We start from the raw sequence: 54,144 nt of genomic DNA, 5'->3' as shown, positions 1-54,144 counted from the left end.
GCGGTCAACAACACGCCGGCGGCGCTGAATCCGATTGCGGCGAGTGGGAACACGAGCGCCAGTTGGACGAGCAAGGCGGGTCCGAACGGCGTGCCGAGAAACACCGTTACAGCGACGAGTGTTACCCACCCGATTGCAGTCACGAACACTGCCGAACTACAGACCTTGCCGAGGTAAATCGCGGACCGGTCGACAGGTGCGAGCATCAGCCCCTCGATTGCGGCGTTGTCGTCCTCGACGGCGATGCCGCGGGAGAGGGCGAGCGTCGTGGCGAAGACGAGTGCGATCCACAGGCCACCGCGGGCGATGACCGCTTGCTCGTCCACGCGACGGACGAACACAAACGAGAAAATAACGACTATCAGCAGCGCCAGCACTGCCGCGCCGTTGGCCCGGCGCTTACCCCGTGCTTCGAGCAGCAGGTCTTTCGCCGCGATAGCTCGGACGACGCGCAGATACTGCCGAATCATGATTGTCGAGGTGCGTTCACGTACTGTTGTTTGATCGCGTCCGGCCCGGGACACTCGGCCGTGTCGATATCCCGGACGAGCTGTCCGCCGTCGAGCACGAGCACCCGGTCGGCGTAGCGGAACCCGCGGTCCACGTCGTGTGTCGCAAAGACGACTGTCGTCTCCTCCAGTTCGCGTAGCTGCTCCGTCACCCGCAGCAGTGACTCCTCGTCGAGCCCGGTGAACGGCTCGTCAAGCAACAACAGCGCGGGGTCATGTAGCGTCGCCCGGGCGAGTGCGAGCCGCTTTGCCATGCCGTGGGAGAACTCGCTTACGGGGTCGGTCCCTCTATCGGTGAGCCCGACAGCGTCCAGTTGGGCCTCACATCGGTTCGGGTCAACCCCGTGTAACCGGGCGTGCAGGCGAAGGTTCTCGAGGGCAGTCAGCTGTTCATACAGATACGTCTCGTGGGCGACGAACCCGAGTTCCCCGCGCTGTGTCGGCCGGTCGCGGGAGAACTCGGTGCCTTGCAGGGAAATCGTCCCCTCGCTCGGCCGGGTCAGCGTCGCCAGAAGTCTGAGTAACGTGGTCTTGCCTGACCCGTTGTGACCGAACAGAAGCACCGTCTCGCCGCGGCTCACGTCGATAGTAATCCCCTCAACACCGACCTTTGGGCCGAAATACTTTGAGACTGTAGACAGCGAGAGGAAGGCCATCACCGGAGACACGGACAGCAGATGTTTTTACCTTTTGTAATGCAAGTACGGGTATGGCAGCGGTTTCGCTTCTCGCGTCGTTTGCCGCCGGTGCCGTGACTGTCTTTACGCCGTGTTGCCTCCCGGTGCTTCCGCCGCTCCTGTCGGGGAGCGTGGGCCATCGGCTGAAACCGCTCACGATTGTCGCCGGGAGCATCGTCTCGTTTACGCTCGTCGGCCTGCTCACGGGTTATCTGGGAACGCTCACGTCCGACTCGCTTCGGGCGCCCGCGTTCCTCGTCATCATCGCCTTCGGCGCGGTCATGGCCGACGACGACCTCCACGAAGCGTACGCGGCGACCGCGTCGAAAATCTCGGGACGGGTCGACGGTATCAGCGTCCTCTCGAGTGCGGCCCACCCGCTCGCCGCCGGGTTCACGCTCGGACTCGTTATCGGGATCCTCTGGTTGCCGTGCGTCGGCCCGGTTCTGGGTGCCGTGTTGGCGTATGCGGGAACGACTGGCGATGTCTCACAGAGTGGTCTCCTGCTGTTCAGTTACGGTGCCGGATTCGGCCTCCCGATGCTCGGTGTTGCCTACGGGAGCAAGGTCGCCGGCGGACGGGTCAGAGACGCACTCCCGGGCGTCGAACAGACGGAAACGGTCCGTCGTCTCGCCGGGTATCTCTTGCTACTGAGTGGTGTCGCGCTGCTGTTCCAGCTAGACCGCGTCTTGCTCTCGAATATCTGACGCGGCAACAGCGTGGTGTCGCTGGTGTGCTATGTGGCCATTGCAGCAACACGGAGCATCAGGAACAGCATCATCACCTGCAGTGCCCCTTGGACGGTGAGCAGCGTCGCGGTACGAGCGCCGAGGGAAACAACGCGCTCGGGGTCGGGGTTCGCGCTCTGGAGTTCGCGATACGTGAGAACGTCTGTCGGCAGCACGCCGAGCAGTGCGATGCCCGCGATAGCGACTGCGACACCGAGCACGGTCCGGATCAGCGTGGTCATCGGCCACACGATCTCGTAGGTCAGCGCCATCGTGACGCCGGCGGCAATCGTCACGACTGCCAAGGTGGGCAACAGGACAATCGTCGCCGGCACGAGTCGACCCACGATCGCGTAGGCCGCTGTCGTATCACGCTCCCGCAACAGCGGCGCAACGATGAATCCATACACGAGCACGAGCGCCGTCCACGCGGTCCCAACCCAGACGTGGACGGTGCGTAACGTCGCGATTGTGCCAGTCAGGGACGCGTACCCGAACCCGACAGCAACGCAGGCTGCCAGTCCTGCACCGACGACCCCCGCGACGGTCGGTGTGCCTCGGTCGGCGACGGTATCGGGACGGTCCGGCATCGGTCTGTAGTACGTCCCGTCGATGAAAAACAAGTCGGTCGACACGCGCGGTGGTTGGCTCACGCCGTCGTCCCGCCAGCGTCCGGCGGTGAGGATGCTGGGATTGCACAACGCTCATAGGTTCGGTCGAAAAACATCCGAACAAGGCTCCCAAATCGTGAATCGAAACCAGACGCGCCGGAGAACGCTCGCATTGCTCGGGTCCGCGCTTTCGATTCCAGTCGCCGGCTGTTCGTCCGGCGGCCTGTTCGGCACCGAAACGGCAACCCCCCCTGACACCGCGACACCGACGCCCGAGCGGACAGTGCAACGAGTGCCGACGGAGTACCAGTTCCGGCGCTGGCTCCCCCCGCTGTGGACGCTCCCGTATTCGACCCCTCAGAAGGTCGGCTATCAGACCGTGAGCGTCTCCGACCTGCGGTTCGCTCGGCTTGATGCGTCAGCCGGGAACGAACTCATCGCTGACGCGGCAAGCGATGCGCGGACGGAGAACAGCGTTCCGATGGCGATGACGTACCGGACCGAGGCGCTCGAAGTCGCCGTCATCGCCCGTGGGCCGACAGCGTCCCTGCTCGAATCGTTCGAAGCACAGGGCATGACGAAGGACTCGACCGTCGACGGCTACCAGGTGTATCACCAGACCGACGAGCAGGGCGAGCGCCAGCTCACGTACATCGGCGGCAACGAATGGAGTGTCTACGTCCGGTTCAGCGGCGAGCAAGACGATGACCTCACCTCGGCGCTCCTCGATACTAGAACGGGCAACGAGCCGTCGTGGACGGGAGCCAGCCCCGAGACTCGGCCCCTGTTTTATGACGCCTACGTCGCCGCTGACGCACAGGGCGTGCTGTTCCCGTCACCGAATCCGGGCAGCTTCGAGGGCGTTGCGGGCGACCTCTACGGTGCGCTCGCGAGTACCGTCTTTCCCAACAGCAGCGAGCAGTCGTACGATACCGCGCGGATGCAGGTCACGCTCTCGTTTGCCCCCGATGCGCCCGCGCAACCCGCTGCCGTCGAAGCCGTCTATCGAGGTGCCGCAGAGTCCGCCGAACGGGAGACGTTCCGCCTGTCGTACTGGCCAGTCTTCGACGACCCGACCGTCGAGCGAGCGGGCGAGAGCACGATACGTGTCCGACAGGACGTGGATACCCAGACGCTCCGTGACGCGCAGACCTCGGAGTGAGAAGCGGCTTGGCTGCAACAGTCTAATATCGCGCTGTGTTGGCACTGGTCACTGATATCGTTCGGATGGCGATAGCGGCGTTTTCCGGTCGCTCCGAGACGCCACCGTTCGGGTAGTTCCCAGTAGCTGAGAACGCGCCAGTCCCGTTTTTCTTGGGGAGTCTAACTGGGGAGTATGGAAGAGTTCGACCACGAGGTAGACGCCCCGCGTGGCGCAACGAGTCGCGAGTGGGAGGTGTTCGTCCGCGAGGACACGGCGGACCCGCTCACTCACGTCGGCAGTGTCAGCGCGCCGTCCGTCGACATCGCCCGGGAGCAGGCCGCGTCGCTGTTCGCACGGACCGCCGTCACGCTGTGGTTGTGTCCCGCCGACAAGACCCGCCGCTACCAGACGGACGAGACGACGCTTGGGACGGGAAAGACGGGGGACGACGCTACCATGAGCGTCGACGAGATGGAATCGGAGACGCTCCGGGGTGAAAACCGATGATTTCGGTCTCGAAACTGCTCTGTGACCTCGACGCTGAGGGGGACGGGCTCCGATACGACGCGGCAAACGAGTCGACCAAACGCCAGATACGGGACAAAAAGCAGCGCCGACCCGTTGTCGTCTGGAACGTCACCAAGCAGTGCAACCTCTACTGTGACCACTGTTACGCCGCCGCCGACACGGAAATCGCCGACGGGGAGCTCTCGACTGCGGAGGGGAAAGCGCTGCTCGATGACCTCGCCGACTACGGCGCGCCGGTGGTGCTGTTCTCCGGCGGCGAGCCGCTCGTCCGGCAGGACCTCGAAGAACTGGTCGCCTACGCGAACGAGGTCGGCGTCCGACCGGTGCTTTCGACCAACGGGACACTCATCACCGAGGAACGCGCCCAGTCGCTGAAAGACGCCGGGCTGAAATACGCCGGCGTCTCCGTCGACGGCCTGCCGGAGCGAAACGACGACTTCCGCGGGGTTGACGGCGCGTTCGAGGGCGCAGTCCAGGGAATCGAGAACTGCCTCGACGCGGGCCTGAAGACGGGCCTCCGGTACACCATCACCGAGCGCAACGCCGCGGACCTAGAGGGCGTCGTTGACCTGCTAACCGACGTTGGCGTGGACCGTTTCTGCTTCTACCACCTAGATTACGGCGGCCGCGGAACTGAGATTGTCGACGCTGACCTCACGCCCGAGGCCCGCCGGGAGGCAGTGAAGCGAGTCTGTGACATGACCCGCGAGTACCACGACCGCGGGGAGGAAATCGAGACGCTACTGGTCGGGAACTACGCCGACGCGGCCTACCTCGTCGAGTACGCTCGCGAACACATGAGCGACGCGCAGGCAAAGCGGGTGTACGAGTACCTGCAGGTCAACGGCGGGGACCCGACCGGCGAACGCGTCGCCGACGTGGACTATCAGGGCAACGTCCACCTCACGCAGTTCTGGCAGGGGTACTCGCTGGGGAACGTTCGGGACCGCTCGTTCGGCGCTATCTGGGAGGACGAGTCGAACCCGCTGCTTTCGGCGCTTCGGAACCGCGAAGAGCATCTCACGGGGAAATGCGCCGACTGCCGCTACGCCGGGGTCTGCCGCGGGGCGTCCCGACTCCGGGCGCTCACCGTCGAAGACGACCTGTTCGCCCCGGACCCGCAGTGTTACCTGGAAGACACTGAGGTCCACGGGTCGCCGCCGTTCGACACCGGTGAGCACTCGGTGGCGAGCGGGAGCTCGGCCGACTGAGCCGCCAGCGTCCCACCCCATTTTAATCCCCGCCAAGCTGAGGGGCACGACTCATTCCTGCGTACCGGCAACTATCACATGCGACCGTCGATTGACGGTCGTATCGTCGGGAAACGCACGCTCAGTCTCGTGGGACAGATGGGCGTTCCTTCGGGCATTCGGCCGCCATGGACACGGCGGCCGGTTTGTTCTCTGTGAGCACTGGGGCGGACCGGGGCGTTTTTGCCCTGCCCCCCGTTATCGCCACCTGTGCAGTCGGTTGAGCTACACGCGCATTCGTCGCTGTCGTACGACGGCCGGGACCCGGTCGAGCTTCTCTTAGAGCAAGCCAGCGGCGTCGGTCTGGACGCGCTGGCCGTGACTGACCACGACGAAATCGACGCCAGCCTCCGGGCGGCCGAACTCGCCCCGGAGTACGGTCTTGTCGGGATTCCCGGGATGGAGGTCACGTGTGCCGCCGGACACGTCCTCGCTCTGGGGATTCAGGAGGCGATTCCGCCACACCTCCCGTTCGATGAGACGCTTGACCGCATCCGCGAGCAGGGCGGGCTCGCAGTCGTTCCCCATCCGTTTCAGGAGTCCCGCCACGGCGTGTTAGAACACATCTCGAAAGACGAACTCGCGACTGCCGACGCCATCGAAGTGTACAACTCGCGGCTGCTGACCGGACGGTCGAATCGACAGGCCGAGCGGTTCGCGCGACGGCGGGGGCTGCCGATGACCGCCGGCAGCGACGCCCACATCGCGGAGATGGTCGGGCAGGCGGTCACCAACGTCGGCACGGACGAGCGGACAGTCGAAGCGATTCTCGACGCCATCCGTGAGGGCAAGACGACCGTCGAGGGTAAGCGGACGCCGTGGCGAATCAGCTTCCGGCAGGCCGCCGGCGGGGCGAAGCGACGGGTCAAGAACGGCATCGCGGAGCTCCTACAGTGATGCAGGGAGCCGATGCGGACACCGTCGCCGACGCCCTCGCAAGCGACGACGCGCTCCCGGGTGCTGGCGGCTTCGCGGGCGAACTTGACGGAACGCTCGTCCGCGACGTTCTCGGACGGTACCCGCTGTTCGTGGAGCGTGCCGTTTCTGACGAGGCGCGGCTTGACCCCGGACAGTGGAGCCACGACCCGACGGCGCTGGCCGACCCGCGGTCGTTCCCCGCCGGCCATATTCGAAACGAGAGCGGGACCCAACAGCGGTGGTCGCTCCCGTCGTTGGACCCGTTCGGAGACCGTGAAACAGCTATCGAGACGGTCCGTGAGACTGTCGAGACGAGCATTGACGCTGTCGACACTGACTCTCTCGCAATCGCCTTTTCTGGCGGCGTGGACTCGGCGCTGCTCGCGGCCCGACTCGACGCGCCGCTGTACGTCGCCGGGTTCCCGGACAGCCACGATATCGAGGCGGCGCGGTCGGCCGCCGAACTGCTGGGGACCGAGGTCCGCGTGGTCGAACTCACCCACGACGCCATCGAACGGGCCGTCCCCGAGATCGCTCGCGCCACCGCACGCACGAACGCGATGGACGTACAGATAGCGCTCCCGCTGTACCTCGTCGCCGAGCGGGTCGCCGCAGACGGTTTCGACCGACTGGCGCTCGGCCAGGGAGCCGACGAGCTGTTCGGCGGCTACGCGAAAGTCGCCAAGGCTCCAGAAGACCCTCGCGTCGAGGCCGACACCGTCCGCGGGGCTCAGCGGGAGGTCATCGCCTCGCTCCCCGACCAACTGGAGCGGGACGTGCTCGCCTTGCGGGCCGCCGGCGTCGAGCCGGTAACGCCGCTGTTACACGACCGCGTTATTGGTGCCGCGCTCCGACTGGACGGCGACCTGCTCGTCGACGGCGAGACGCGAAAGGTCGCGCTCCGGGCGGCGGCCCGGGAATCGCTCCCGGACGAGATTGCGGACCGGGATAAAAAGGCCGCTCAGTACGGCTCGCTTGCCGCCCGAGAACTCGACCGGCTGGCGCGACAGGCCGGCTACAAGCGTCGGATGGACGACCACGTCACCCAGTACGTCGAATCGCTCGTGGAGTGAGCCGCGGCTACGCCTCGCGGACGGATTCGATTGCTCGCTGGCCGACCTCGACGACATCTGCCGGGAGTTCCTCACTTCGGGCCTGTAACTCATCAGCAGAGAACCATTCCCAGTCGTCAGCTGGCTGTTCGCCCGGCCCCGGTGTGATGTCGCGGCTGTCCGTCCGGCCATAGAAGATGAAGTCGATGTGCTGGTGGCCGACATCGCCCTCTGCGTTGACGTTGATGTCCTCGAGCAGGAAATGCTGTGGCTGGGGCATCGACTGAACAGTCTCGCTCTCGATGTCCTGTTGTGGTGCGATGAGGTCCACATCGAGGCCCAATTCCTCTCGGGTCTCGCGCAGCGCGGCCTCGTGAGGGAGTTCGTCGCGGTCGATGTGGCCGCCAGCGGGCAGCCACATATCGAGCTTACTGTGCTCGTGGAGCGCGACGGAGCCGTCACTGACAACGTAGACGGTGGCGACAAAATGCCGAGTGGTCTCCATACCGATGGAACGGCACAATCGGTGGTTTAGGTTACGATACCGATTAGGGGTGGATGTTGTCCTCTGCTTCCAGCAGTTCGTGGTAGCGGTTGCGGATGGTAACCTCGGAGATGTTGGCGACTTCGCTGACCTGACTCTGGGTCACCTTCTCATTGGTGAGCAGTGAAGCGGCGTACACCGCCGCAGCGGCGAGGCCGACCGGGGACTTCCCGGAGTGGACGCCCTCTTGCTTGGCGTTCTGGAGGAGCTGGCGGGCGCGCCGTTCGACCTCCTCCGAGAGGTCGAGGTCCGACGCGAACCGCGGGACGTAGCTCTCGGGGTCGGCCGGCTGGATTTCGAGGCTGAGTTCCCGGACGACGTAGCGGTAGGTCCGCGCGATCTCGTCTTTCTCGACGCGGGACACGCCTGCAATCTCGTCGAGCGACCGCGGCGTGCCGGCCTGGCGCGCGGCGGCGTACAGTGACGCCGTCGAGACGCCTTCGATGGAACGGCCGGGCAGCAGGTCCTCGTCCAGTGCGCGACGATAGATGACGCTAGCCGTTTCGCGGACGTTCTCTGGCAGTCCGAGCGCCGAAGCCATCCGGTCAATCTCACCGAGGGCCTGTTTGAGGTTGCGTTCCTTGGAGTCGCGGGTGCGGAACCGCTCGTTCCAGGTCCGCAGACGCTGCATCTTCTCGCGCTGGCGCGAGGACAGGGAGTTGCCGTAGGCGTCCTTGTCCTGCCAGCCGATGTTCGTCGAGAGGCCCTTGTCGTGCATCATGTTCGTCGTCGGCGCGCCGACGCGGGACTTCTCGTCTTTCTCTTTCGAATCGAACGCGCGCCACTCGGGACCGGGGTCGATCTCGTCTTCTTCGACGACTAGCCCACAGTCTTCACACACCGTTTCACCGCGCTCGCTGTCGGAGAGTAACGCACCGCTACACTCCGGACAGACGAGTGACTCCGACTCCTCTTCCTCCGTCTGCTCTGTCTCCGTCTCGCGCTCGTTCGAGTATCGGCGGATGCTGGTATCGGTCATTTGTTGGGGGGTGGGACAACCGGGTATCGTACCCGAAAAACGTGTTGTAACCAATTGTTGTATCTACGGCGACTTAAAAGTTTTGTCTGTTTCAGAAGTCCAATTTTCGGAACGGAAAACAAGAGTTGGCAAATCTTGTGTATTCCCTTCACTAATTGTTAATTAGTCTATAAGTCTGGCCGGTGTTTCGAAACGCTTACCGCGCATCCAGCACTCCGCCCCGACATGAGCGACCCCGCCGTCGATCCCGAGGAGGTCAAGCACGTCGCCGACCTCGCCCGTGTCGACCTCGCAGACGACGAGATCGAACGGTTCACTGAGCAATTTGCCGACATTCTCGACGCGTTCGAAGCGCTCGACGATGTCCCCGAGACGGAACGGGAGGCCGAACTTTCGAACGTGATGCGCCCCGACGAGACACGAGAGAGCCTCTCGCAAGAGGAGGCGCTCCAGAACGCCAGCGACACCGAAGAAGGGCAGTTCAAGGGGCCGAAGGTGTCGTAAATGACGGAGTACAACGGCTACGTCACCGACGAGACCATCGAGGGCGCGGATGACGGCCCGCTGGCGGGCAAGACCGTCGCGGTCAAGGACAACATCTCCACCGAGGGCGTCCGGACGACCTGTGGCTCGGCGATGCTTGAAGACTACGTGCCGCCGTACGACGCGACGGTCGTCGAGCGGCTGAAAGACGCCGGCGCGACCATCCCCGGCAAGACGAACATGGACGAGTTTGGGATGGGGACGACCACCGAAACGTCAGCGTTCGGGGCCGTCGAGAACCCCGCCGCTGAAGGCCGCGTGCCGGGCGGCTCCTCCGGCGGATCGGCTGCTGTCGTCGCCGCTGGCGACGCTGACCTCGCACTCGGAAGCGACACTGGCGGTTCTATCCGCTGCCCGGCCGCTTTTTGTGGCGTCGTCGGCATCAAGCCGACCTACGGGCTGGTTTCCCGGTACGGCCTCATCGCCTACGCTAACAGCCTCGAACAGATCGGTCCCATCGCGCCGTCTGTTGAGGGCGCTGCGGAACTGCTGGATGTCATCGCCGGGCCCGACGAACACGACGCGACGACGCAGGAAGCGCCCGAGGCCGACGGCTCCTACGCAGCGGCCGCCGACGGTGACGTCGACGGACTCTCTATCGGCGTTCCGACGGAACTGCTTGACGGGGCTGACGAAGCGGTCGTCGAGACGTTCTGGGACGCAATGGACGACCTCGAAGCCCAGGGCGCGAGCTACCACGAGGTCGACCTCCCGTCAGTGGAACACGCCGTTGAGGCGTACTACGTCATCGCCATGTCCGAGGCGTCCTCAAACCTCGCGCGGTTCGACGGCGTCCGCTACGGCCAATCGGGCGGCTACGACGGCAACTGGAACGAGTCCTTCGCGAACGCCCGCGAACAGGGCTTCGGCGAGGAGGTCAAGCGCCGGATTCTCCTCGGGACGTACGCCCTCTCAGCGGGCTACCACGACAAGTACTACAAGAAAGCACAGGACGCCCGCGCGTGGGTCAAACAGGACTTCGACGAGGCGCTTGACGATGCCGACGTGCTCGCCTCGCCGACGATGCCCGTCCCGCCGATGAAACGCGGCGAAAGCCTCGACGACCCGCTCACGATGTATCTGGCCGACGCCAACACGACGCCGGTGAACCTTGCAAACCTTCCGGCTATCTCCGTTCCCGCTGGCGAAACCGACGATGGACTGCCGGTCGGGCTCCAGTTGGTCGGGCCGGCGTTCGGTGAACGCGAAATTATCCGGGCCGGCAGCGCACTGGCATAAGCACGCGAGTAAGCAATCATCCGAGCCGATGGCCTGAGGCTGGGGCCGAACCCTCCGTACACTTTTTGTTCGTCATGACGAACAGACAATTATGCCTTCCCTCCTGTCCACTACGTGGTCCCTCCGCGCACGCCTCCTCGCGCTCGTAGTGGGACTTGTTGTGTTCGACGCCGTGGCTGTCGCCGTCGCGTACGTGCTGGGTCATGTTGCTTTTGGCCTCCTGCCGCTGGTCGGGTACGACACCGGGACGCTGTTCTGGACGATGGGGTTCGATATCGTGCCGCTGTGGCCCGTTATCCTCGTCGGGACGCCGCTCGTCCTCGCCGTCCAGTCCATCTACGGCTACCGGATGACGCTCCGGGGTGCTGGGACAACTGCAACGGAATCCAGAGCATCCGATCCCGAGTCCATCGATGAGATGCGGGCGGAGGTACGGCGCAGCGAAACCACCGACCGCCTCCAAGGGCGAGTGGCTCGGTTAGCACAGACGGTAGACATGGCGACACCGGACGTGACGGTTATCGACGCCGAAGCGCCCAACAGCTACGTCGCCAGCCGGCCCGGCGAGCAGACGCTGTTCGTGACCACGGCGCTCGTCGACCGACTCGACGACGCGGAACTCGACGCCGTCATCGCCCACGAACTGGCCCACCTCAAGAACGGCGACGCGTTCGTCATGACTGCGGCCGCGTTCCTCCCGACCGTCAGCGCGCTGTTTACTCGCACGCTCGGGAAGACAGTGCAGTACTCGGGGCTTTGTCACTGGTTCCTCGGCGGTGAGGACCGGGACGGGACGTGGTTCGCTGGCGGGAACATTCAAATTGTGATGCTGCTCTTTGCTGTCATTGCGATACCGGTCACGGCGACGCTGTATCTCGCTAGCACGGCCTGCTACCGGCTGTTGTCCAGAATCCGGGAGTACGCTGCAGACGCAGGCGGTGTCGCTATCTGTGGCTCCCCGGCGGCACTTGCCAGCGCGCTGGAGACGCTGACAGACAGTCAGCGCCCGGACACAGACATCCGAACCGCCGAGACCGGCGTCCGAGAACTCTGTGTGGTTCCCTACGCCATTGCGCCCGACGAGCAAACTCCGCCAGAGGGACGGGCCGAACGCCTCGCTCGCCGCTGGCAGAGCGTCACCGAGCGGCTGCTGCCCGGGTCGCATCCAGCCGTCGACGACCGCATCGATGCCCTGACGGAGCGACAGTCCACCCTCGACCAGCACGAGCAGCCGTGACGAATGGGTACAGTTTACTCGCCCGCGGCCCGAGAGAGCGTATGAGCGACGACGACGGGCGATTGAGCTGGCTCCACTGGCCGACGGTCCTGAAGGGGCTGGCCCTGGGCATCGGGGCCGGCCTGATACTGGCCGTGTCACTGGGGGATTTCTATCTCGGAATGCTGCTTGGAACGCTCAACGGGCTCGCGTTCGGTATCGGCTGGTCGCACTCGCGGGCCTGAGTTGCGTGACTCAGACGCTGTGCCGATGACAGCTACAGCACGCTGTCGTACACGTCGGCCAGTTTGTCGATGGCGTGCTCGACGCTAATAATATCGCGCCGGGCGAGACAGCGCTCTCGAAGATGTTCCTGCTCGTCGAGGACGCGCTCGATAGCTCGACGGAAGCCGTCGATATCGCCTTCGTCGTAGGTGTAGCCGGTTTCGCCGTCCTCGATAGTGTCGCTGAGTGCGCCAGCGTCGACACCGGCGACGGGCGTCCCACAGCAGTTTGCCTCCAGCGCGACCAGACCCTGCGTCTCGACGGGGCTGGGGAACGCGAACACGTCGAGCGTCGAGTACAGTTCGGGGAGCTCCACGCGGTCTAAAAAGCCGAGAAAGCGCACGTCGGCGTCGCTGTGCTCGGCCGTCGCTTCGAGTGACTCGCGGGCCGGCCCGTCACCGGCGAACACGACGGTCACGTCCAGCCCCTCGCAGGCGGTGATGATGTCCTCCAAGCATTTCTCGTAGCCGTGGCGGCCGGTGTAGCCGACGATAGGGCCGTCAGGGAGGTCATAGCGCTCCCGGAACGCAGTTGTGTCGACCGGTTCGAACGCGGTCGTGTCGACGCCGTTCGGAACGACGGTCACTGTCGTATCGAGGCCAATAGACTCCCGGAGATGGGTCGCTGCGCGCTCGCTTGGCGCGATAACGGTGTCGGCACGGCCCAGGAACCAGCGTTCGTAGCTCTCGGCGCTGGAGCGGACCGCTGACTCGACAGCGCCGTTGAACGAGACGTACTCGGCGTACTCGCTCGTGGGCGTGTGATACGACGCGACGAACGGGATGTCGAGTTTCCCTGCGAGTCGCTGGCCCGCCATCCCGAGGCTGAATGGCGTGTGGGCGTGGACCAGTTCGGCGTCCCGGACGCCCTTCGGTATCTGTGGCATCCCGAGCCGAAACCCCTCGTAGAACGGGAATGGAAGGCTCCGGACGGGGTATTCGTTTTCGGATGAGTCGTGGTCGCTTTTCGGATAGACCACGTCCATGCGACCGCCGCGGTCGCGCCAGCGGTCCCGCCACGTCTCGACCGTGTAGGTCACCCCATTGACGGTCGGGAGGTACGTGTCGGTAAACGTCGCGACGTGCGGCAGTGCCATCGCCGCGGCGTAGCAGGACCAGGGCTTAAACCGTTGCCATTGGCAAGCCACACGTCAGACGACTGTCACCAGAGCACAGGCGCCAGAGCGCTTTTCAGGCACCGTGGTGGATTGTGGGTAATGGACCGGGACGGCTGGCTGTACGCCTGGGCACTCGCGTCGGTTGCGCTGGGTGGGGGCTCACTGCTTGTTCCGCTGTATTTCGTCGCCATCGGCGGCGAGACGTTCATGCTGGGCGTTCTCGCCGGGGTGGCCGCCGCCGCGGGTGCGCCGGGCGCACTCATCTTCGGACGCATCGCAGACAAAACGGGGAAGCGTCGGTCGCTCGTCCTCCTCGCACTGGGGTTGGCGACCCTTGCGCTGGTGCTTGTCTCGCTTACTGAGGAGCCGTGGCTTGTCATCGCCGGTAACGGCCTGCTATGGTTCGCAGCGGGCGCTGTCGCGCCGGTACTGACGCTGCTTGTCACCGCAGGGACCGTCGAACGGGACTGGCCGGCGCGGTTCGCTGTATTGAACCGCTATCAGGGCTGGGGCTGGGCCGGTGGGTTAGTCCTCGGGCTCGTGTGGACGGCGTTACTCTCTGGACCACTTGGAGAGATTGCCGCCCAGCAGTCGCTGCTGTGGCTGTGTGCGGCTGCCGTCGGCCTGTCGGCGTTTCTCGCAGCGAAGTGGCTTCCGCCCGACCCCACGGAACTCGACCGTCCGCGGGCCAGCCGGGTGGCACGGGCTATCGCCCGGTCGCGTCGACTGCCGGTCCGGAGCGCAACGTTCCCGGTCGGTCAGGGCCGACTGTACTGGCTCACGCGGTCGCTACACCCCCGAGAGGTCGCGGCCCGGTTCTCCCCGGCACTGACAATCTACTTTGGCGCTGTCATCGTCTTCTTCGTCGGTTTCGGCGTGTTCTGGGGACCGTTGCCGCTGTATCTCTCGCGGACGCTCGGCTACGAATCGGGACTCGTCTTCGCGCTGTATCTCGTCTCCAGCGTCGGCTCGGCGCTGTGGTACGACCGTGCTGGCGCACTCGCTGAACGCTACAGCCCGAGCGGGCTCCAAGTCGGGGGCCTGCTCGCCCGCGCGGCGCTCCATCCGGCTGTTGCCGCTGTGGGACTGCTCCTCCCGGCCACGCTCGTCGGCACAGCGGTCAACGGTGTCGTGTTCGCCCTCATCGGCGTCGCCTGGGCCGTCATCGCCGTCACCGCGGCCAGCGTCGTCACCCAGCTCGCACCGCCGGCGATCCGCGGCGAGGCGCTCGGGCTGTACACCGCTATCTCCGGGCTCGCGAGCGGTGTCGGGTCGATACTCGGCGGCTGGCTCGGGGGCTACGACTTCCTGCTCGCGTTCGGCGTCGCCGGCGCGCTGGTGCTGGTCGGCGCGGTGCTAGTCGCGGTCGTCTGGCGGCGCTCATCAACGATATCTGTCAACAGCGAACCGCTCTCAGCGTAACAACTGTCCGCTTCGAACGACCCTCAGGCTAGCTCTTCGTACGTCTCGACAAGCCGCCGGCTGACCCGGTCTAAGCTGTGTTCTCTGGCCGTCTGTCTTGCGTTCTCACCAAGCCGCTCCCGCAGGTCGGGGTCCTCGGCGAGGCGCTCCAGCGCTTCGCGGAACTCGGCCTCGTCCGCGCAAATGAGACAGTCGTGACCGTCCTCGTAGTACTCCCGGAACACCGGAATGTCCGAGAGGACGACCGCCTTCCCGCAGGCCATCGCCTCTAGCACGGCGATGCCCTGATTCTCGGCCTTCGTCGGGAACAGGTACACGTCGCCGGCCCCGAAGGCACCACGAATGTCCTCGACCCACCCGGTAAAAGTCACGTTCTCAGGCGGGTTGTTCACCCACCGGGAGACGGTCTTTGAGGCCTGTGGCCCGGCGTCGTAGGGGCCAAACCACGCGAAGTCGTGCTCCGTCTCCTGGGCGAGTTCACAGAACGTCGTCAGCCCCTTGCGTTCAAAGACGTTTCCGACAGCGAAAACCACCATCCCATCCAGGTCGTAGCGCCGCCGGTAGTCCTCTCGCATATCCTCGTAGCCCGCCAGTGCGTCGATGTCGACGCCGTTTGTCATCGGCCGTATCGGCGCGTCGACTGGGTACGATTCGAGGATACCTTTCGTGTATTCAGAGGGACAGAGGACGAGGTCGGCCTGGGAGTAAAACCACCGGAGGTAGCGGCCCAGAACCGGCGCGATCAGGTTCGACCCGCGGAAGCTATCCCGGAAATCCTCGCGGGTGACGTGAGCGTGGAGGACGAGCGGGATGTCTGCCTGCGCCGCGTACCGGGCCACGGCAACGGAGCCCGGCCCGATCATGTTGCAGTGGGCGATGTCAAACTCGCGGAACATCGGGTCGTTGAACGCGATATTGCCCCCCAGCGCCCATGCCGGGTGCCCCTCCTGCCAGGGCGTCGTCTCGACCTCAATGTCGGTCTCGGACAGCGCCGCCCGCTGGTGGTCTACGGCGGTGCCGATGCCCGACCGGTCGAGGCGGTCGGCCAGTTCGAGATAGTTCAGGACGCGCACGTCTCGGGGCTCTCTGGCCGGGCCGAAAATCCTATCGACTTTCCCTGTGAGGGGCAGTGCTTGCGTCCCACACAAAAGTTCAGAACAGCCAGAAAGTACCCAAAGCATGATATCGAAGCTGCTAGCTCGTTCGGAAGGCATTTTCCCGCCGCCGACCCAGTACCGCCAATGACGGACGAGGCGACCATCGCCCGCGAGCGTATCGAGCGCCTCCAGTCGCTCGCTCGCGAGGCCGTTCAGGCCGGTAACGAGGAGCGCGCCCGGTCGTACGTCCGACGCGCTCGGCGCGTCGCCGAACGCCACCGCCTGCGCCTGCCACGGTCGTTCGAGCGGTCGACGTGTGACGCCTGTGATACGTACCTCCTCCACGGACACAACGCCCGGTCTCGAACCCAGGCCGGCCACGTCGTCATCACGTGCGACTGTGGGTCACAGTCCCGCTATCCGTATGACTGAGGATTCTTTACGACTACTGGTTTTAAGAGGCTGTCCTCGCTAAACGGTGTACATGAGTGATTCTTCTCGACAGTCGCGGATACACGACCTCGACGCGACGCTTCGCGTCGGCAAACACGGCATCGAATCCGTCGCAGACGAACTCGACGACCAACTGGAGAACACAGACCTCGTGAAGGTGAAGTTCCTCCGGTCGTCCCGGGGCGGCACAACAGCCGAGGAACTCGCCGACGACCTTGCTGAGATGGTCAACGCCAGTGTGATTCAGGTGCGGGGCCACACCGCGGTGTTCGAGAAATGATGCAGGTCCAGCCACTCGCCGACCTGCTCGAAGGCTTTGGCGTGCCAGCCGCCGGCTCTATCGCCTCGGCGGTGGTTTTCGTCGTCGTCTTCGTCCTCGTCTACATCCTTGGGAAGGCGATTGTCCTGCCCATCGTCGACCGCTCGCTCAAGTCGCGCGACCTCGATACCCACGCTCGGCAACCGCTGAAGAAGGTCGTCAGCATCGGTATCGTGTTCGTCGCCATCTCCGTCGCCTTCGGGATGGCCGAATACGGGAACTTCCTGCAGTCGCTGGCGACCATCGCCGCGGCGGCGACGCTGGCCATCGGCTTCGCGATGCAGGACGTTATTTCGAACTTTGTCGCCGGCGTGTTCATCTACACTGACAAGCCGTTCCGGATCGGCGACTGGATAGAGTGGGACGGCAACTCCGGCGTCGTCGAGGACATTAGCCTTCGAGTCACCCGCGTCCGGACCTTCGACAACGAACTGCTGACCGTGCCGAACTCGAATCTAACCGATGGCGTCATCAAGAACCCTGTCGCCAAGGACCAGCTCCGCTTGAAGTTCGTGTTCGGCATCGACTACGACGACGACATCGACGAAGCGACTGAAATCATTCTCGACGAGGCTAGGGAACACCCAGAAATAATGGACGACCCTGAGCCATCCGTTCGCCTCGTTGAACTCGGTGATTCCTCTGTCGGACTGCAGTCACGTATCTGGATCAAGAACCCGAGTCGGTCCGACTTCGTCAAGACGCGCGCCGAATACGTCAAGTCGGTCAAGCAACGCTTCGACGCCGAGGACATCAACATGCCGTACCCGAACCGGACCATCGGCGGCGGGCTGGAGATGACCGGGTTCGACGGCGTCGTGGAACCAGCCGACGACTGATCTGCCGCTGGCGCAACCTCGTCGTCAGGGACTGCAACACACCGACCTACACCGACGTTTTGCGGTCTGTGTGACGTTAGATGCGGTGCGGAATCGCCGTTCCGATTCTTCGTCTTCGTTTCACGCAAAATACGATGGGCACCTCACTGTTGGTCGCGTAGAAACGATGCTTCCTCAGACGGTCCCGTTACTGCTCACCGACTTGCTCGTCGCAGAACACAGGCGCTGGGGGCGCTCGCCCATCTATCGAACGAATCAGCTTGTTAGGTTTGAGACGGCCAAATTCAAGGGTTTTACTGTATAGACGGGGTTAGAAGCGCACGAAGCGCCAGCAAATACAAAGCCGCCCTGTCAGTCGTTGTCTGTCGCGAGTGTCAGCGAAACCACTGTGCCGCCCTGGTCGGTGGAGTCGATCTGGAGTGGCCCACCGTTTTTCAGACTCACCCACTGTGCGAGCCACAGTCCCATACCGCTACCATGTTCGAGTGGCGCCTCCACCGTGTCCTCGATAACTCGCGCTTCGTGTTCCGGAAGGCCCGGACCGTCGTCCACCACCTCTACCAGAGTCCGACCAGTGTCCTGTGTGCGAACGCGGATTTCTACCGTCGGACTGGGTTGGTCGTTGTGAGCGATAGCGTTCTCGACGAGTTCGAGAAGTCCAATTCTGAGTTCGTTGGATGGTGCCAGCACTGTCGTGTCGAGTGGTCCCTGGATACTGATTTCAGCGTCTGGGTTTGCCTGCGTGACTTCTTCCTGTACTGCCTCTATCGTCGGTCGCAGTTCCGTGCCCTGAGTCCGGTCATAGGATGTACCTGAATCGGCCAGTATGAGAAAGTGGTCGACTTTCTCAGTGACATTGTATAGTCGATTGGTGACTTGCCGTATGGTCTTAGACATGTCCGAAACATTCGATTCCGAGAGATCCGAGAGGTCCTCCGCGAGTCGTTTAGCCTCCACAAGTCGGGCATGCAGATCCGATGTGCGGGGAGAATCAACGTCTCTGGTCTCTACTTCCCCGTCAAGCGTCTCCAGCACATCTTGCAGTGCCCTTAGTCTATCGCTGTCAGGGAGTGTCGAGAGATGCTCGTCTAGCATCTCTGCCTGCCCCAGCAATGTGGTGACTCTGTTTCGAAGGTTGTGCCGCAGCATCCGCGTCGCCACGCTCAACTGCTGTTGCTGTCTATGCTCGTCGGTTGTGTCAACTGCAGCCTGCATGACACCCTTGATGTTGCCCTCGCTGTCACGCATGGGCTCGGCCCGGATATTGTATATCCTGTCACCTGTCGGTTTCTGGAATGTCACTTTACGAGTGACTGGTTCACCAGTCTCCAAGACGGCCTTCTTCAGTTCTAACGTCGGCTCGGCAATGTCGGGCGGAAAGAGTTCGTCATCCCGTTTTCCCAGCGCCTCTGGGTCGGAGATACTGTTGGGCCCCTGATCATTAACCCATGTGTGCCTGAGGTCAGTGTCGACCCGAGCGGCGGTGATATCGGCAAGTTTTAGAACGAGATTCAAGTGCTGTTTCGTCTTTCGCAGTTCCGCCGTGGAATCTACACTCTCCTCTTGGTTTTTATCCATCCTAGTACTTATTTGTTATAAAAAAAACTAGGAATCAATGCATAAATGGTTTTTGTTCATTGACTGTCAGAATCGGAATTGGCCAGCGGCACGATGACCACCACATCTATCACGTCGTGCCCAACAGAGAAAATGAAGTTAGAGGCGACAAATCGCAATATAACGGGTTGATAATGGGGGGGGGCGTGCCACGGACGATTGAATCAGCCGTCATACAGCTCGACAGCGAGTTTTCCCACATCAATGCCCATCTCGAACTAAGACCGAATGCCCGGAAGCCGGACTCATAGTGATCGCAGCCGTGGTGGTCGGTGTCGACAGATTGTTGGATACGCTGGGTGGCGATACGACACAACCGGCCTCACGGAGGGCGTGGCGCGTCCTGAGCTTCGGTCGAGACACCAAATGGGCGATCAAATCGACTAATAGATACGCTACATCTTGCCGTCGCGCTCCTCCCAATTGCTGAATAAGCCATGTCAGTGTGTGCGAGATGGAACTCACCACCTCAGGTGGCGAATTCCTTCAGTTCGTTACAGCCGGCAGTGCGGGCAAATGAATGCTGAAGACTGCATACACAGTGCAAGTCTCTCAAGGCTTTTGAAGAGACGACAGGTCGAGAACAATTGGGTCACTCCGGAGTTTGTCGATTCGGATAATCGCCTACCGTATCGCCAGAAGACGCCAGAAGGTAGCCACCGAATGCGGGTAACCAGATGATGATAGGATAGACGACCCAGCGTTCGATTCCACCCGGTCCGAGTGGCTCAACTGGACTGGGGCCACCGACGAGCAATCCGTAGACGAAGACACTGACAAGAACCAGCAGAGAGATACCGCCGAAGAGGCCACAGAGGAACGAGAACGGTCTGGAAACGACCTGAGAAGAGAGAACGACGGTGATACCGCCGCTAAAGAAGGTGAGAAGAGCAAATATCCCGTGCCACGGTGTCACATTCCCTGGAAAAACGCCGACGCCGAACGCAGCGAACCCAAATACTGCGAGTGCGAGTGGGAACCCACGTCGGTCCATCGTCCGGTAGAGAAAGTATGCCGAGAGGAGTACCATCGCCCCCGTTACCAGCATCGTTGTGTTGAAGATTGTCGCAGACGGTTCGTGAATCACGGGGTTCGGTGGGCGGGTCGATCCCAGATCACTGATGTCCTGTCTTGTCGAATAGTTTGGGTAGAGGACCTCAGCGGTAATTATCCCCATGAAGCCAATGAACCCGGCCAACGTCAGACTAAATCCTGCCCCCGACGATTCGGAAAATCCGAGTCGAGACAGGAGACGGTCACTATTCGTCATTATTCGTCTGAACTTCTCCCAATATGTGTGAAATGGTTGACTTTTTTACCCCTTGGTGCTGACTTCGCGCGCTTCATTAGGCCGGACCCTTGCCAGACGCGAGACTGCTCCCAGAGACAGTGAGGTCCCCCACACGAGCGGTGCCAATGGCCCTATTGGTGCTTAGTTTTCTCGCCGTGTTCTATGTAGATGTACGCAAATCACCAGACGATACTACTCCAATTCAGGACCGTTCAATGATTGAACGGAAAGGAACTACATTGCGTTCATCAGCAGAACCAGCCCACCGCTGTCGGGCGGTTAGAACCGCGAAATCCGATACGGGCGCTGAGGGATTTTCACCCGACTGCGAGACTCGCTCTCGCTCGTCTCGTGTGGTTCAAATCCTTCAGTTTACCGTGGCAGCCGCTCGCGAATTTGCTCGCGGCAGAACACGGGCGCTGAGGGATTTGAACCCCCGACGGTTTGGTCCGAAGCCAAGCACTCTGTCCAAGCTGAGCTAAGCGCCCTACGTACAATGGTATGATGGTGTTATGGTTTAAACCAACCGGTTCCGCCGCGCGATAGTACCGCAGTCAGGGGATTACTCTGAAACCGCTTCAGCTGTGTCGCTATCAGTGTCTGTGGCGACTTCGGCCACGATCGCGTCCGTATCGACACCCCGTTCTTCGGCGAGTGCCTCGATGAGCGCGCGCTGTTCGGCCAGTTCCTGCTCCATTCCATCGACGCGAGTATTCGTCTCGTCGACAGTGCTCCGTAGGTCCTCGAGCTGTGTCTTCAGCTCGTTGACCTTCTTGTAGAGATCCTCGGCGATGTCGGCGACCTTCTGTATCTTTTTCGCGGTGGAGCCCAGTCCCATGGCCTCGGCTACGGCGAGCCGACATTTCCTCGTTTCGCTCGAACGTCGCTGTTAAGACGCCGCCGGACCGAGCGACGATATGGACGACTTGCGGCTCGCTCCGACTGTCGGCATCGTCGGGTGCGTTCTGTATCTCCTTGTACTTGCGGTCCCGTACGGCCTCGTCGAAACGGCGAGTGCCGTCGGGGCGTACTACAGTTCGGGGGCGCTCTCCCCGCTGCTGCCAGGCGTATTCGCGCTTGTTTGCATTATTGTGCTGGCGGCCGGCCGCGAGGGGCGGTCGGATCCGAGTGTCGCGGCGGGCGCGAGCATCGGCATGGGCGTATTCATCGTCGCCCTCAGTGTCCTCTGGGCGGTCACCGTCCCCGAGAGTCTCGTGCTGGGACTGACTGAGTCGACGCTGATGGAGCACCACCGCTGGGGCGTCGTCATCGCGGGCCTCCTCATCCCGCTCGGTGGGACATGGTTCGCGCGGGCGCTGGACCTGCTGTAGGCCGGTCTGTCCACCGGCGCGTCGTCCAGCGGTCTGTGGGCGCATCCGAAAGGCCCTTATGGGGCGGCGGCGGACTTTCAGATGGACTAGGTCGGGGGGCTAGGCCCCCCTCCTTGCCCGCACTGTGGTCTTGAGCGGGGACCGAACACCGGGGGCGTCCGGTCTGACGGACGTGGACCCCGTGAGCTAACGTGGAAGCCTCGTCCCACGGGGACGGCGGTCCGCGTGGTCGCACCTGCAGGGGTGCGCCCACGTGGTTAAACGATGGCACTCCGCCAGGCACGGAAGTGAGCAGCGGACCATCGAACACCCGTCGCTCGTGGGGTCGCGGGGTGGAGGAGGCAAACGGGATTACCCGCGTCCGAACGCCGGGCCATCCTGGCTGTCCGTTCCATTCATACCTACAGTCACTACCCGTGAACAGTCGTACTGGACGCGTTTTTGCGGAGGTCTCTCAGTACATTGTGCGCGAAGGCCGGTATTTAGATGTAAATAGGGCATTTTATCCATAAAATCCGATATAGCAGATATATCTCACCATATATCAAGAATATATGGACAAATATAGGGATATAGAATAGTAATTCGCCTACTTATCCGTATATTTGTATAAAAGGGGCTGCTTTTCAGCCTGTCGTCGTCAATATCTGGAGTGCTTAACTGATTTCGTCCATCCGACGGCTATCGGTCGCGACACTTGAGACTACGGCGACTCGCCGGCGCTGTCGTCGGCATTCCACGCCTGTAATTCTTTCCGGCGGATCTTCCCGCTTGTCGTCTGTGGCAGCGCATCAGCGAACTCGATCTCGCGGGGGTATTCGTACTCGGCAAGGTGCTCTCTGACGATAGATCGGATTTCTGACCGGAGCGTCTCGTGGGCCGGCGCATCCGCCGATGCTTCCACGTACGCTTTGATGATTTCGCCCCGGGTGTCGTCCGGGACACCGATGACGCCCGCCTGAACTGCGTCGGGGTGTTCGAGAATCGCGCTCTCGACCTCCATCGGCCCGACGCGGTAGCCACTGGTGATGATAACGTCGTCCTTGCGCGACTTGAACCAGACGTAGCCGTCGGCGTCCTGTCGTGCCAAGTCGCCGGTAACGAACCAGCCGTCGACCTCTTTGGCCGCCGTCTTCTCCGGCATGTTCCAGTACTCGTCGAAGAACACCGAGCGGTCGTGCGGTCGCACCGCTATCTCGCCGAGTTCGCCGGTCGAGAGCGGCGCAGCAACGCCGCGGTCGGCGGCGTCGGGGTCCAGAATCGCCAGGTCATACCCCGGTAACGGCTTGCCCATGCTGCTGGGCTGTGTGTCGAACCAGTTCGAGTTGTTGGCGACAACGAGATTCAGTTCTGTCTGACCGTAAAACTCGTTGATGGTGACCGAGTCGAACGTCTCCGCCACCCAGTCGACGATTTCCGGGGTCAACGACTCGCCGCCGACGGCAAACGTCTCGATGGCGAGGTCGTACGTCGTTGTCGGGTCCTCGATATCCATCAGCATTCGGAGGGCGGTGGCCGGCATGAACGACCGGGTGATATCGAACTCGGTCAGCAGGTCAAACGCCGCCTCGGCCTCGAACCCTGAGGCGGGATAGCCGACGATGGTTCCACCGTGATGCCACGTCGCAAAGAGTGTCCCGCCGAGGGCCGCGCCCCAGGCCCAGTCCGCGGGCGTCCAGACTGTCGCGTCCGGTCCCAGCCCTTGGTCGAAAAAGTTGTACGCGGCTGCGGCTCGTCCGAGCCACAGTGCGTGTGAGTGCCGGACACCTTTCGGCGGCCCCGTCGACCCGCTCGTGTACAGTATCGCCGTGTCAGTGTCCGGCGTGGAGTCGTAGGGTTCGATGTCGGTGTTTTCCGGCGCAGCAAGCATATCGCCGAAGGCGTGGACATCGCCAGCCGGTGCGTCAGTTTCGATTTCGAGGACGTGTTCTAGCGTCGGACAGTCCTCGCGTATCGCGTCGATATCATCGCGCACGACCGGGTCGATAACGGCGACGGTCGCGCCAGCGTCGTCCAGCCGGTACTGGAGCGCGTCCGTCCCGAACAGGACCGTCAACGGCACCGAGACGGCCCCGAGCTTCCAGTTCGCCAGGTGCGTTATTGGGTTCTGTGGCTTTTGTGGCACGACGACGCCGACCCGGTCACCGGCCTCGACGCCGAGACTGGCCAACCCCGCCGCGAGTCTGTCCGATAGCTCGTCCAGTTCGCGGAAGGTGTACTGCTCGCGCTGTCCGTCAGGATACGCCTGTTCGAGCGCCACCCTGTCGGGGTCCTCGTGTTTTTGCAGAAAATCGACCGCCGGATTGTACGACGACGGAAGGTCCCAGCTGAACTGCTCGTGGGCCTCGTCGTACCCCTCGGAGTCCGGCATCACTGTCCAGACCATGGCATACCGGTCGTCTGGGTGGCTGTTGCGTCTTTCGGTCGAACCACCGTCGCCACACCCGAGCCGGCAGAACTTTCCGTCTTCCCCTCCCGACTTCACCGTGGACTCTACCGACATTCGGGACGAGTGGGCCGAGCGGTCCGGCGAATACTCTCCCGCGTATTATGCCTACTATGGAGCGGACGAGACGAGTGAGCTGGTGCAGTCAATACTCGCAGAGCATGTCGAGCAGGACGCGGCTGTGCTGGAGGTTGGCTGCAGCTCCGGGCGGCACCTCGCTGCACTAGCTGAAGCTGGCTACTCGGATTTGACCGGCGTCGATATCAACGGCGATGCGTTAGATGTCCTTGCTGAGACGTACCCCGACCTCGCAGCCACCGGCTCGTTTCACGCCATGGCTATCGAGGAGTTCGTCACAGATGTCGCGGACGACACGTACGATGTCGTTTTTTCCGTCGAAACACTGCAGCATCTCCACCCAGATGTCGACTGGGCGTTCGAAGAACTGGCACGGATCGTAGATGACCTGCTGATTACCGTCGAGAACGAAGGTGGCGACCCGGGTGAAGTAAACTACGTCGATGACAACGTCCCGCTGTATTACCGGGACTGGAATGCGGTGTTCACAGACTGTGGACTTACCGAGGCCGATTCAATAGACGGAAAGCGGGATACTGTCCGCATCTTTCAGGTACCTGAGTAGGCCGTAGTGAAAGTAGGTTTGTATAGGGCGCTATTGAGGTGGGAAACTGATATAGATACATATATGCTCGAAGTTGAGTGGCAAAAATCTGAATGTGGCGGTAAACATGCAGGTGGTGCTTTGAAAGCTCATGTGCAAATTTAGAGGTGTCTGTGGCTCATTAGAAATGCATATTGAACGGATGGTGACAGAGCGGAGTCTCGTTGATATTATATTGACATTAGTCCGATAATTGTGTATCAGATAGGAACTGAACTACTGAACGGCGGTGTTACACGGAACCGTCCTAGTATCATCACCCTCCGTTGTAGAAGTGGGCTTGGGAGCGGTGAGTATGTGTCTCACGACACGCTCACTGGGATACCAGAATAACGTCTGTACGCCTGTCATTCGTAGTGTTCCGTATTGCTGAACGGCAGCTCGCCTGATTGGGAATGGGTTGCCGGTCGACGGTAGTGCTTTCGCGACAGGCAAGAAGCATACCGTTGCCAGCACAAGATTCATGTATTGTTGCAGTTTGCAACTCTGTATGAGGTACTACCAGCTACGTGACGGGAACTCACAGCGGTTAGCGGTCGAAACTGGGGACGGTGTGTACGATTTGAGCAGCGTCAAACCGCAGCTTCGAACGCTCCGTGACCTCCTCAAATCGGCCTCGATTGCGGATACCGCACCGGACGAACTCAGCGCCCGCCACCTCGATGCCGCTGAGGCAGTGTCCGAACAACGACTCGAAGCCACTGCTACCGATCCCGTCACTGCCGACGAAGTCTGGGCCGCTGGCGTCACGTACCAGATCAGTGAAGAAGCGCGGACAGAGGAAAGCGGCACGCCGGAGATGTACCTTGACGTGTACGATGCGGAGCGGCCGGAGATCTTTTTCAAATCGACGCCCACTCGGACTGTCGGCCCCGACGAAGCGGTCGGCATCCGAGCCGACTCAGACTGGGACGTGCCCGAGCCAGAGCTTGCAATCGTTCTCTACGAGGGCGACATCGTCGGCTACACTGTCGGCAACGACATGAGCAGTCGGTCTATCGAGGGAGAAAACCCGCTGTACCTCCCCCAGGCCAAGGTGTACGACCGCTGTTGTTCGGTTGGCCCAGCCGTCGTCACGGACATCGAAGACCCGCACTCGCTGGCACTTTCGATGTCGATTCACCGCGATGGTGACCGTGTCTACTACGGAGAGACCAACACCAGCGAGATGAAACGCACCTGTGAGGAACTCGTCTCGTACTACACCGCGCACAACGCAGTCCCCGAGCTGTCAGTGCTACTTACCGGGACCTCGCTCGTTCCCGACGACGATTTTACGCTGCAAGAGGGAGATCAAGTCAGCATCAACATTGAGTCCATCGGAACACTGAACAATTCAGTTACAGTCGTGTGAAAGGCTATCGGACCGGGGCGGTCTGGTAACCGCTTCGCAGAGGGTTTCACACTGTGATACCGTGCTCGGCTCTCGACTGGTTTCGATTGCGTGCCTGTGTGTCGGTCTGGCGGGGATTTGCGCCGACGGAATTATTACAGCCCTCCATCTGAATGCACGCTCCACGGATATGTCTACCTGCGACAATCGATCAGGGCGTACGTGTCAGTTTGCGGTGATTTGCTATCGATATGCCGTGAGAAAACCAGTGTGCCGCCGAAGCCGCCGCTCTGTCCCAGATGTTTGAACAACTGTTTAGTACGAGGGGATACATGGCCGAGTATGGCAAAAACCGCTCGAAACCCAGTCAAATCCGCCGAGACGACGTTCGAGGTGCTTGACGCACTGAAAGATCTCGACGGAGCCGGTGTCACCGAACTGGCCCAGCACCTTGACATCCCAAAGAGTACCGTTCACAACTACCTGAGCACGCTGGAACAGGAAGAATACGTTGTCAACAGAGACGGTGTGTACGAGGTTGGGCTTCGGTTCCTAGAGCTGGGAGCGTACGCCCGCCACCGGCAGAAACTGTTCGAGATTGCAAAGCCAGAGGTCGACCGGCTGGCCGAAGAAACCGGCGAACTCGCGAATATTCTCGTCGAAGAACACGGCCGCGGGTCGTACCTGTACCGTGCTCGGGGAGACAAAGCCGTGCAGGTCAAAGCCCACGTCGGAACACGCGTTCCGCTTCATACGACAGCGCTGGGAAAAGCGATTCTCGCACACATGCCGACCGAACGGGTTGATGCGATCGTCGACCGCCACGGACTCGGCGGGGAGGCCAGCAAGTCGATCAGTAGCAGAGCGGCACTGGAGCAAGAGCTAGCGGACGTCCGAGAGCGCGGCGTCGCCTTCGATGATGAAGAGCGTCTCGAAGGACTCCGCTGTGTCGCTGCCCCGGTGCTCAACCACGATACCGAAATTATCGGTGCGATCAGCGTTTCGGGCCCGACAAATCGGTTCCGAGGCGATCGATTCCGCGAAGAATTCCCACAGAAAGTACTGGAAGTCGCCAACGTTATCGAGCTGAACGTTACCTATTCATAACAGCAATGTTCGGAAGCGGTGAACGGTATTACAGTCTTGTGGTAGTGATACCTGAACAGCCCATTTTCGACAGTAGCGCTGCATTCGGGCAGCGTTTGCAGCACGCATTGGATCCACGACGCGCATGAGTCCCTGCTTGCATTCGATAACCGCCAGTTCATAGCACTGACTGCTGAACGGTGTCCATACCCGATTCATGATGAGTGAACGGCTTTCCAACGCTATCTTACACTGTTCGGTACGAGATACGACCACGACTCCGACACGGTCCCAATCTCAATAATGGATGTACTACTGTTACTCCAGACGAGACACATCGATTATGCGTTTCCTATCACTGGCTGTGCTCGAAATAGTAGCAAAACCCACCGTCGCTATGGCTAATATATCCAAATGTCGATTTTATATACAGCTATGCCTAATATAGACCTAGTTCAGGCTCTGAAAAATCGATAGTGCAAAATCCGTCTGTAGATTTGGGTAAATAGAATTATACTTTGTCAATAATAAGGGGAGCATGAACTATCCGCGCATATATGTTGCTCAGGTAGGCACGCAACAGCAGCTATCGTTCCGGCAGTATCTCCCAAGAAATCAGGGGTGCACGGTTACGCGAGGAACTGGACGCCCAGAGCCAGCAGGAACAGTACCACGACCCCGATCGATGACAGTTCGAGCCACCGGGACCGCACGTCTGTGGACCTGATGCTTGCGACGAACAGCGTTCCGACGACGCCGACGACGACGACCAGTGCCAGATACACTGCGTTAAGCGCTGATGCCATATGATACCATTCCACAGCAGTACAGTAAACACTGGTGGTCGAATCGCCATCCCCACAACGGTAATGAGACCCAATCACATAGTCAGGGGCATGCGCCTCGAACTACGAATCTGTAAACACTGCTACGAGGGAGAGCATGGGAACGACCAAAAGACGGCGGTGACGCAGGACATGGTCGCCTGTGCCGAACAGGTCCGCGAGTACAAGGACCTCATTGGGCTCGATGCGCTCTATATTACGAAGGTGACGGAGGGCGACCCCGGCGGCGCGGAAGCACTGGATGTAATCGTCGCCAGCATCGAGGGCGACCAGGTCGCGCTCTCCGATACACAACTGGTCATGGAGGACGGCGACGGTAATATGCTCGTCTACCCGGAGCCAAAAGACATCCTGCAGGTCCTGACTCGGAACCTGAACCAGATTCAGGAACAGACCCGGCAGGACGTCGATGTCGAGCTGTCGCCGGAAGGACAGGCACTCATCGCGTAGCTGCAGGAAAAACGGCCCTCAGTCGGTTCAGTTTTCGCTGTCGTCTGATTCAGGCTGGCCGCCGTCGGTCTGGGGTTCGCCACCGTCGGCCGCGGCCGGCCGCTCGTCTCGTTCTAGCTGTTGTTCCCAGCGGATGCGCAGGACGTTCCCGTACATCGACAGCACGAGCCCGACACCGAGGACGACCATGCCGAGGTTGATACCGATAGTCAACAGAATGCTCGACGGACCGCCGCCAATGGCGAGTTCGCGGGGCACCGGGTACCCCTCGTCGAAGATGCTCCCAATGAGCACGGAAACGATGCCGATGACGGTCATCGCGCCGAAGATCGTCGAGACAGTCCGCCAGGATGGGGACAGCGAGAGGCGTTCGATCCCCGTGGTGTCCGGCTCCTCGTCGTCGTCACCGTGGTGTTCGGGCACCATGCTTCGGGGAATGAACGCCTTCGTCTCGACGGGGTAGAAGGCAGGGTGCATCCCGTGCTCGAAGATGTGGAACATGACCCCCATCAGCATGATGACGCCCAGCAGGCCGTGGAATGTGACGAAGGCCATCGCGGCCGCCTTGGTCTGGAACATCGCGGCGAGGCCGGTCTTGCTCCAGATGAGCAGCCCCGATATCGCCAGCAGGGTCAGCTCGATGGAGAAGATGAACACGACGCCCTTGCCGATGTAGGACAGTAGCGGGACCTCGTCGGCCTTGTAGCCGGCGAACTGCCGCGCGCTCGGGTGTCGTTCGTCGGCTCGACCGAGCACGAACTGGATATCCTGAATGAACGCGTCGACGTCGTCTTTCGCCGGGAGGATTTTCGAGAAGTTGCTCCGGCCGGTCGAGGAGATAAGCTGGAGCGTAATCCAGAAGATGACGAGTGCAACCAGCCCGATGCCGGTGATGCGGTGGATCGCCGTCACACCTGAGGCCCCGCCCATCAGCGTCAGCATCCACCACAGTTCGTCGTTGAACATGATGGCGTAGCCGGTGAAAAACAGGAGGAACACGTCCAGCCCCAGCAGCGAGTGGAACAGGGTCGTCACGCGCGTGAACTTCCCGTGGTCGAGATTGCTCATGCGCCGTCACCTCCCTGTCCGTCGCCGCGGGCCGGCGAACCACCGTCGGCCGCGACGGCCTCGCTGGTATCCTCACCCGGTTCGCGCATCTTGCCTGCCAGACGCTGGAACGCCGCCCAGTGGATGAACACCATCACGAGAATGAACGCGCCGAGGATGACGTCGGCCGCGTGGATGAGCGCGATGAGGAAATCGAGCGCGGGGATGGTGTTGCCGAACACCCAGTCCGCGCCGATACCGCCGCCCTCGACGCTCGGGTTGACCCGGTACAGCGATTCATAGCCGAGTCTGAATCCCTGTGCCCAGAACAGCGCCAGCGCCGCGACAGCGAGGCCGACGACCGCGCTGACGAGCACCGAAACGCGGCTGTAGCCGTTCACCTCCGGGAGGTCTTCTGTGTTCGTCATTGGAACTCACTGGCGTCCTCGCCAAAGATGATGTCCATAGCCACGTCGTTGAAGAACGTGCCGCTGTCCCTGTTGTCCAGTTCGTCCGATATCTGGGCCGGCGTCCCGACCAGGATGGCGTCGGTGGCACACTCCTCGGCGCAGGCCGGCCCCTTGCCGACATCCTGACGTTCCTCGCACATGGTACACTTGTCCATGTTGCCACCGCTGCCGACGAGGTTGGCGACTCCTTCGTCCTCGCTGGGGAACTGCGGTGCGCCGAAGGGACACGCTGAGAGGCAGTACTGACACCCGATACAGAGGTCGTCCCGGACCCGTACGAAGCCATTCTCCTTCGAAATGAGCGAGTCGGTCGGACACACCGAGACGCACGGCGCGTTCGAACAGTGATAGCACTGCATCGGGACTGCTGTCTCGCCGGGTGACTCACCTTGGCCTATCGCCTGGCCGCTGCTGGCGTTGAGCCCCGATGCGGCTTCCTGGCCTTCGAGCATCGTCGCGATACTGATTCGCTGTTCGTCCCGTGGGACGTCCCACGTACGCTTACAGGAGACAACACAGCCACCACAGTCGATACACGCCTCAACATCCGGGAAGATGCGCGCATCCTCGCCGGTACTCATCACGCCGTCGTGCATCACTTCATTGCCTGTTGACATACTAGCTCACCTCATTGCACCGTCGAGTTGTCGCGGACATCGAAGTCCTTCTGCGTCCCGACGTCGTTCACGTCCTGCGGGAAGTCAAAGTCGAGGTCCACGTCAATATTGTACCGGTCCAGTACCTCCGGCGTCGCCGGGTTGACCGCGACCATCGATACTTTCGTCTCCTGCATCTGGGTTTCAACGTCGTAGCCGCGAGACGTGATGGCGTTCGCTGAGTCCCCGATAGCGTAGGGAACGTGCCCGTCAGGGTACTTGTCCTCCAGACTCTCGCCTTTGAACACGCCGCCCCAGTGGTACGGCAGGAACACTTCTCGGTCGTTCGGCCGGTCCGTCACGCGGGCTTTCACCAGCACGGAACCGCGGTCCGTCGAGGAGATGACGACGAGGTCGCCGCCGTCAATGCCGAGTTCTTCCGCCTTGTTCGGCGTTATCTCAGCGTACATATGCGGCTGGAGGTCGGCGGTGTGGATGTTGTTCCGCGTCTCCGCACCACCGCCCTGATGTTCGACCTGCCGACCGCTGGTCATGATCGTGTCCAGATCTGGCCCGTCGTCCTGATTGTGGATGATGTCCGTCGCCTGTTCCTGTTCGACGAGGTTGTTCTGGTCGAGTCGGTAGAAGTTCCGCTGCTGGCCGTTCGCCGGCCACTCGTTCAGCAGTTCCGTGTCCGGCCCCTCGATGGGTTCGCGGTGCACCGGCACCTTATCGAGGAAGCTCCAGACGACGGCGCGTGCCCGGCCGCGCCCGGTCGGCGCGTCGGGCTGTTTGAAGTCGTACTGCTCGTAGAATTCGGGGTCGACGCCTTCCCCGATCATCGTTTCGAGATACTCGTCGAACACTGCGCTCCCGGTGTCGGGGTTGTTCAGCGCCTGCGCGGCGGTGTACACCGACTCCTGATTGTCGAGTGCGTACTGTTGCGGGATGGTGAGTTCGTCCGGCTGGACCTCCTGATTCGGATCGATGAGGCTCTGTGGCGGCGTCACCTTCCAGCCAGGGTACTCCGGGATGCCGTGGATCATGCCGTCCGCAGCCGTGTCGTCGTCGTCGGCCCATGCGGGGTTGTACGGTGCCCGGGTCAGATCGAGCGCTTCCTCCTGACTCTCGTAGCGGTCGCCGACAGCGTCGAGCGTCTCCTGCATCGGGTAGTCGTCGTCTGTCGGCATATCGGCCCAGTCTTCAGGCGTGGGTGCCGAGACGCCCCAGCGGGTCCGGAAGTCCTGGCCCCCGTTGTTGGGGTCCAGATCGTCGTTCCAGATAATCGGCGTCCCCGGATGGTCTTCGCCCCAGCAGGGCCAGGGGAGCATCCAGTATTCGCCCGCGACAGGCGTTCCTTCGGCTCCTTTGAGGTCCTCGTTGGAGAACGCGTAGTCGTACTCCAGATGTTGCTGGAGCCGTTCGGGCGTCTGCCGGTAGCCGATGGTGTTCGTCCCGAGGTTGAACTCGCGGACGACGCCCTCGTATGAGGACTTGCCATTGTATAGCTCCGAGCCCGCGCCCCAGTCGAAGTGTTCGCCAAAGCCTAGATAGCCAGCCAGTTCCTGCATGATCTGGAGGTCCGGCTTGGAGTTGTGTGCCGGCGAGCGGACCGGTTCGGACCACTGGACCGACCGGTTCGTGTTGGTCAGCGACCGGTAGTGCTCGTACTGGCTAGACGCCGGCAACAGCAGTACCGGCGGTCCGTCCTCGTAATCCGGCAGGACGCTCGCGACGGAGGGGAACACGTCGACGACGACCAGCAGGTCGAGGTTCTCCATCCCCTCTTTCATCTGCTCCATCTCGCTGATAGAGTTCGCCGAGTGCCCCCAGAAGACCGCGATTTTCGTCTGGTCGGGCTGGTAGATCGGTGTTTCCTGATACCGGTCTTCCTGATCAAGCGCCGATTCGAACCAGCGGGCCACGGTCAGCCCGTTCTGGAACATCATCGAGTTCTCCGCCGGGTTGTTCGGCCCGTGGGCGGTGTTCGGCGGCAGCGAATCCGCGTCCTCACTCCCTTCGTAGGTCGGGCTCTGGCGGACGTACTTCTCCGGCGACATCAGCTCGAACCGGTTGTACATATCCGCAAACGACGTGTCGCCGCTGGTCTCGGGCGTCCGGTCCCAGATTTCAGCCCACCACGACCAGCCACCCGGTGACAGACCGTAATACCCCGGCAGGATGTGGCTAGCGACCGCAAGGTCGGTCGCTCCCTGAACGTTCGCGTGTCCGCGCATGACCTGCAGCCCGCCACCGCTCCGGGCCGCACTCCCGGAGGCGAGGCTCGCCACCGCGTACGAGCGGATGTTCTGGGTCCCGTTGTTGTGCTGTGTCCCGCCCATCGCCCACTCGATCTGGACGTGTGGTCGGGCCTCGTCGATCATGTCGGCGATGCGCTCGATGTCCTCGGCGGACACCCACGTGATTTCCTCGACCGTCTCCTTGTCGTACTCGTCGAGTTCCGCGTCGACGTCTTCCCAGCCCTGGACGCGGTCAGTGAGCATATTCTGCCCAGTTTCGTCCGCGTCGGGGTCCATCGCGAGCCCGTGCTTGTCACGGAGCTCTTTGATGATCCCCATCATCAGAGCCACGTCGGTGCCCGGACGGAACCGCATGAACTCGTCGGCGTGAGCCGATGTCTTCGTGAACCGCGGGTCCAGATTGAGGATGGTTCCGCCCCGTTTCTGCCCTTCGAGAATGTGCTGCATCGCGATGGGGTGTGCTTCAGCCGGGTTCTGGCCGATGATGATGTTCAGGTCGAAGTTCCGGTAGTCCTGAACGGTGTTTGTCATCGCGCCGTAGCCCCAAGTGTTTGCCAGTCCCGTGACTGTCGTAGAGTGACAGATACGGGCTTGGTGGTCGATGTTGTTCGTACCCATAAACGCCGCCAGCTTCCTGATGGCGTAGGCCTCCTCATTGGAGTGATGGGCGCTGCCGAGCAACATCACGCTCTCGCGACTGTGCTCCGCGTCGACGTCGACAGCCTCGTCCGGAGAGGTGTCGTCGTCGGGCCACAGGGCCCGGATGTCTGTCGCCAGACGGTCGTACGTTTCGTTCCACCCGAGTTTGCGCCACTCCCCGTCCTCCTGTATCATCGGGTGTTTGAGACGCTTCTCGGAGTGTTCGGTCTCGTATATGCCGGCCCCTTTCGAGCAGAGCGACCCGGCATTTATTGGGTGTTCATGCCACGGCTCCATGCCGACGAAGGAATTACCCTCCCGCTCACCACGGAAGCCACAGCCCACCGAGCAGTAGTTGCAGATCGTCTTGGTCAGTTCGGTGTCCGTATCTGTCCCGTCCGTTTCCTCGCCGTCCTCCTGAAGTGCCCGACCAGCGCCGCTGACGCCAAGGGCGACCCCGCCCGCGAGGGCGCTCGCCTTCATGAACGAGCGCCGGTCGAGATCCAGTGAGACTGGTTCCTGTTGTGTACTCATGGTGACTGGTGCCCACCCATCACCGATGCTGTCCGTGTTTGCCACGCAATCTGGTTTGTCATTGTCTATCTAGCCGTTGCACAAATTTAATGCCCTCCATGATAAAATGTGTCATAGTTAGCCATTATAGTTCATGAAATTTTCTGGCCTCCCCAGTATTTAGGGTTGAATTCATGAATAGATGTGTGAACACTCCGCAAGGTCTATTACCGGGACAGGATTTTGCATGATTAATGAATACAGGCGCCTTTGTGTGTTCCTGTGGGGGATCGTGTGACATCGACCTCGAAGCGGTTCGGGACGGTGTCGACGATGTCGATGTTGTCGCCAGTTCCGAACTGCTCTGTCAGGACGGCTTGGCGGGGATGTCACAGGTCATCGAGGAGTACGATCTCGATCAGGTCATCGCGACGACGCCGGAACCGTCGTGTCAGGACCGCATCCGCGGGCTTGCCGACGAACACGACCTTCATCCCGAGGCATCGGTGTTCGTCGACCACCGGGAAACCAGCGCCTGGGTCCACGACGAGGCAGCGGCCACCGACAAGACGGCCCGTCTCATCAACGCGAAACAGGCCGGCCTCCGTGAGGAAGCGCCGTCGCGAACGGTGTCGAAAGACGCTGGGAACCGCGTCGCTATCGTGGGCGACCCCGGCGCGGCGCGGTCACTGACCGACGATGCCGACGTGTTGTTCATCGCGGACGGGCGGGATTTCGCCGACGTTGACGGGCTCGGTGACGTGACGATGGAACGCGGGCGCGTCGTCGACATCGAGGGCTCCTACGGCGAGTACGAGCTCACGTTAGAGGCCCGCGTCACCGACGACTGTATCGACTGCATGGACTGTGTGCGCGAGGGGCCGGATGGGATGGTGACGGAGTTCCCCGTTGATATCCATCCGGACGCGCCCGACGGCGAGTGGACGAACACCTGCCCGACCGACGCCATCGATCTGGACGGCGTTACCCGTACTGTCGAAGTCGACCAGGTCATCTACCCCGGCGGCCGCGACGACGCTCGCGGCGGCCGGCTGGGCTTCTACACCGGGCCGGTCGACGCCGGAACCATCGCCGCAGTCGAATCGCAACTGGGCGGCATCGAGAAACCACAGTTCCTCGACCTCGAGATGGATGTCTGTGCGGCCGGGGCATCCAGTCAGGAGGGATGTACGGCCTGCGTCGACGCCTGCCCTCACGGCGCGGTCGACCGACCGACTATCGACTCCGTGGAGTTCGATGAGGTGGCCTGCGAGAACTGCGGGGCCTGTACGAGTTCCTGTCCGACGGGCGCGACACAGCTCCGCGAGCCCTCGAACCGACGGCTCGCCCGCGAAGTCGAGGCGTTGTTGGAAGACGATTCCGACGAGGGCTTGCTCTCGCGGGGCGACAGCGCAGGTATCGACACCCAGGTCATCGCGTTCGTCTGTTCGGAGTACGCGATGGACCGCCTGCGGGCGCACGGACGCAAGGCCGTGCAGTCAGGCGACCTCGACTACCCGCCTATCCTTCCGGTTTCGGTCAACTGCACGGACACGGTCGGCGAGGCACATGTCATGCACGCGCTTGCGGCCGGTGCGGACGGCGTCGCCGTCGTCGGCTGTGGCGACTCGTGTCTGCACTCCGGCCCGGATCCCAAGCAAGAGCTAGTCGACCGGCTCAATCAGGCGACAACCGACCTTGGGCTCGGTGACCGGGTCGGCTTCTTTGCGCCCGAGGCCGGCAACCCCGAGGCGTTTGTCGAGTCGCTGTCCGGGTTCGTCGAGTTCGGGCTCGACGAGACACCGATTCCGGCCGGCGGCTACGAGGCGACCGGCCGCAGCGACGCCGACCGGGAGGACCCTCGCCCAAACCCCGATTTCGACAGCCACGGCTGGACCTTGGAGAGTGTTCGAGCTATTCTCGACCACGTCGAGCCCGAACGCGAGGTGATTCGCGGGCTGAAGGACTTCGGGGTTATGGATGTCAACGACGCGTGTACGCTGACGCCGACCTGTACGAACCTCTGTCCGACCGACGCCATCCAGCGGACCGGTGAGGGCGAACTGGCGTTCAACCACGCGGACTGCGTCAACTGCGGCCTCTGTGAGGAGGGCTGCCCGGAAACGGCGATTACGATGCACGACGGACTGGACCTCTCCCTGCTTCCCGAGAACAGGGGCGGCGAGGCTTGGGTGACCGTCCACGAGGGCGATATGCTGGAATGTGTCCGCTGTGGCAAGCCCTTCACCAGCGTCGCCTCCGCCGACAAGATTGAGGAGGAGGTCGGCGATCAGGTCGAGGGTCTGGCTCCCGATGCCGACCACTCCGTCTTCGAGTACTGTAGCGACTGCCGGAGTCGTCTGCTGTTCGACCAGGGGGAGAAACGATGAACGACGCGGCCGTCTACGAGGCCCGCCTCGAACTGGTGGATTTCGTTATCGACGTGTTCTGGGACGTGCCCGAGGAAGCGTTCGTCGAGCGGCTGTTGAGCGGCGAGGTGCAACTGCCGGAAGAGTCCATCAACGACCAGCTCGACGAGGGCTTCGAGATGCTTGCGTCGTGGATCGACGAGAACGCCGACCAGTCGGTTTCGGCGGTGCAGGACACCCTCGAACGGGAGTACACGGACCTGCTTGTCGGCCCGCGACCGCCGGTGTTGCCCCACGAGACGAATTACCGCGGAGACACGGAATTCATCGGGGAAGGGCTCGCCGAGGTCGATGCCAGCTACGCCGCGGCGGGTTGGGCACCCCCCGAGAACTACCCCGAAGAGGACGACTTCATCGCCGTCGAAATGGCGTTCCTGCGGTATCTCATCGAGCGCCAGCGAGAGGGCGACGAGGAGACCGTCGGCTACGAGCGGGTGTTCATTGAGCAACACCTCAGCGAGTGGGTTGTCGAATTCGCCGACGAGATGCGCGACGAGGCCGATGACGGACTGTTCCTCGCAGCGGCGCTCATCTGTGAAGGGCTCGTCCGCTTCGAGGACGAAATCGTCGCCCAGATCGGCTAGCAGGGTGGCTACCGGATTCGGAGCACGAGCCCGACGCTTGCGATGAGCCCGACAGCCATCAGAACCTTCACCGCGGGCAGCAGGAACGCCATCGCCTGTTCCATGAGAAAGAGCGACCGCCAGGTGTTGACCGACTGTGCGATGACCGCGACCGCTCCCGCGCCCGCGACCAGTACGCAGAGAAGCGTGACCGAGGCGGCCGCGACGACCCCGAATGGGTTCGCACGCAATCGCTCACGCATCGGGGACCACCCGCCGACCGACGACGAGGACCACGAACAGCGGGACGAGGACGACCAGCAGGCGGCTGACGAACAGCCCGATGTAACTGATAGTCGATTCGAGGTGAATCTGCCAGTGCCAACTTCCCTTGAGCTCGGCGATGAGGCCGATCGTGCCGACGACAAGCAGTGACAACGCCAGCAGCGTAGCGAGGGTGTAGACCAGAATTCGGAGATAACCGAGAAGTGACGCGGCAGTCAGCCGGGAGTTCGATTGTTCGGTGGCCATCAGGTACCGTCCCCAGCCCAGTGCTGCTGATAGATATCGTACGTGATGACAGCGAGGACGACCAGCCCGACACCGAGGACTGCCGCACCCATATCGGGTGGAAACGGGAGGTTAAGTCCCGATTCCGAGTGCATGAGTGTAGTTAACATGAAGTGAGGTACGGACTGGCAAGTAAAAAACCGTTGTGACCTGTTCTCATGAGACAAAGTTTTTCTCCGCGTAGCCCTACCCTGTGATAGTATACCATGACTTCGCGCCGTGGGCTGCTACTTCGGCTCTCCGCACTCACCGGAGCGGCCGGTCTCAGCGGCTGTTCATCCCTGCTAGCCAGGCAAGCGGAGTCGCCGACGGGTGACCTCGACCCGAACCCGCGGGCCGACGACCTCCCGATACGGCAACACGCCTGGAACGAGCGCCTTCGGAGCGACGGCGCTGGCAACGACCTGTTGCCACGTCATTTCCGACTGTTCATGCTCGACCTTGATGCCGCCCCGTCGGATTCTGCCGCGGAGACCGTCGAGCTAGCGATGCGGACGCTGGAGGACGCCTACGAGTTCAACAGTGCAGGGCTCCTGCATATGCTCGGCTGGGGGACGAGTTATTTCGACACCTACGGGTCGCTCGATTCGTCCCCGATACGCAGCCCGCGGGTCCTCTCCCGGACCGACGACCCCGACTTGCAGTCTTTCGACGCGATGCTCGTCCTTGCGAGCGACGTTCCGTCGAACCTCGCCGCCGCCGAGTCGGCGATGTTCGACACGCGGCCGAGGCTTGCGGATGCGGAGGTGCAGGGTCGACTCGGCGACGTGTTCTCTGTCGCAGACCGCCGCGGCGGGTTCGTCGGCGAAGGGCTTCCAGCGGCCCACGCCGACGCAGAAGGCGTCCCCGCCGATATCCCCGAAGAGTCACATATGTTCTCTGGCTTTTTTGCCGGCCGGGCCGGCACGCAGGCCAGCGAGGACCGCGTCACCATCGACGACGGCCCCTACGCCGGCGGGACGACAATACACCTCTCACGAATCAACGAGGCCTTCGACAACTGGTGGGAGCTGGCCCAGTCAGACCGCGTCAAGCGACTGTTCTCGGCGGAGTTCTCTCCGGCGGACATCGACAGAGGGAGCCTCCCCTTCGCCGAGATGGTCCGCGAGCACGCGAGCAGCGAGGGAACGGTCGGCCACTTCGAGAAAGTGGCCCGCGCCCGCAAGGATGGGGAGCCGCTTCTCCTCCGGCGCGACTTCAACACGATTGACGGCGGCCAAGCCGGGATTCACTTCCTCTCGCTCCAAGAACGCCCGCGTGATTTCGAGGAAGTCCGGGACGCGATGAACGGCTGGTGGCTCCGGGAAGAACACGAAGAACTCCGGGACCGGCAGAACAACGGCCTGCTGGAATTTATCGAAGTCGCGTCACGCTCGAACTTCTACGTCCCGCCGCGTGACAGACGGGCCTTTCCGGCCCCATAGCTGTCGCTCGCGTGCAGGGTGGGCCACGAAAATAGGACAAGACCTGCCGCCGATAGCGGTTCACTCCTCGTCGCCGTCCGATGTCGTGTCGTTCTGGTTCACGTCACCCGGCCAGACGCCGTGGTCCCAGACCTCGAAGTCGTTGAATGTCTCTGTCGCGCCCTTGGGTTTCCACTCGCTTTTTTCGTGTGCCATTGTGTATCATCTGTCTCAGTGGTCGGGCTTAAGCTTTGGTGCCGTCACTCAGACGGCGTTCCCGGCGGTTTCTGCTCGTCCGTAACTTCATCAAGGAACGCGTTGGCGTAGAGGTCGACGTGCATCTTCAGGACCGCGCTCTCGTCGATGCCACTCTCTTCGGCCTGTCGACGGAGCAACGCGGCCAGTTCGGCTGTTGGTTCGTACCGTACCTCGCGACCGTCGACCTCAAACGCCACGTCGTGGGACTGTGAGACGAGGTGCTCGACCTCCAGTAACGCCTGCTCGACTTTCGTCTCCATCGCCTCGTCAATGTCCTCTAATCGCCGGTCAGCCCACTCCTCGGCGGCCGCATACAGTCGGTCACTCACCTCGAAGGCGAGCGTCAAAAGGACACCCCCTCACCCTCGAACTCGGGCGTCCACAGCGTCGTCTCCTCACACACTGGACAGTCCTGTCGGCGCGGCTGTCCCTCGAACGCCGAGAGGTCTATCATCTGGCCGCATTCCTCGCAACTGTAGTAGGTCATTCTTCGGATGGCGGCCACGACTGTGGGGCCGGGTCCGACTCGGTTATCTCGGAGTACAGGACCACGAGCGCTCCGAGCACGATGGTCAACACCAGCACCCCGGCGATGCCGCCCAGCGCGTTCTGGCCGACATACGTTGCTGTGCCGGTCGCGAGGTCGATGGTCGACAGTACTTCGAACAGCGTCAGTAACAGCCAGACGAAGGCACCCAGTACCACGAACGTGAGTATCTTCGACTGTCGGACCGCGGTTCGGAGTGTCATTGTCGTTCGTGTATGACAATGACCAGCAAGCATTATAAATATACGGCGTCACTCATCAGCGAGGTCCCAGTCCGCTTTCTCGGCGGCGTCGGCGAGTGGGATGAACTCCCAGCCGGTCCGCTCTGCAATCGGCTCGTCGTCCGGGCGGCCGACGAGGACCATCCGCTCGGCGTAGAACATAGAGTGCTTGTCGATGTCGGCAAGTCGCTCGGCTGGCTCCTGGCCCGCGCCGCTGAAGAAATCGGCGTCGATGCCATGGTCGCGCTGGAACTTGTTGATGACGAACGCCTCCACGTCGCCGACGATACCGACCCAGTCGGCCCATCCCCGCGCCTCACGGAACACCAGTTGCGGGTCGGCGAACTGCCGGGCCGCGTCGTAGGTCACGGCCATCGTCATGTCGTCGATACCGCCGCCGTGCGGACCGCTCGCTTCGACAGACGCCTCGCCAGCAGCGGGGTCCTCGGCGACGTTCGAGGCCGGGTCAGTGTCAGTCGCGGCTGCGCCGCCCGCGCCGCCGCTGTCCGTCGGAATGCCGACCGGCTTGTCTTTATTCTCCCGCGGGACGTGGGGGACCGGCTGTCCCCCGGGGTCTGCGCTGGCCGTCTCTCCGCTGTTCCTCTCGGCATCAGTGGCCGCGTCGGGACTCGTATTTATGGCTGCAGCGGGACTGCCAGCCTCGGCGTCGCTGTCGGGCCGTACCGATTCAGTCCCAGTTGCTCCGGTGTCGGGTTCATCCACGGGGTCGCCTTCATCGCTCCAGAACCAGTCGCCCCGGTTCGGCGTCTCTTCGTCGTCCTGTACGTCGAGTTCATCGAGGTCTATTTCGTCTGTCATTCTCCGAGTGCTGTGTCCGCTGGTAGTGTCGACTGGTCGACGGCGTCCGCGAGGCCGAGTCGTTCGATTGTCTCGGGAGTGGGGTGGCCATCGGCGTCCCAGCCCCGTTGCCTGTAGTACTCGTCGAGCATCGCGTCGAAGGATTCGGTGTCGATTGCCGCGCCCGCGTTCGGGCCCGAGTCGAGCGGTTCCTGTAATTTTGCCGGCAGTTCGTCGTCGGCCCGCGAAATACCCTCGCGGACGTTGAACAGGCGCGTGAGTGTCCATACCCGCTCGCCAACTGTCGCAAGGTCGCCGTCCGTGTCCAGTCCGACTGCATCAAGCCACTCAGCGCCGAGGTCGTCGAACGCGTCGCCGACGAAGTCGTCCACGACGAGACACCACAGCACCGAACGCTGGTCCTGTTCGCGGATGACGGCCGCGGCCGCCCGCTCGGGGCCCCAGTTGCCGTCGAACCCCTCCCGCTCGATGGGGAGCGCCCGCCGATGACAGGCCCCGCGGTCGCTGGTCGCGTACGCCAGTGCCATGCTCCGTGCGCCGCGGGGGTCGTACGCGGGCAGTTCCATGGCCTTGACCGTCGGCAGGAGGTCGTCCCCGCCTAGACGGGCCGAGGCCGCGTCAACGCCGTCGGCCAGAGCGTCGCCGAGCGTCGACTCCCGCGCGACGATTTCTTCGAGGAGCGCTCGCGCGTCGTCAGGACTCCCGTAATCGAGCGATTCCGCAAGCAGGCCGGCGTCGCCGGCTTTGATAGCCCACGCGACGGCGCTTCCGGCGCTGATGAGGTCGAGCCCCAGTCGGTTGCATGTCTCGCCCAGCGTCGCCACGGCGTCGAAGTCGTCGATGCCAAGCCCGGCCCCGAGGCTCATCGCCGTCGCCCCGCGGGGCACGGTCTCGCCATCTTCAGTCTGGACGCGAAAGCCGCCGGGACTGTCCGCGTCGTCGTACTCTCGGCCCGCGGCAAGTTCTTGTACGGCCTCGATACCGACGCTGTCGGCCCCCTCGAACTGGCCGTCTTCCCAGCCGCGCGTCGAGAGCGCGCCGATCGCGTTGGCGAAATCGACTGTCTCGACGGTCCCGCTGGCGTTGAGCCACTGTCCGGTGTCGCCCTCGCGGTACCGCTTGGCGTACTGCTCCCGTAGCTCCGCGAGGTCCGTCGGCGGCTCACCGCGGACGACGACGGCTTTCAGCCGTTTTGCGCCCATCACTGTTCCGGCACCGCCCCGCCCCGCGTGGTGTTCGCCGCCGTCAGAAGCGATAGTCGCGAACGCGACGCCCTGCTCGCCCGCCGGGCCGATACACGCCACCGCAGCCTCGGGGAACGCTGCGTCGGTTTCGGCCGTGTCCCGCCCCCACGTGTCGGCAGGTTCGACCGTCGCGCCGTCGGCCTCGACGACGAGTTTGACCGGCTCCGAAGCGCGCCCGGTGACAAGAATCCCGGTGTGGTCCTGCAACGCGCCGGCCAGCGTGTCCGGGAACGTCCCGCCCGCATAGGAGTCGAGGAAGCCGCCAGTCAGGGGCGACTTCGTGACCGCCGCGTAGCGTGTCTCGCCGGGGAGCAGCCCGGAGACCGGCCCGAGCATGAACAACAGGACGTTCTCGGGGCCTAGCGGGTCGGTGCCGGCGTCGAGTTTGTCGTACAGGTACCGAGCGCCGAGTCCCTTGCCGCCCACAAACTGGCGACGCCAGGCCTCCGGAACCGGACAGCTCTCGACCGATGCCGACGACAGGTCGACGTGGAGCATCCGGTCCCGATTGGCTACTGTCATCATACCTCACTCTTCCGTCTGTCGACTAAAGGATTACCCACAGCACCAAGCACCTTTCTGCCAGACCCGAGAAGGCAGGGTATGCGCGCAGGTGTCATCGTTGCGGGCGGTCGGTCGACGCGGTTCGGCAACAGCGACAAAGCCGTCGCCGACCTCGCTGGGACACCGATGGTCCGCCGCGTTGCCGACCGCCTTGGCGAAGCCGTCGACGAACTCGTCGTGAACTGCCGCGAGGACCAGGTCGAGGCCATCGACACGGCGCTATCGGACCACACGCTTGAGCCGACGTTCGCGCTCGATGAGGACCCCGACCAGGGACCGATGGCTGGCATCGCGACCGGGCTGGGGGCCGTCGACAGCGAATACGCTGCAGTGGTGGCCTGCGATATGCCCTTTGTCGACCCAACGTTCGTCGACTACCTGTTCGAGCGAGCGGCGTCCCACGAGGCCGCAGTCCCACGTCCGGACGAGTGGTTTCAGACGACACAGGCGGTGTACCACGCCGACGCAATGCATGACGCCTGTCAGCGAGCACTGGAGCGCGGTGAGCACAAAATCGTCGAACCGTTGTTCGACCTTGAGTACGTTGTCGTTGAGCGCGAAGACGTGCTCGCTCACACCTCACTGGATACGTTCAAGAACCTCAACACCCGTGAGGAGTTCGAGGCCGCGGCCGAGCGGTTCTGAACGAGCGGGGCCGGTGTCGCCTCACTCTCAGACGACTGCCACCAGCGGGTCGTCGCTCCGCATCTCAGCAAGGACGACACGCGACACGTCGACTTGGTCGTGAATCGCCTCGGCAACGGCCCGCGCGCTTGTTTCGAGTTCCGCGTCATCGACCATGTTGAGCAGCGGAACCGCGGTCGCGTTGGCTGGCACATCTTTCAGCCCGCCCTGCTCGTGGGCGAGGACCGCAGCGACGTCTTGCGGTCGAATCTCGTCACCGCGAGCGAGCCCGGTAATCGCGGTAACTTCGTCGACCCGGTGGACGATGTCGTCGGTCAAGGGTTCGCCGATGACGTGGGCGCTGGCAATCGGGACGACGGTCGAGGCCGACGTGGGGAGCTGTGGCTCGCGGTCGCTCGGCGCTTTGAACTCTCGCATCCGTGCGCCGTCGGCTTTCACCAGAATCGGATGGTCGATATCAGCCAGGTCGGCAACAGTCCCCGGGTCGTAGCCGCGGTAGCGGTCCGGTCGCTCCTGTGCCGGGACGACGCCTAGCGGCCACGCAGACGCCTCGTCAATGGCTGTCCGTGGGGTTTCCGTCACGACAACGTCCTCGACCCACCCGTCGAAAATCGGAATCCGAACCGTCGCGGTGACGACGGCGTGTTCTAGTCGCGCTGCGAGCGTCGCCATCGTCGTTTTCTTGCCCCCAGCGCCGACAAAGCAGATGGTCCCATGTCGTGCGTCTAGCGCGTCGACGATATCCATACGCAGTACACGGCGGTCGCCTGATTAATCGTTACCCCGTGTCCGATGACGGAACCGGACCAGTCACGCCATTTAATAGGCTGTGCTGTGAACAGTTAGCAAGGATATGCTCGAAGACGACTTCGGTCGCGAGGTCTCCGGTGTCCGCGTCTCCCTCACCGACCGGTGTAACTTCGACTGCGTCTACTGCCACAACGAGGGGCTGGGCGACACACGGGGCCCGATGGAGGCACAGGACGACGAACTCACTGCTGACACCATCGTGGCCTTCCTCGAAGTCGCCGCCGAGTTCGGCGTCGACTCGGTGAAGTTCACCGGCGGGGAGCCGATGCTCCGGGAGGACCTGGAGGAAATCGTCCGGCGCGCCCCCGACGAGATGGAGGTGTCGATGACGACCAACGGCACCTTTCTCCCCGGCCGCGCCCCGGACCTCGTCGACGCGGGCCTCGAGCGGGTCAACGTCTCACAGGACGCCCTCGACAGCGAGGCATTCGCCGAACTGACCCAGAGCGGGGCCTACGACCGCGTCCTCGAGGGCGTCGAAGCGGCGCTGGACGCTGGCCTCGAGCCGGTAAAGCTCAACATGGTCGTCTTCGAGCCGACCGCGGGCTACGTCCCGAAGATGGTCGACCACGTCGCCGAGAACCCCGGTCTCCAGCTCCAGCTTATCGAGTACATGCCGGAACTGGCGGGCCATCCGGAGTGGGCCATCGACATCGACCGCGTCCACGACTGGCTCGAAGACCGCGCCGACAAGGTCGAACACCGCGAGATGCACGACCGCAAGCGCTACTGGATGCACAGCGGCGAGGCGACGGTCGAAGGTGATAGTGCCTCCACCTCGCTGGCCGCGTCCGACGGCGGGATACGAACGGAGCCGGTCAACAACCACAACAGCGGAATGGTCGAAATCGTCGACCCCGTCGGCAACGAGAACTTCTGTGCGAACTGTCATCGCGTGCGGCTCACCCACGACGGCTACCTCAAGGGCTGTCTGAACCGCAACGATGACCTGCGTGACATCGGCACGACCAAAGAGTCGATGCGCGCCGCGTTCCGCGAGACGGTCGACACTCGCGTCCCCTACTACGGCGAGTACATGATTGAAACCGAGGACGGCGAGTGGGAGATAAACGAGGAGTACATCGACACCGACGGGGACCGTGCGCCCTACGAGTACTCGGAGTAGCGGCCGCCGCGGAGGGGTTCGCTCACTGTTTCGCCGTCGGACACGACCGTCATGAGTTTCACGTTCCGCGACCAGACGACAGTTTCGCTGTCGTGGAATGAACTGACCGGCGCAATCGGGGACTCGGCGACGGTACTCCCAGTTGTTGTCGCCGTCGCCGTGCTGACGAAGCTCTCGCTCCCGGTCATGCTCGTCTGGTTCGGCGTTTTTCAGGTCGTCTGGGGGCTGTACTACGGTGTCCCCATATCAGTCGAGCCGATGAAGGCGTTCGCCGCGCTGGTCATCGCCGGGACCATCTCGACTGGCGAACTCGTCGTTGCAGGGCTTTTGCTGGCCGGCATCCTGCTCGTGCTTGGAACCACACAGTCGCTCGAAGTGGTCAATCAGTACGTCGACGATACCGTTGTCCGCGGGGTGCAACTCGGCGTCGCGCTGGTCCTGCTCGAAACCGGCATCGGTCTTGGGCTCAACGACCCAAGACTCGTGACTATCGCCGTTGGCATTGTTGCCGTCCTTGCGGTGGTCGGCCACAGCGGGCAGAGCGCCTTCGCCGTTTTTGTCCTTGGAGCCGCCATCGCCCTCGCGGAGACCGGGGTTCCGACGCCGGCCGTCCCAGCGGTTGACGCCATGTTTATGCTTCCGACAATGACGCTATCGTTGCAAACGGGGGAGGCCGTCCTCGCACAGATCGCGGTCACGGTCGGCAACGCCGCCCTCGCCACGTCGGTCCTGCTCGCCGATTATTTCGACCGGGACGTATCTGCGGACCAGCTCTCGAACAGCATGGGGCTGATGAATCTGGTCGCGGTCCCTTTCGGCGCGTTCCCGATGTGTCACGGGAGTGGCGGCGTCGCCGGGAAGTACGCATTCGGGGCCAGAACGCCGGGCGCGAATCTGCTACTCGGTGCGGGCTACGTGCTGACTGCGTTCCTCGCCGTCGGCGTCATCTCGGTCTATCCGACGGCACTGCTCGGGGTCATCTTGGTGCTGATTGCGCTCCAGCTGGGCTGGACCGGCGTTTCTAGCACGGATGATCTGGTAGTTGTCGCGGCAATCGGTGTCGTCGGCGTGCTCATCAACCTCGGCCTCGCGCTCGTCCTCGGCGTCCTCGTCCAGCAACTGCGTGCCCGGCTGTAACTCAGCGGCTGGCCCCCACACGCTTGTAGCAGGAGCCCGAAGGGTCGACCAATAAATGCGCCCCGCAACAGAACTTGAAAACCTACTCGGAGAGGCGGAGTCGCTCACGATTGTCTGTCACAACAACCCTGACCCCGACTGTCTGGCCAGCGCGCTCGCGCTCGGTTGCATTGCGGCCGCCGTCGGCATCGACGAACGACGCATCCTCTACAGCGGCGAGATATCACACCAGCAGAACCGCTCGTTCGTCAATCTGCTGGAGATGGACATTCAGGAGTTCGATAGAGCCGACGTGATTGACCGGGACCCTTCGGAACTACTCGCCTTCGTCGACCACTCGATTCCAGGGGCGAACAACCGGGTTCCCGATGATGTCTCGGTCGATATCGTTGTCGACCATCACCCCGCCGAGGACATTACAGCCAGGTTCGTCGACCACCGTGTTGAGATCGGCGCGACGGCGACGATACTGACCGAGTACCTCCGAGACCTCAAAATCGAATTCGATGACCGTTTGGCGACAGCGTTGCTGTTTGCCATCCGCCGGGAGACGCTGGGATTCCTGCGCGGCGTGACGCCGGATGAGTACGGGGCGGCCGGCTTTCTGACGGACACGGCCGATTCGGACCTGTTGCGACAGCTCTCTTCGCCGTCGATCAGCGGTGCAACCGTCGACGCTATCGCGGACGCAATCGGAAACCGGACAGTCCGCGGGTCGGTGCTGATTTCACACGTCGGCCGGACGCCCGAGCGGGACGCCCTGCCGCAGTCGGCTGACTATCTGGCGACGCTTGAGGGCGTCGAGACGGCCATCGTCTTTGGCATTGTCGAGGACACGATTCAGCTCAGCGCCCGCTCGACGGACTCCCGGGTCAACATCGGTGACATTCTGAGTGAGTCCCTGAGCGATGTGGGGAGCGCAGGGGGACACCGCGAGATGGCCGGCGGCGAAATCCCGCTTGGCATCTTCGCCGATTACACGAGCGACGACACCGTGCTTGTCGATATTGTCGAGCAGGTGATTTCGGCGCGGCTCTTTGCCGGGTTAAATCTCTCGGAAGACAGCTAAGCCGCTGTTCAGGACAGCCGGAACGTTTCGAGGTTCTTCGGGTTGTGCGTCCGCATGTTGAACTTCTGGTACAGCGCCGAAGAGAGCTGGTTCGTCGTGGACGCGTCGCCGTGGACACAGAGGATCTTCTCCGGCCGCGGGTGCATTGTCTCGACGAACGACTCAAGCCCCTGTCGGTCGGCGTGGCCGGAGAAGCCATCGACCGTCTCCACGTTGAGTCTGAGGCTCACCCGCTCGGCGCGTGGCCCGCTCGTGTCGCCAAGGGTGATTTCGTCCTGTCCGCGCTGAATCTGGCGACCGAGGGTGCCTTCGGCCTGATAGCCGACGAACGCCATCGTGCTGTCCGGGTCGCTGCCCAGCAATCGGAGCCAGGACATCACGGGGCCGCCGGTGACCATTCCGGAGGTAGTCAGGATAATAGCCGGTTCGTCGTCGGCGATGTCCTGTCGCATCTCGTCGCCGCCGTCGACCTGCTCGAACTGCTCGGCGAGGAACGGGTTCTCGTCTTCGTAGAGGATTCGCTGGCGGAGGTCGTCCCGGAGGTACTCCGGGTACGCGGTGTGGATAGCCGTCGCCTCCCGAATCATCCCGTCGAGGTACACCGGCATCGTCGGAATATCGCCCTTCCGCATCGCTTCTTCGAGGACAAGCATGAGTTCCTGCGACCGCCCCACGGCGAATGCCGGAATCAGTACCTTGCCGTCGTTCTCGTAAGACTCGTTGATAACGTCTCTGAGAACCCGTTCGGAGTCAGACTGGTCGGTCTGGTAGTCGTTCTTGCCGCCGTAGGTCGACTCCAGCACGAGCGTCTCGACGCGGGGGAAGTCGTTGACGGCCCCGTCGAGCAGGCGGGTGTCTTTGTAATGGATGTCCCCGGAGAAGGCGACGTTGTAGCGGCCCTCGCCGATATGGAAGTGACACACTGCCGACCCAAGGATGTGGCCGGCGTTGTGCATCGTGAGCTTGATATCCGGCGCAATGTCGGTGACGTTGCCGAACTCCAGCGGAATCGTGTGTTTCAGTGCGTCCCGGACCTGCTGGCTCTCGTAGGGCGGTGTCCGCCCTTCCTTCGAGGCCACGTCGAGGTAATCCAGCTGGAGCAAGCCCATCAGGTCCCGCGTCGGTGCAGTCGTGTAAATCGGCCCGTCGTAACCGTATTTGAACAGAATAGGAATGAGCGCGGAGTGGTCGAGGTGGGCGTGTGTCAGGACGACGGCATCGAGGGAGTTCGGCCCCGCAGCGAGCGCTTCGGGAGCCTGGAGATACGGAACCTCGCCCTCAGCGCCGGGTTTGTCGCCACAGTCGATGAGGATGCGGGACTCCGGCGTCGAGAGGATGAAGGCGGCGCGCCCGACCTCACGACAGCAGCCGAGCGTGGTGAGTCGAACCCAGTCCTCGTCGCTCGTGGTTGGGCGGTTGATCTGTCGACCGACGCGCTGGAGGATATCTCGGCGTTCTTCGCGTTCCTGTTTGAGGTAGTTCCGGACGTTCGAGACAGTCGAGGACTCCATCGGCGGCGTCCGGACGACCTCGGGGGTCCAGCCGACGGATGCAGAAATCTCGTCCAGCGTTGCCCCGTGGCGGCCGATGACGCGACCGGGCTTTTCGGCCTCAATAAATACCTCGCCCGTCTGGCGGTCGAAATCCAGATTCTGGACGCCGGCGTCCTCGGGAATCGTCTGCGTGATTTGGGCCCGGGCTTCGTTCGGCGGCACGAGGGCTTCCTGCGTGGGGCGAACGTTGATGCGTTTGCGGAGCGTCTGTGCGAGATTTCTGACGATGCCGTCGCGGTTGGCGACCGTCTGCGCGTCCGGCGTGTAAATAACTAGTTCCGGCCCCTCGAACGCGACCGATTCGATTTCGATGTCGTCTGGTGTCTCTTCTTCGACCTGTGCTTTGATTCGATCAAGTGTCTCGTCTGCGGAACTCATAAGTTTGGAGATGGAGGCCCGATAGCCGTCGGAAAACCACGGCTCTCGACTGCCGTTATCTAGCGGGAGTGCAAGCACGGTAAAGAACCTTTGCTTGTCTCGTTATGTCATCGCGTGGTCGTGTCTCGGCAGGAACCGGCGAATTTTAGTGTTGGACTCCGAGTTGTATCTATATGGGCTTTGGTAGCTACGATGAATCCGAACAGAAGGACAACGACGTAGACGCGGACGACAGCGAGGGCGTTGCGGTCCACGAGAACGACCACGACGGGTCGGTCTCCTTCGAGACGGAGGCGACCACGAGCGACCTCGTCGACAAGCTCGGCGACATGAAAGACGAAGACGAAGAGTAACGCCGCCACTCCCGACCGCGCTTACTGACCGACTTTTTGTGCAAGTTCGCCGCGCTCGTCGAGCTGTTCGAGGATGTCACTGCCACCGATGAACTCCCCGTCGACGAACGTCTGTGGGATCGTTTCGCGCCCGCTGTGGCGCTCCAGAGCTTCCCGATAGGCGTCGGTCGCTTTGAGCACGTCCACTGTCTCGATGTCGTCGCGGTGTTGTTGCAGTAGTGCGAGTGCCTTCTTCGAGTAGCCACACTGTGGCATCAGCTCGTTGCCTTTCATGAACAGCACGACCTCGTTGTCCTCGATGACACTGTCTACCTGCTCCGTGACCTCTTCCGGGGAAAGTTCTTCGGGCTCGAATGCCATACCGCCACTAACGGCGTCGGCAATAAAGGCGTACCGACGGGGCGAGTGAGGCCCCATCACCGAGACCCGGCTACTCTGCTTCCGCAGGTGTCAGCGTCGTCAGCTCGATGGCGTGAATGTCGCGAGTGAGATGGTCCCCCAGCGCGTCGTGGACGAGCTGGTGCTGGTCAACTAGCGACTCCCCTTCGAACACCGGCGAAACCACGCGTACGGCGTAGTGTTTGTCGTCGTCAGGGTCCCGCGGTGTGGTGACCGTCGCCTGTGCTTCCGGAAGCGCTTCCTCGATGAGTTCGGCGACCGCATCCTCGTCCATACGCGTTCTGAAGAGAGCGGCGGGCAAAACAGTTGGCGTCACAGTCGCGTCGTGGGCACCAACTGAGCGACAGTGCCCGGTCGAAGGCGGCCAGTCACAGGGGTACAAGCCCGCCAGTCACGACCGGTTTGACCAACCGATTCACGTCCGCGTCTGTGGTGACCGGCTATGAATCCCTGCCGGCTGAACCACAGGTGTTTGTGCCCCGGATGCGTAGACCGCATATGAGCGACGCAACGCTCGTCTACGACGACGACTGTGGCTTCTGTACATGGTGGGCGGACTTCATCGGCGAACGGTCTGCTCTCGAAATCGTTGGCTTCTCTGCGCTCGGCGACGACCTACTAGAGCGACTCCCAGACGACTACGAGTCCTGTTCGCATCTGGTGACCGAGGAGGACGTGTATTCCTGCGGGAAATCCATCGAAACCGCGCTTACATACACCGAACTCGGCAAGCCAGCACGACCGCTGGTCTCGTTCCTCCGGCAGTTCGAGGACTACGAGCGGTTCCGCGAGCGGGCCTATCGACAGGTCGCGGATAACCGTTCGAAGTGGGGGAAGGTCATGTCAAAGACGCCGCCAGCGCGCAGGGATAACTCGGACTGACGCCACATTCCCAAAACTGCTGGACGACGTTCACACATCGATCAGCGGTAGTCCGCGACAGTCGCCCGTCCACTCACCTCATCAGTTGCTGGTGGGTCGGCTTCATACAGCGGTCCTGAACGACGCGGCGGCCAGCCGCCTCAGCGCGTTCGACGGCGTCGTCGTCGTGGATACCAAGCTGGAGCCAGATGACGGCGTCGTCGTCGCGTTCTAGGGCCGCGTCAACGATGTCGCGGACCTCATCGCTGGGCCTGAACACGTCAACGAGGTCTATTTCACCCGGAACCTCTGCCAGTGAGTCGTAGGCCTTCTGCCCGAATATCTCGTCAGCGAAGGGGTTGACTGGAATTACCTCGTACCCCTGTTCGCTAAGGTACTTCGGAATCTCGTGGGCGTCCTTGCCGGGGCTGGTCGAGCACCCGACGACGGCGACACGGTCATGTTCGAGAATCTCCCGGAGTTCGTCGTCCGAAGTAACAGGCATACACGAAGGTTCGTCGGGCAGCAACAAAAGGGATTGCCTGCTGGACCTACTCCGCGGGCTCGTCGGCCTCTGTCGGTTCCTGCAGGTACGTCTCGCCCCACGCGGCCATTTCGGTGATTACGGACTCCAGCGACTCCCCGTGTTCGGTGAGCGAATAATTGACGCGAAACGGCTGTTCGTTGATTACTTCCCGGTCGACGAGCCCTTTCTCCTGCAGGTCTTCAAGGCTGTCAGAGAGGACTTTAGAAGAAATCCCATCGACGTTCTCTTTGAGTTCGTTAAAGCCTGATGGGCCGTTATCAAGCAATCGGTGGATGATAACGGGGTGCCACTTCTTCCCGATAAGGGACGCCGTCGTGGTTATGGGGCACCAGTCCTCGCCAGCACACCAGACGGAGAGCTTCTCGGGTGAATCGCTCATATCTTGTCGGGATTTCGGCCGCGGTCGGCTAATAACTACCCCTGTGCAAGTAGCCGGACTCCATCGTTTGGGAACCACATCGAGAGACTCAGCAGGACATCGCACACTGAGGCCTACCCAGAGCTATGAGCTATTATACCCGAGTGTGTCCCTCTCCGCTATTTCTTGCGGCGCGGTTACGCTGGGAGAGAGTAGCCATATTTTTCTCCGGTTATTCAGTGTATTCTTGTATGGTTGCAGTCACCGTGTGGAACGAAAATCAGCATGAACGGGCGACAGGCCCGGCCAATGCGATGTACCCCGACGGAATCCACACGACGTTGGCTGAGACGCTTACTTCGTACGGCCACACCGTTCAGACAGCGACACTCGATGACCCAGCCCACGGACTGACCGAGACGGTGCTCGCCGAAACTGATGTGTTACTGTGGTGGAGCGATATCGCCCACGATGTTGTTAGCGATGCGACTGCGAACCGCGTCGAGCAGGCCGTCCGTGATGGGATGGGGTTCATCCCGCTCCATTCCAGTCACGAGTCGAAGCCGTTCGAGGCACTCATGGGGGGGACTGGCACCCTGCGCTGGCGCGAGGAGGGCGAGCGTGAGCACGTCTGGGTCGTGGAAGCGAGCCATCCCATTACCGATGGACTACCCGAGGAGTTCGAACTCGAACGTGCCGAGATCTACGGAAAGGGGTTCGACCTGCCGACACCGGACACGCTAGTGACTGTAAGTTGGTGTGACGACGGCACGGTGTTTCCCAGCGGGTGTTGTTACTACCGTGATGCAGGAAGAATATTCTACTTTCAGCCCGGCCACGAGACGTTTCCAGTGTACCACCGGCCGGTCGTCCAGAAGCTTTTGCACAACGCCGTTACGTGGGCCGCGCCGAATGAGCCCGACCGCCCCTGCGCCGGACAGTCCTGACAAGCAGCACAATTGTTATGCTGGCCATTGGCCCCCGGATGACCCGTCTCCTATTCAATTGACTGGCTGGAAACGGCGGCCTGAATCCGCACGTAGGTGATTAGGAGGGGTTTTCAGGAACAGTAGGAACTGTTTGCGCTCAGGAGGGGGAGCGAAGGTGACTGCAAACTTAGGGGGCTGGGTCACAACCGCGAGCCAGCATGCGAGGACAACAGCAAAGCCGTGGACCGATTCCAAAGGGTTTGTATCTAATGACTCCGGAGAGTGGCCTATGACAGAGAACGTAGTGGTGCTCGGTTCGGGGTACGCCGGCGCGGGGGCAATAAAGAGTTTCGAGGACGAGTTAGATGGCCAGACGGACGTTGATGTGACCTGGATTTCTGAGACGGACTATCATCTGGTCTTGCACGAGTCCCACCGCTGCATCCGGGACCCGAGCGTGCAGGAGAACATCGCCATCCCTGTCCACGAAATCAAGCAGCCGTCGACGTCATTCATTCAGGACGAGGTCGTCGGCATCGACACCGACGCCCAAGAAGTGGCCCTCGCCGACTCCGACACCGTCGAGTACGACTACTTGCTCGTTGGGCTGGGCTCCCAGACGGCCTTCTTCGGCATCGAGGGCCTCAAAGAGCACGCTCTGACGCTCAAGAGCCTCGACGACGCGCTTGCAATCCACGACAAGGTTCAGCAAGCGGCCCGCGAAGCCTCCACAAACGACCCAGCACAGGTCGTCATCGGCGGCGCTGGCCTCTCCGGCATTCAGACCGCCGGCGAGGTCGCCGAATTCCGCGACGAACACAACGCGCCAATCGACATCCACCTCGTGGAAGGCCTCGACCAGGTCCTGCCCAACAGCGACCCGGAACTGCAGGGTGCCCTGCGTAAGCGTCTGGAAGCCGCCGACGTGAACATCAAGTGCGGGGAGTTCATCGGCGAAGTCGACGAGGAGACGGTCTACATCGGCGACGAGGACGAACTGGAGTACGACGTACTGGTCTGGACGGGCGGTATCACCGGCCGCGATTGTATGCAAGACGTCGACCTGGACAAGGATGAGCGCAACCACCGCGTCCACGCCGAAGGGAACTTCCAGACCGAGGATGAACACGTCTTCGCAATCGGCGACTCGGCGCTGATCGACCAGCCGGGCGACCAGCCCGCCCCGCCGACCGCGCAGGCCGCCTGGCAGGCCGCCGAAGTCGCCGGTGAGAACCTCGCTCGCGCCGTGCGAGGCCAGCCGCTGAAGACGTGGACCCACAAGGA

Annotated in this window: 61 protein-coding genes, 1 tRNA gene and 1 other RNA gene (2 of these 63 only partly in view); 31 read left to right on the top strand and 32 right to left on the bottom strand. The window is 62.3% G+C overall.

What is annotated here, in order from left to right; genetic code table 11:
* Positions 1-470, bottom strand: the 5' portion of a protein-coding gene (locus G9C82_RS16665; protein ID WP_127014709.1) for a heme exporter protein CcmB. Its footprint begins 208 nt before the window's first position; 470 of the gene's 678 nt are visible here — the first part of the coding sequence; the start codon lies at positions 468-470; its stop codon lies off the left edge, out of view.
* Entirely contained in the window at positions 467-1,165 is a 699-nt protein-coding gene (gene ccmA / locus G9C82_RS16660) for a heme ABC exporter ATP-binding protein CcmA (protein WP_127014708.1), read from the bottom strand. The genes G9C82_RS16665 and ccmA overlap by 4 nt, the downstream gene beginning before the upstream one ends.
* Positions 1,166-1,218: 53 nt before the next feature.
* On the opposite strand from ccmA, the gene G9C82_RS16655 reads away from it, so the two are divergent.
* Positions 1,219-1,893 carry a cytochrome c biogenesis CcdA family protein gene (locus G9C82_RS16655; RefSeq protein ID WP_004956939.1) on the top strand — a complete coding sequence of 225 codons (675 nt, stop codon included), beginning with the start codon at positions 1,219-1,221 and terminating at the stop codon, positions 1,891-1,893.
* Between the two features lie 29 nt (positions 1,894-1,922).
* Here the strand turns inward: G9C82_RS16655 and G9C82_RS16650 are convergent, their stop codons facing one another.
* The gene (locus G9C82_RS16650; RefSeq protein WP_241244128.1) at positions 1,923-2,567 is read right to left on the bottom strand and encodes a hypothetical protein; all 645 of its coding nucleotides are present in this window, start codon (positions 2,565-2,567) and stop codon (positions 1,923-1,925) included.
* A gap of 94 nt (positions 2,568-2,661) precedes the next feature.
* On the opposite strand from G9C82_RS16650, the gene G9C82_RS16645 reads away from it, so the two are divergent.
* The 5 genes from G9C82_RS16645 to G9C82_RS16625 all read left to right on the top strand — a co-directional run bounded on the left by G9C82_RS16645 (position 2,662) and on the right by G9C82_RS16625 (position 7,438).
* Positions 2,662-3,687, top strand: a complete 1,026-nt coding sequence (locus G9C82_RS16645; protein ID WP_127014707.1) for a hypothetical protein — start codon at positions 2,662-2,664, stop codon at positions 3,685-3,687.
* 174 nt (positions 3,688-3,861) lie between these two features.
* A complete protein-coding gene (locus G9C82_RS16640) occupies positions 3,862-4,176 on the top strand; it encodes an Htur_1727 family rSAM-partnered candidate RiPP (RefSeq protein WP_007187748.1) in 315 nt (104 codons plus the stop codon).
* A complete protein-coding gene (locus tag G9C82_RS16635; RefSeq protein ID WP_127014706.1) occupies positions 4,173-5,408 on the top strand; it encodes a TIGR04347 family pseudo-SAM/SPASM protein in 1,236 nt (411 codons plus the stop codon). Before G9C82_RS16640 ends, G9C82_RS16635 begins: the two co-directional genes overlap by 4 nt.
* 249 nt (positions 5,409-5,657) lie before the next feature.
* Entirely contained in the window at positions 5,658-6,344 is a 687-nt protein-coding gene (locus tag G9C82_RS16630) for a PHP domain-containing protein (RefSeq protein WP_004956929.1), read from the top strand.
* Complete coding sequence (locus G9C82_RS16625) at positions 6,344-7,438, top strand: asparagine synthase C-terminal domain-containing protein (RefSeq protein WP_127014705.1); 1,095 nt, start codon at positions 6,344-6,346, stop codon at positions 7,436-7,438. The genes G9C82_RS16630 and G9C82_RS16625 overlap by 1 nt, the downstream gene beginning before the upstream one ends.
* Before the next feature lie 7 nt (positions 7,439-7,445).
* On the opposite strand, the gene G9C82_RS16620 is transcribed toward G9C82_RS16625, so the two are convergent.
* Both G9C82_RS16620 and G9C82_RS16615 read right to left on the bottom strand, forming a co-directional pair.
* On the bottom strand, positions 7,446-7,922 hold the full coding sequence (locus G9C82_RS16620; protein WP_011223578.1) for an NUDIX hydrolase: 477 nt from the start codon (positions 7,920-7,922) through the stop codon (positions 7,446-7,448).
* Positions 7,923-7,965: 43 nt separating this feature from the next.
* Positions 7,966-8,940, bottom strand: a complete 975-nt coding sequence (locus tag G9C82_RS16615; RefSeq protein WP_004591831.1) for a transcription initiation factor IIB family protein — start codon at positions 8,938-8,940, stop codon at positions 7,966-7,968.
* Positions 8,941-9,165: 225 nt separating this feature from the next.
* On the opposite strand from G9C82_RS16615, the gene gatC reads away from it, so the two are divergent.
* From gatC to G9C82_RS16595, 4 genes are all read left to right on the top strand, one after another.
* Positions 9,166-9,444, top strand: a complete 279-nt coding sequence (gatC, locus tag G9C82_RS16610) for an Asp-tRNA(Asn)/Glu-tRNA(Gln) amidotransferase subunit GatC (protein WP_004956920.1) — start codon at positions 9,166-9,168, stop codon at positions 9,442-9,444.
* Complete coding sequence (gene gatA / locus G9C82_RS16605) at positions 9,445-10,722, top strand: Asp-tRNA(Asn)/Glu-tRNA(Gln) amidotransferase subunit GatA (protein WP_007187744.1); 1,278 nt, start codon at positions 9,445-9,447, stop codon at positions 10,720-10,722.
* Positions 10,723-10,813: 91 nt separating this feature from the next.
* Positions 10,814-11,959 (top strand): M48 family metallopeptidase, encoded by a 1,146-nt coding sequence (locus tag G9C82_RS16600; protein WP_127014704.1) that lies wholly within the window; start codon positions 10,814-10,816, stop codon positions 11,957-11,959.
* A 41-nt stretch (positions 11,960-12,000) separates the two neighbouring features.
* Complete coding sequence (locus G9C82_RS16595; RefSeq protein ID WP_004956911.1) at positions 12,001-12,183, top strand: hypothetical protein; 183 nt, start codon at positions 12,001-12,003, stop codon at positions 12,181-12,183.
* Positions 12,184-12,215: 32 nt separating this feature from the next.
* Here the strand turns inward: G9C82_RS16595 and G9C82_RS16590 are convergent, their stop codons facing one another.
* Positions 12,216-13,319, bottom strand: coding sequence for a glycosyltransferase family 4 protein (locus tag G9C82_RS16590; RefSeq protein ID WP_004956905.1), 1,104 nt, complete (start codon positions 13,317-13,319; stop codon positions 12,216-12,218).
* Between G9C82_RS16590 and G9C82_RS16585 the strand changes: the two genes are divergently transcribed.
* Positions 13,305-14,762, top strand: coding sequence for an MFS transporter (locus G9C82_RS16585; protein ID WP_277601738.1), 1,458 nt, complete (start codon positions 13,305-13,307; stop codon positions 14,760-14,762). The two genes, G9C82_RS16590 and G9C82_RS16585, sit on opposite strands and share 15 nt — an antisense overlap.
* Before the next feature lie 23 nt (positions 14,763-14,785).
* Here the strand turns inward: G9C82_RS16585 and G9C82_RS16580 are convergent, their stop codons facing one another.
* A complete protein-coding gene (locus G9C82_RS16580; protein WP_127014702.1) occupies positions 14,786-15,835 on the bottom strand; it encodes a glycosyltransferase family 4 protein in 1,050 nt (349 codons plus the stop codon).
* A 168-nt stretch (positions 15,836-16,003) separates the two neighbouring features.
* Here G9C82_RS16580 and G9C82_RS16575 point away from each other — a divergent pair, with 168 nt between their 5' ends.
* The 3 genes from G9C82_RS16575 to G9C82_RS16565 are packed head-to-tail and all read left to right on the top strand — an operon-like array spanning position 16,004 to position 17,470.
* Positions 16,004-16,291 carry a ribonuclease P protein component 4 gene (locus G9C82_RS16575; RefSeq protein ID WP_004956898.1) on the top strand — a complete coding sequence of 96 codons (288 nt, stop codon included), beginning with the start codon at positions 16,004-16,006 and terminating at the stop codon, positions 16,289-16,291.
* 52 nt (positions 16,292-16,343) lie between these two features.
* A complete protein-coding gene (locus tag G9C82_RS16570) occupies positions 16,344-16,592 on the top strand; it encodes a YhbY family RNA-binding protein (protein WP_004956895.1) in 249 nt (82 codons plus the stop codon).
* Complete coding sequence (locus tag G9C82_RS16565; protein WP_004956892.1) at positions 16,592-17,470, top strand: mechanosensitive ion channel family protein; 879 nt, start codon at positions 16,592-16,594, stop codon at positions 17,468-17,470. Before G9C82_RS16570 ends, G9C82_RS16565 begins: the two co-directional genes overlap by 1 nt.
* Before the next feature lie 351 nt (positions 17,471-17,821).
* Here G9C82_RS16565 and G9C82_RS16560 read toward each other — a convergent pair whose 3' ends face one another.
* From G9C82_RS16560 to G9C82_RS16545, 4 genes are all read right to left on the bottom strand, one after another.
* On the bottom strand, positions 17,822-19,048 hold the full coding sequence (locus tag G9C82_RS16560; RefSeq protein ID WP_004956890.1) for a sensor histidine kinase: 1,227 nt from the start codon (positions 19,046-19,048) through the stop codon (positions 17,822-17,824).
* 631 nt (positions 19,049-19,679) lie between these two features.
* Positions 19,680-20,357 (bottom strand): DUF998 domain-containing protein, encoded by a 678-nt coding sequence (locus G9C82_RS16555; RefSeq protein ID WP_011223570.1) that lies wholly within the window; start codon positions 20,355-20,357, stop codon positions 19,680-19,682.
* A gap of 434 nt (positions 20,358-20,791) precedes the next feature.
* Positions 20,792-20,866, bottom strand: a tRNA-Arg gene (locus tag G9C82_RS16550).
* A gap of 74 nt (positions 20,867-20,940) precedes the next feature.
* Positions 20,941-21,216 (bottom strand): DUF5798 family protein, encoded by a 276-nt coding sequence (locus G9C82_RS16545; protein WP_007187739.1) that lies wholly within the window; start codon positions 21,214-21,216, stop codon positions 20,941-20,943.
* Positions 21,217-21,295: 79 nt separating this feature from the next.
* Between G9C82_RS16545 and G9C82_RS16540 the strand changes: the two genes are divergently transcribed.
* Together G9C82_RS16540 and ffs are read left to right on the top strand one after the other, a co-directional pair.
* Complete coding sequence (locus tag G9C82_RS16540; protein ID WP_004956883.1) at positions 21,296-21,709, top strand: hypothetical protein; 414 nt, start codon at positions 21,296-21,298, stop codon at positions 21,707-21,709.
* Positions 21,710-21,788: 79 nt separating this feature from the next.
* Positions 21,789-22,101: signal recognition particle sRNA (gene ffs, locus G9C82_RS16535), an RNA gene on the top strand.
* A gap of 311 nt (positions 22,102-22,412) precedes the next feature.
* Here ffs and G9C82_RS16530 read toward each other — a convergent pair.
* The gene (locus tag G9C82_RS16530) at positions 22,413-24,095 is read right to left on the bottom strand and encodes an acyl-CoA synthetase (protein ID WP_127014701.1); all 1,683 of its coding nucleotides are present in this window, start codon (positions 24,093-24,095) and stop codon (positions 22,413-22,415) included.
* A gap of 100 nt (positions 24,096-24,195) precedes the next feature.
* Here G9C82_RS16530 and G9C82_RS16525 point away from each other — a divergent pair, with 100 nt between their 5' ends.
* From G9C82_RS16525 to G9C82_RS16515, 3 genes are all read left to right on the top strand, one after another.
* On the top strand, positions 24,196-24,798 hold the full coding sequence (locus G9C82_RS16525; protein WP_127014700.1) for a bifunctional 2-polyprenyl-6-hydroxyphenol methylase/3-demethylubiquinol 3-O-methyltransferase UbiG: 603 nt from the start codon (positions 24,196-24,198) through the stop codon (positions 24,796-24,798).
* Between the two features lie 529 nt (positions 24,799-25,327).
* Positions 25,328-26,191 (top strand): fumarylacetoacetate hydrolase family protein, encoded by an 864-nt coding sequence (locus G9C82_RS16520; RefSeq protein WP_127014699.1) that lies wholly within the window; start codon positions 25,328-25,330, stop codon positions 26,189-26,191.
* A 321-nt stretch (positions 26,192-26,512) separates the two neighbouring features.
* Positions 26,513-27,277 carry an IclR family transcriptional regulator gene (locus G9C82_RS16515; protein WP_007187735.1) on the top strand — a complete coding sequence of 255 codons (765 nt, stop codon included), beginning with the start codon at positions 26,513-26,515 and terminating at the stop codon, positions 27,275-27,277.
* Positions 27,278-27,885: 608 nt separating this feature from the next.
* On the opposite strand, the gene G9C82_RS16510 is transcribed toward G9C82_RS16515, so the two are convergent.
* A complete protein-coding gene (locus G9C82_RS16510) occupies positions 27,886-28,062 on the bottom strand; it encodes a hypothetical protein (protein WP_004956869.1) in 177 nt (58 codons plus the stop codon).
* A 90-nt stretch (positions 28,063-28,152) separates the two neighbouring features.
* Here G9C82_RS16510 and G9C82_RS16505 point away from each other — a divergent pair, with 90 nt between their 5' ends.
* Complete coding sequence (locus G9C82_RS16505) at positions 28,153-28,551, top strand: hypothetical protein (protein WP_004956867.1); 399 nt, start codon at positions 28,153-28,155, stop codon at positions 28,549-28,551.
* 27 nt (positions 28,552-28,578) lie between these two features.
* Here the strand turns inward: G9C82_RS16505 and G9C82_RS16500 are convergent, their stop codons facing one another.
* Genes G9C82_RS16500 through G9C82_RS16485 form a run of 4 tightly spaced genes read right to left on the bottom strand, consistent with a single transcriptional unit; the run spans position 28,579 to position 34,098 of the window.
* Positions 28,579-29,619, bottom strand: a complete 1,041-nt coding sequence (locus G9C82_RS16500; RefSeq protein ID WP_004956864.1) for a cytochrome b/b6 domain-containing protein — start codon at positions 29,617-29,619, stop codon at positions 28,579-28,581.
* On the bottom strand, positions 29,616-30,026 hold the full coding sequence (locus tag G9C82_RS16495) for a hypothetical protein (RefSeq protein ID WP_121303274.1): 411 nt from the start codon (positions 30,024-30,026) through the stop codon (positions 29,616-29,618). The genes G9C82_RS16500 and G9C82_RS16495 overlap by 4 nt, the downstream gene beginning before the upstream one ends.
* Positions 30,023-30,685 carry a 4Fe-4S dicluster domain-containing protein gene (locus G9C82_RS16490; RefSeq protein ID WP_049944150.1) on the bottom strand — a complete coding sequence of 221 codons (663 nt, stop codon included), beginning with the start codon at positions 30,683-30,685 and terminating at the stop codon, positions 30,023-30,025. Before G9C82_RS16490 ends, G9C82_RS16495 begins: the two co-directional genes overlap by 4 nt.
* Before the next feature lie 11 nt (positions 30,686-30,696).
* Complete coding sequence (locus G9C82_RS16485; RefSeq protein WP_127014698.1) at positions 30,697-34,098, bottom strand: formate dehydrogenase subunit alpha; 3,402 nt, start codon at positions 34,096-34,098, stop codon at positions 30,697-30,699.
* Positions 34,099-34,331: 233 nt separating this feature from the next.
* Here G9C82_RS16485 and G9C82_RS16480 point away from each other — a divergent pair, with 233 nt between their 5' ends.
* A complete protein-coding gene (locus G9C82_RS16480) occupies positions 34,332-36,467 on the top strand; it encodes a 4Fe-4S dicluster domain-containing protein (protein WP_127014697.1) in 2,136 nt (711 codons plus the stop codon).
* Positions 36,464-37,090 carry a molecular chaperone gene (locus tag G9C82_RS16475; RefSeq protein WP_004956850.1) on the top strand — a complete coding sequence of 209 codons (627 nt, stop codon included), beginning with the start codon at positions 36,464-36,466 and terminating at the stop codon, positions 37,088-37,090. Before G9C82_RS16480 ends, G9C82_RS16475 begins: the two co-directional genes overlap by 4 nt.
* A gap of 8 nt (positions 37,091-37,098) precedes the next feature.
* Here the strand turns inward: G9C82_RS16475 and G9C82_RS16470 are convergent, their stop codons facing one another.
* From G9C82_RS16470 to G9C82_RS16460, 3 genes are read right to left on the bottom strand one after another with little or no spacing between them, the layout of a single operon-like run.
* Positions 37,099-37,332, bottom strand: coding sequence for a hypothetical protein (locus G9C82_RS16470; protein ID WP_004956847.1), 234 nt, complete (start codon positions 37,330-37,332; stop codon positions 37,099-37,101).
* The gene (locus G9C82_RS16465; protein ID WP_011223557.1) at positions 37,325-37,600 is read right to left on the bottom strand and encodes a hypothetical protein; all 276 of its coding nucleotides are present in this window, start codon (positions 37,598-37,600) and stop codon (positions 37,325-37,327) included. Before G9C82_RS16465 ends, G9C82_RS16470 begins: the two co-directional genes overlap by 8 nt.
* Positions 37,600-37,749 carry a hypothetical protein gene (locus G9C82_RS16460; RefSeq protein ID WP_011223556.1) on the bottom strand — a complete coding sequence of 50 codons (150 nt, stop codon included), beginning with the start codon at positions 37,747-37,749 and terminating at the stop codon, positions 37,600-37,602. The genes G9C82_RS16465 and G9C82_RS16460 overlap by 1 nt, the downstream gene beginning before the upstream one ends.
* A gap of 96 nt (positions 37,750-37,845) precedes the next feature.
* On the opposite strand from G9C82_RS16460, the gene G9C82_RS16455 reads away from it, so the two are divergent.
* Positions 37,846-39,063 carry a hypothetical protein gene (locus tag G9C82_RS16455; protein WP_127014696.1) on the top strand — a complete coding sequence of 406 codons (1,218 nt, stop codon included), beginning with the start codon at positions 37,846-37,848 and terminating at the stop codon, positions 39,061-39,063.
* 60 nt (positions 39,064-39,123) lie between these two features.
* Here the strand turns inward: G9C82_RS16455 and G9C82_RS20935 are convergent, their stop codons facing one another.
* From G9C82_RS20935 to G9C82_RS16430, 6 genes are read right to left on the bottom strand one after another with little or no spacing between them, the layout of a single operon-like run.
* A complete protein-coding gene (locus G9C82_RS20935) occupies positions 39,124-39,258 on the bottom strand; it encodes a hypothetical protein (RefSeq protein ID WP_007187729.1) in 135 nt (44 codons plus the stop codon).
* A 44-nt stretch (positions 39,259-39,302) separates the two neighbouring features.
* Positions 39,303-39,647 carry a hypothetical protein gene (locus G9C82_RS16450; protein WP_004956834.1) on the bottom strand — a complete coding sequence of 115 codons (345 nt, stop codon included), beginning with the start codon at positions 39,645-39,647 and terminating at the stop codon, positions 39,303-39,305.
* A complete protein-coding gene (locus tag G9C82_RS16445) occupies positions 39,644-39,787 on the bottom strand; it encodes a hypothetical protein (protein ID WP_004516231.1) in 144 nt (47 codons plus the stop codon). The genes G9C82_RS16450 and G9C82_RS16445 overlap by 4 nt, the downstream gene beginning before the upstream one ends.
* A complete protein-coding gene (locus G9C82_RS16440) occupies positions 39,784-40,050 on the bottom strand; it encodes a hypothetical protein (RefSeq protein ID WP_004956823.1) in 267 nt (88 codons plus the stop codon). Before G9C82_RS16440 ends, G9C82_RS16445 begins: the two co-directional genes overlap by 4 nt.
* Before the next feature lie 48 nt (positions 40,051-40,098).
* Positions 40,099-40,887, bottom strand: coding sequence for a hypothetical protein (locus tag G9C82_RS16435; RefSeq protein ID WP_121303270.1), 789 nt, complete (start codon positions 40,885-40,887; stop codon positions 40,099-40,101).
* Positions 40,884-42,656, bottom strand: a complete 1,773-nt coding sequence (locus G9C82_RS16430) for an aldehyde ferredoxin oxidoreductase family protein (RefSeq protein ID WP_127014695.1) — start codon at positions 42,654-42,656, stop codon at positions 40,884-40,886. Before G9C82_RS16430 ends, G9C82_RS16435 begins: the two co-directional genes overlap by 4 nt.
* Positions 42,657-42,734: 78 nt before the next feature.
* Between G9C82_RS16430 and G9C82_RS16425 the strand changes: the two genes are divergently transcribed.
* On the top strand, positions 42,735-43,340 hold the full coding sequence (locus tag G9C82_RS16425; RefSeq protein WP_127014694.1) for a molybdenum cofactor guanylyltransferase: 606 nt from the start codon (positions 42,735-42,737) through the stop codon (positions 43,338-43,340).
* Between the two features lie 27 nt (positions 43,341-43,367).
* On the opposite strand, the gene yqeC is transcribed toward G9C82_RS16425, so the two are convergent.
* Positions 43,368-44,087, bottom strand: coding sequence for a selenium cofactor biosynthesis protein YqeC (yqeC, locus tag G9C82_RS16420; protein WP_127014693.1), 720 nt, complete (start codon positions 44,085-44,087; stop codon positions 43,368-43,370).
* A 106-nt stretch (positions 44,088-44,193) separates the two neighbouring features.
* Between yqeC and moaA the strand changes: the two genes are divergently transcribed.
* From moaA to G9C82_RS16405, 3 genes are read left to right on the top strand one after another with little or no spacing between them, the layout of a single operon-like run.
* On the top strand, positions 44,194-45,276 hold the full coding sequence (moaA, locus tag G9C82_RS16415) for a GTP 3',8-cyclase MoaA (RefSeq protein ID WP_121303267.1): 1,083 nt from the start codon (positions 44,194-44,196) through the stop codon (positions 45,274-45,276).
* Between the two features lie 51 nt (positions 45,277-45,327).
* Positions 45,328-46,413: a putative sulfate/molybdate transporter gene (locus G9C82_RS16410; protein WP_127014692.1), complete on the top strand. Its 1,086-nt coding sequence runs from the start codon at positions 45,328-45,330 to the stop codon at positions 46,411-46,413.
* A 55-nt stretch (positions 46,414-46,468) separates the two neighbouring features.
* Positions 46,469-47,482 (top strand): bifunctional oligoribonuclease/PAP phosphatase NrnA, encoded by a 1,014-nt coding sequence (locus G9C82_RS16405; RefSeq protein WP_127014691.1) that lies wholly within the window; start codon positions 46,469-46,471, stop codon positions 47,480-47,482.
* 8 nt (positions 47,483-47,490) lie between these two features.
* On the opposite strand, the gene G9C82_RS16400 is transcribed toward G9C82_RS16405, so the two are convergent.
* Complete coding sequence (locus G9C82_RS16400) at positions 47,491-49,413, bottom strand: beta-CASP ribonuclease aCPSF1 (protein WP_007187723.1); 1,923 nt, start codon at positions 49,411-49,413, stop codon at positions 47,491-47,493.
* A 173-nt stretch (positions 49,414-49,586) separates the two neighbouring features.
* Here G9C82_RS16400 and G9C82_RS16395 point away from each other — a divergent pair, with 173 nt between their 5' ends.
* On the top strand, positions 49,587-49,766 hold the full coding sequence (locus G9C82_RS16395; protein ID WP_004516241.1) for a DUF5786 family protein: 180 nt from the start codon (positions 49,587-49,589) through the stop codon (positions 49,764-49,766).
* A gap of 21 nt (positions 49,767-49,787) precedes the next feature.
* On the opposite strand, the gene G9C82_RS16390 is transcribed toward G9C82_RS16395, so the two are convergent.
* Entirely contained in the window at positions 49,788-50,126 is a 339-nt protein-coding gene (locus G9C82_RS16390; RefSeq protein ID WP_004956798.1) for a glutaredoxin, read from the bottom strand.
* A 70-nt stretch (positions 50,127-50,196) separates the two neighbouring features.
* The gene (locus G9C82_RS16385) at positions 50,197-50,439 is read right to left on the bottom strand and encodes a BolA/IbaG family iron-sulfur metabolism protein (protein WP_004956795.1); all 243 of its coding nucleotides are present in this window, start codon (positions 50,437-50,439) and stop codon (positions 50,197-50,199) included.
* A 224-nt stretch (positions 50,440-50,663) separates the two neighbouring features.
* Here G9C82_RS16385 and G9C82_RS16380 point away from each other — a divergent pair, with 224 nt between their 5' ends.
* Complete coding sequence (locus G9C82_RS16380; RefSeq protein ID WP_127014690.1) at positions 50,664-51,047, top strand: DUF393 domain-containing protein; 384 nt, start codon at positions 50,664-50,666, stop codon at positions 51,045-51,047.
* A 73-nt stretch (positions 51,048-51,120) separates the two neighbouring features.
* Here G9C82_RS16380 and G9C82_RS16375 read toward each other — a convergent pair whose 3' ends face one another.
* Positions 51,121-51,531, bottom strand: a complete 411-nt coding sequence (locus G9C82_RS16375; protein WP_127014689.1) for a CoA-binding protein — start codon at positions 51,529-51,531, stop codon at positions 51,121-51,123.
* 46 nt (positions 51,532-51,577) lie between these two features.
* Positions 51,578-51,952, bottom strand: a complete 375-nt coding sequence (locus G9C82_RS16370; RefSeq protein WP_004956789.1) for a helix-turn-helix domain-containing protein — start codon at positions 51,950-51,952, stop codon at positions 51,578-51,580.
* 230 nt (positions 51,953-52,182) lie between these two features.
* Between G9C82_RS16370 and G9C82_RS16365 the strand changes: the two genes are divergently transcribed.
* Positions 52,183-52,878 carry a ThuA domain-containing protein gene (locus tag G9C82_RS16365; protein WP_007187719.1) on the top strand — a complete coding sequence of 232 codons (696 nt, stop codon included), beginning with the start codon at positions 52,183-52,185 and terminating at the stop codon, positions 52,876-52,878.
* Between the two features lie 271 nt (positions 52,879-53,149).
* Positions 53,150-54,144, top strand: partial view of an NAD(P)/FAD-dependent oxidoreductase gene (locus tag G9C82_RS16360; protein WP_127014688.1) — the 5' portion only. Its footprint extends 175 nt past the window's final position; only the first 995 of its 1,170 coding nucleotides appear in the window; its start codon is at positions 53,150-53,152; the stop codon falls past the right edge of the window.

It is taken from the genome of Haloarcula sp. R1-2, assembly GCF_011627385.1.
Classification (GTDB): Archaea; Halobacteriota; Halobacteria; order Halobacteriales; family Haloarculaceae; genus Haloarcula; species Haloarcula marismortui.
The sequence above is the reverse complement of the archived record's forward strand: the minus strand, read 5'-3'. Positions and strand labels throughout refer to the sequence as shown.

Bases quoted from the DNA above. Each gene is read 5' to 3' on its own strand.
- ccmA (WP_127014708.1), bottom strand. From the start codon at position 1,165: ATGGCCTTCCTCTCGCTGTCTACAGTCTCAAAGTATTTCGGCCCAAAG.
- G9C82_RS16655 (WP_004956939.1), top strand. From the start codon at position 1,219: ATGGCAGCGGTTTCGCTTCTCGCGTCGTTTGCCGCCGGTGCCGTGACT.
- G9C82_RS16640 (WP_007187748.1), top strand. From the start codon at position 3,862: ATGGAAGAGTTCGACCACGAGGTAGACGCCCCGCGTGGCGCAACGAGT.
- G9C82_RS16635 (WP_127014706.1), top strand. From the start codon at position 4,173: ATGATTTCGGTCTCGAAACTGCTCTGTGACCTCGACGCTGAGGGGGAC.
- G9C82_RS16625 (WP_127014705.1), top strand. From the start codon at position 6,344: ATGCAGGGAGCCGATGCGGACACCGTCGCCGACGCCCTCGCAAGCGAC.
- G9C82_RS16620 (WP_011223578.1), bottom strand. From the start codon at position 7,922: ATGGAGACCACTCGGCATTTTGTCGCCACCGTCTACGTTGTCAGTGAC.
- G9C82_RS16615 (WP_004591831.1), bottom strand. From the start codon at position 8,940: ATGACCGATACCAGCATCCGCCGATACTCGAACGAGCGCGAGACGGAG.
- gatC (WP_004956920.1), top strand. From the start codon at position 9,166: ATGAGCGACCCCGCCGTCGATCCCGAGGAGGTCAAGCACGTCGCCGAC.
- gatA (WP_007187744.1), top strand. From the start codon at position 9,445: ATGACGGAGTACAACGGCTACGTCACCGACGAGACCATCGAGGGCGCG.
- G9C82_RS16600 (WP_127014704.1), top strand. From the start codon at position 10,814: ATGCCTTCCCTCCTGTCCACTACGTGGTCCCTCCGCGCACGCCTCCTC.
- G9C82_RS16595 (WP_004956911.1), top strand. From the start codon at position 12,001: ATGAGCGACGACGACGGGCGATTGAGCTGGCTCCACTGGCCGACGGTC.
- G9C82_RS16590 (WP_004956905.1), bottom strand. From the start codon at position 13,319: ATGGCACTGCCGCACGTCGCGACGTTTACCGACACGTACCTCCCGACC.
- G9C82_RS16575 (WP_004956898.1), top strand. From the start codon at position 16,004: ATGACGGACGAGGCGACCATCGCCCGCGAGCGTATCGAGCGCCTCCAG.
- G9C82_RS16570 (WP_004956895.1), top strand. From the start codon at position 16,344: ATGAGTGATTCTTCTCGACAGTCGCGGATACACGACCTCGACGCGACG.
- G9C82_RS16565 (WP_004956892.1), top strand. From the start codon at position 16,592: ATGCAGGTCCAGCCACTCGCCGACCTGCTCGAAGGCTTTGGCGTGCCA.
- G9C82_RS16560 (WP_004956890.1), bottom strand. From the start codon at position 19,048: ATGGATAAAAACCAAGAGGAGAGTGTAGATTCCACGGCGGAACTGCGA.
- G9C82_RS16555 (WP_011223570.1), bottom strand. From the start codon at position 20,357: ATGACGAATAGTGACCGTCTCCTGTCTCGACTCGGATTTTCCGAATCG.
- G9C82_RS16545 (WP_007187739.1), bottom strand. From the start codon at position 21,216: ATGGGACTGGGCTCCACCGCGAAAAAGATACAGAAGGTCGCCGACATC.
- G9C82_RS16540 (WP_004956883.1), top strand. From the start codon at position 21,296: ATGGACGACTTGCGGCTCGCTCCGACTGTCGGCATCGTCGGGTGCGTT.
- G9C82_RS16530 (WP_127014701.1), bottom strand. From the start codon at position 24,095: ATGGTCTGGACAGTGATGCCGGACTCCGAGGGGTACGACGAGGCCCAC.
- G9C82_RS16520 (WP_127014699.1), top strand. From the start codon at position 25,328: ATGAGGTACTACCAGCTACGTGACGGGAACTCACAGCGGTTAGCGGTC.
- G9C82_RS16515 (WP_007187735.1), top strand. From the start codon at position 26,513: ATGGCAAAAACCGCTCGAAACCCAGTCAAATCCGCCGAGACGACGTTC.
- G9C82_RS16510 (WP_004956869.1), bottom strand. From the start codon at position 28,062: ATGGCATCAGCGCTTAACGCAGTGTATCTGGCACTGGTCGTCGTCGTC.
- G9C82_RS16505 (WP_004956867.1), top strand. From the start codon at position 28,153: ATGCGCCTCGAACTACGAATCTGTAAACACTGCTACGAGGGAGAGCAT.
- G9C82_RS16500 (WP_004956864.1), bottom strand. From the start codon at position 29,619: ATGAGCAATCTCGACCACGGGAAGTTCACGCGCGTGACGACCCTGTTC.
- G9C82_RS16495 (WP_121303274.1), bottom strand. From the start codon at position 30,026: ATGACGAACACAGAAGACCTCCCGGAGGTGAACGGCTACAGCCGCGTT.
- G9C82_RS16490 (WP_049944150.1), bottom strand. From the start codon at position 30,685: ATGTCAACAGGCAATGAAGTGATGCACGACGGCGTGATGAGTACCGGC.
- G9C82_RS16485 (WP_127014698.1), bottom strand. From the start codon at position 34,098: ATGAGTACACAACAGGAACCAGTCTCACTGGATCTCGACCGGCGCTCG.
- G9C82_RS16480 (WP_127014697.1), top strand. From the start codon at position 34,332: ATGAATACAGGCGCCTTTGTGTGTTCCTGTGGGGGATCGTGTGACATC.
- G9C82_RS16475 (WP_004956850.1), top strand. From the start codon at position 36,464: ATGAACGACGCGGCCGTCTACGAGGCCCGCCTCGAACTGGTGGATTTC.
- G9C82_RS16470 (WP_004956847.1), bottom strand. From the start codon at position 37,332: ATGCGTGAGCGATTGCGTGCGAACCCATTCGGGGTCGTCGCGGCCGCC.
- G9C82_RS16465 (WP_011223557.1), bottom strand. From the start codon at position 37,600: ATGGCCACCGAACAATCGAACTCCCGGCTGACTGCCGCGTCACTTCTC.
- G9C82_RS16460 (WP_011223556.1), bottom strand. From the start codon at position 37,749: ATGTTAACTACACTCATGCACTCGGAATCGGGACTTAACCTCCCGTTT.
- G9C82_RS16455 (WP_127014696.1), top strand. From the start codon at position 37,846: ATGACTTCGCGCCGTGGGCTGCTACTTCGGCTCTCCGCACTCACCGGA.
- G9C82_RS20935 (WP_007187729.1), bottom strand. From the start codon at position 39,258: ATGGCACACGAAAAAAGCGAGTGGAAACCCAAGGGCGCGACAGAGACA.
- G9C82_RS16445 (WP_004516231.1), bottom strand. From the start codon at position 39,787: ATGACCTACTACAGTTGCGAGGAATGCGGCCAGATGATAGACCTCTCG.
- G9C82_RS16440 (WP_004956823.1), bottom strand. From the start codon at position 40,050: ATGACACTCCGAACCGCGGTCCGACAGTCGAAGATACTCACGTTCGTG.
- G9C82_RS16435 (WP_121303270.1), bottom strand. From the start codon at position 40,887: ATGACAGACGAAATAGACCTCGATGAACTCGACGTACAGGACGACGAA.
- G9C82_RS16430 (WP_127014695.1), bottom strand. From the start codon at position 42,656: ATGATGACAGTAGCCAATCGGGACCGGATGCTCCACGTCGACCTGTCG.
- G9C82_RS16425 (WP_127014694.1), top strand. From the start codon at position 42,735: ATGCGCGCAGGTGTCATCGTTGCGGGCGGTCGGTCGACGCGGTTCGGC.
- yqeC (WP_127014693.1), bottom strand. From the start codon at position 44,087: ATGGATATCGTCGACGCGCTAGACGCACGACATGGGACCATCTGCTTT.
- moaA (WP_121303267.1), top strand. From the start codon at position 44,194: ATGCTCGAAGACGACTTCGGTCGCGAGGTCTCCGGTGTCCGCGTCTCC.
- G9C82_RS16410 (WP_127014692.1), top strand. From the start codon at position 45,328: ATGAGTTTCACGTTCCGCGACCAGACGACAGTTTCGCTGTCGTGGAAT.
- G9C82_RS16405 (WP_127014691.1), top strand. From the start codon at position 46,469: ATGCGCCCCGCAACAGAACTTGAAAACCTACTCGGAGAGGCGGAGTCG.
- G9C82_RS16400 (WP_007187723.1), bottom strand. From the start codon at position 49,413: ATGAGTTCCGCAGACGAGACACTTGATCGAATCAAAGCACAGGTCGAA.
- G9C82_RS16395 (WP_004516241.1), top strand. From the start codon at position 49,587: ATGGGCTTTGGTAGCTACGATGAATCCGAACAGAAGGACAACGACGTA.
- G9C82_RS16390 (WP_004956798.1), bottom strand. From the start codon at position 50,126: ATGGCATTCGAGCCCGAAGAACTTTCCCCGGAAGAGGTCACGGAGCAG.
- G9C82_RS16385 (WP_004956795.1), bottom strand. From the start codon at position 50,439: ATGGACGAGGATGCGGTCGCCGAACTCATCGAGGAAGCGCTTCCGGAA.
- G9C82_RS16380 (WP_127014690.1), top strand. From the start codon at position 50,664: ATGAGCGACGCAACGCTCGTCTACGACGACGACTGTGGCTTCTGTACA.
- G9C82_RS16375 (WP_127014689.1), bottom strand. From the start codon at position 51,531: ATGCCTGTTACTTCGGACGACGAACTCCGGGAGATTCTCGAACATGAC.
- G9C82_RS16370 (WP_004956789.1), bottom strand. From the start codon at position 51,952: ATGAGCGATTCACCCGAGAAGCTCTCCGTCTGGTGTGCTGGCGAGGAC.
- G9C82_RS16365 (WP_007187719.1), top strand. From the start codon at position 52,183: ATGGTTGCAGTCACCGTGTGGAACGAAAATCAGCATGAACGGGCGACA.